Origin of the sequence: Sorangium sp. So ce124 (assembly GCF_051525235.1) — a bacterium.
GTDB lineage: Bacteria > Myxococcota_A > Polyangia > Polyangiales > Polyangiaceae > Sorangium > Sorangium atrum.
The window spans coordinates 5,208,382-5,266,052 of sequence record NZ_CP150312.1 but is presented as its reverse complement, the minus strand read 5'-3'; the positions used below and the strand labels follow the sequence as shown (position 1 = coordinate 5,266,052).

At 70.9% G+C, this 57,671-nt stretch carries 44 protein-coding genes (2 of these 44 only partly in view); 21 read left to right on the top strand and 23 right to left on the bottom strand.

What is annotated here, in order from left to right:
* The 8 genes from WMF19_RS19670 to WMF19_RS19635 all read right to left on the bottom strand — a co-directional run.
* Positions 1 to 143, bottom strand: partial view of a pectate lyase gene (locus tag WMF19_RS19670; RefSeq protein WP_437900503.1) — the 5' portion only. 1,522 nt of this gene lie to the left of the window's left edge; the window shows 143 of its 1,665 coding nt (coding positions 1–143); its start codon is at positions 141 to 143; its stop codon lies off the left edge, out of view.
* 99 nt (positions 144 to 242) lie between these two features.
* Complete coding sequence (locus tag WMF19_RS19665) at positions 243 to 602, bottom strand: cupin domain-containing protein (RefSeq protein WP_437900502.1); 360 nt, start codon at positions 600 to 602, stop codon at positions 243 to 245.
* Between the two features lie 30 nt (positions 603 to 632).
* Entirely contained in the window at positions 633 to 1,298 is a 666-nt protein-coding gene (locus WMF19_RS19660) for a bifunctional 4-hydroxy-2-oxoglutarate aldolase/2-dehydro-3-deoxy-phosphogluconate aldolase (RefSeq protein ID WP_437901650.1), read from the bottom strand.
* Between the two features lie 32 nt (positions 1,299 to 1,330).
* The gene (locus tag WMF19_RS19655) at positions 1,331 to 2,419 is read right to left on the bottom strand and encodes a PfkB family carbohydrate kinase (RefSeq protein ID WP_437900501.1); all 1,089 of its coding nucleotides are present in this window, start codon (positions 2,417 to 2,419) and stop codon (positions 1,331 to 1,333) included.
* 11 nt (positions 2,420 to 2,430) lie between these two features.
* Positions 2,431 to 3,192 carry a 2-dehydro-3-deoxy-D-gluconate 5-dehydrogenase KduD gene (gene kduD, locus WMF19_RS19650; protein ID WP_437900500.1) on the bottom strand — a complete coding sequence of 254 codons (762 nt, stop codon included), beginning with the start codon at positions 3,190 to 3,192 and terminating at the stop codon, positions 2,431 to 2,433.
* 4 nt (positions 3,193 to 3,196) lie between these two features.
* Positions 3,197 to 4,534, bottom strand: a complete 1,338-nt coding sequence (locus WMF19_RS19645) for an MFS transporter (RefSeq protein WP_437331138.1) — start codon at positions 4,532 to 4,534, stop codon at positions 3,197 to 3,199.
* Positions 4,535 to 4,593: 59 nt separating this feature from the next.
* Positions 4,594 to 5,412 carry a 5-deoxy-glucuronate isomerase gene (locus WMF19_RS19640; protein WP_437900499.1) on the bottom strand — a complete coding sequence of 273 codons (819 nt, stop codon included), beginning with the start codon at positions 5,410 to 5,412 and terminating at the stop codon, positions 4,594 to 4,596.
* 77 nt (positions 5,413 to 5,489) lie between these two features.
* Positions 5,490 to 6,875 carry a carbohydrate porin gene (locus tag WMF19_RS19635; RefSeq protein ID WP_437900498.1) on the bottom strand — a complete coding sequence of 462 codons (1,386 nt, stop codon included), beginning with the start codon at positions 6,873 to 6,875 and terminating at the stop codon, positions 5,490 to 5,492.
* Between the two features lie 982 nt (positions 6,876 to 7,857).
* Here WMF19_RS19635 and pheS point away from each other — a divergent pair.
* From pheS to WMF19_RS19620, 3 genes are all read left to right on the top strand, one after another.
* Positions 7,858 to 8,907 (top strand): phenylalanine--tRNA ligase subunit alpha, encoded by a 1,050-nt coding sequence (gene pheS, locus WMF19_RS19630; protein WP_012236022.1) that lies wholly within the window; start codon positions 7,858 to 7,860, stop codon positions 8,905 to 8,907.
* A 33-nt stretch (positions 8,908 to 8,940) separates the two neighbouring features.
* Positions 8,941 to 11,382 carry a phenylalanine--tRNA ligase subunit beta gene (pheT, locus tag WMF19_RS19625; RefSeq protein ID WP_437900497.1) on the top strand — a complete coding sequence of 814 codons (2,442 nt, stop codon included), beginning with the start codon at positions 8,941 to 8,943 and terminating at the stop codon, positions 11,380 to 11,382.
* Between the two features lie 310 nt (positions 11,383 to 11,692).
* On the top strand, positions 11,693 to 13,738 hold the full coding sequence (locus WMF19_RS19620) for a glucosyltransferase-I (RefSeq protein ID WP_437900496.1): 2,046 nt from the start codon (positions 11,693 to 11,695) through the stop codon (positions 13,736 to 13,738).
* A gap of 28 nt (positions 13,739 to 13,766) precedes the next feature.
* On the opposite strand, the gene WMF19_RS19615 is transcribed toward WMF19_RS19620, so the two are convergent.
* Complete coding sequence (locus tag WMF19_RS19615) at positions 13,767 to 16,712, bottom strand: nSTAND1 domain-containing NTPase (RefSeq protein WP_437900495.1); 2,946 nt, start codon at positions 16,710 to 16,712, stop codon at positions 13,767 to 13,769.
* Positions 16,713 to 17,006: 294 nt separating this feature from the next.
* On the opposite strand from WMF19_RS19615, the gene WMF19_RS19610 reads away from it, so the two are divergent.
* Positions 17,007 to 18,143 (top strand): hypothetical protein, encoded by a 1,137-nt coding sequence (locus tag WMF19_RS19610; protein ID WP_437900494.1) that lies wholly within the window; start codon positions 17,007 to 17,009, stop codon positions 18,141 to 18,143.
* Between the two features lie 174 nt (positions 18,144 to 18,317).
* A complete protein-coding gene (locus WMF19_RS19605; RefSeq protein ID WP_437900493.1) occupies positions 18,318 to 19,442 on the top strand; it encodes a WD40/YVTN/BNR-like repeat-containing protein in 1,125 nt (374 codons plus the stop codon).
* A 7-nt stretch (positions 19,443 to 19,449) separates the two neighbouring features.
* Here the strand turns inward: WMF19_RS19605 and WMF19_RS19600 are convergent, their stop codons facing one another.
* A complete protein-coding gene (locus tag WMF19_RS19600; protein WP_437901649.1) occupies positions 19,450 to 22,413 on the bottom strand; it encodes an nSTAND1 domain-containing NTPase in 2,964 nt (987 codons plus the stop codon).
* Positions 22,414 to 22,956: 543 nt separating this feature from the next.
* Here WMF19_RS19600 and WMF19_RS19595 point away from each other — a divergent pair.
* Positions 22,957 to 23,814: a hypothetical protein gene (locus WMF19_RS19595; RefSeq protein WP_437900492.1), complete on the top strand. Its 858-nt coding sequence runs from the start codon at positions 22,957 to 22,959 to the stop codon at positions 23,812 to 23,814.
* 33 nt (positions 23,815 to 23,847) lie between these two features.
* On the opposite strand, the gene WMF19_RS19590 is transcribed toward WMF19_RS19595, so the two are convergent.
* Both WMF19_RS19590 and WMF19_RS19585 read right to left on the bottom strand, forming a co-directional pair.
* Positions 23,848 to 24,432, bottom strand: coding sequence for a hypothetical protein (locus tag WMF19_RS19590; protein ID WP_437900491.1), 585 nt, complete (start codon positions 24,430 to 24,432; stop codon positions 23,848 to 23,850).
* A gap of 691 nt (positions 24,433 to 25,123) precedes the next feature.
* Positions 25,124 to 26,956: a sigma 54-interacting transcriptional regulator gene (locus WMF19_RS19585; protein WP_437900490.1), complete on the bottom strand. Its 1,833-nt coding sequence runs from the start codon at positions 26,954 to 26,956 to the stop codon at positions 25,124 to 25,126.
* A gap of 157 nt (positions 26,957 to 27,113) precedes the next feature.
* Between WMF19_RS19585 and WMF19_RS19580 the strand changes: the two genes are divergently transcribed.
* Positions 27,114 to 27,467 carry a hypothetical protein gene (locus WMF19_RS19580; RefSeq protein ID WP_437900489.1) on the top strand — a complete coding sequence of 118 codons (354 nt, stop codon included), beginning with the start codon at positions 27,114 to 27,116 and terminating at the stop codon, positions 27,465 to 27,467.
* Positions 27,468 to 27,552: 85 nt separating this feature from the next.
* On the opposite strand, the gene WMF19_RS19575 is transcribed toward WMF19_RS19580, so the two are convergent.
* Positions 27,553 to 28,776, bottom strand: a complete 1,224-nt coding sequence (locus WMF19_RS19575; protein ID WP_437900488.1) for an MFS transporter — start codon at positions 28,774 to 28,776, stop codon at positions 27,553 to 27,555.
* Between the two features lie 205 nt (positions 28,777 to 28,981).
* On the opposite strand from WMF19_RS19575, the gene WMF19_RS19570 reads away from it, so the two are divergent.
* The gene (locus WMF19_RS19570) at positions 28,982 to 30,112 is read left to right on the top strand and encodes a pirin family protein (protein ID WP_437900487.1); all 1,131 of its coding nucleotides are present in this window, start codon (positions 28,982 to 28,984) and stop codon (positions 30,110 to 30,112) included.
* Positions 30,113 to 30,146: 34 nt separating this feature from the next.
* On the opposite strand, the gene WMF19_RS19565 is transcribed toward WMF19_RS19570, so the two are convergent.
* A complete protein-coding gene (locus WMF19_RS19565; protein ID WP_437900486.1) occupies positions 30,147 to 31,136 on the bottom strand; it encodes a helix-turn-helix transcriptional regulator in 990 nt (329 codons plus the stop codon).
* Positions 31,137 to 31,251: 115 nt separating this feature from the next.
* Complete coding sequence (locus tag WMF19_RS19560) at positions 31,252 to 32,169, bottom strand: SMP-30/gluconolactonase/LRE family protein (protein ID WP_437900485.1); 918 nt, start codon at positions 32,167 to 32,169, stop codon at positions 31,252 to 31,254.
* A gap of 584 nt (positions 32,170 to 32,753) precedes the next feature.
* On the opposite strand from WMF19_RS19560, the gene WMF19_RS19555 reads away from it, so the two are divergent.
* From WMF19_RS19555 to WMF19_RS19530, 6 genes are all read left to right on the top strand, one after another.
* Positions 32,754 to 33,758 (top strand): PAS domain-containing protein, encoded by a 1,005-nt coding sequence (locus WMF19_RS19555; protein WP_437900484.1) that lies wholly within the window; start codon positions 32,754 to 32,756, stop codon positions 33,756 to 33,758.
* A gap of 289 nt (positions 33,759 to 34,047) precedes the next feature.
* The gene (locus tag WMF19_RS19550) at positions 34,048 to 34,650 is read left to right on the top strand and encodes a cysteine hydrolase family protein (RefSeq protein WP_437900483.1); all 603 of its coding nucleotides are present in this window, start codon (positions 34,048 to 34,050) and stop codon (positions 34,648 to 34,650) included.
* 3 nt (positions 34,651 to 34,653) lie between these two features.
* Positions 34,654 to 35,499, top strand: coding sequence for an ABC transporter permease (locus WMF19_RS19545; protein WP_437900482.1), 846 nt, complete (start codon positions 34,654 to 34,656; stop codon positions 35,497 to 35,499).
* A complete protein-coding gene (locus WMF19_RS19540; RefSeq protein ID WP_437900481.1) occupies positions 35,496 to 36,341 on the top strand; it encodes an ABC transporter ATP-binding protein in 846 nt (281 codons plus the stop codon). Before WMF19_RS19545 ends, WMF19_RS19540 begins: the two co-directional genes overlap by 4 nt.
* Positions 36,338 to 37,375: an aliphatic sulfonate ABC transporter substrate-binding protein gene (locus WMF19_RS19535; protein ID WP_437900480.1), complete on the top strand. Its 1,038-nt coding sequence runs from the start codon at positions 36,338 to 36,340 to the stop codon at positions 37,373 to 37,375. The genes WMF19_RS19540 and WMF19_RS19535 overlap by 4 nt, the downstream gene beginning before the upstream one ends.
* Entirely contained in the window at positions 37,372 to 37,827 is a 456-nt protein-coding gene (locus WMF19_RS19530) for a nucleoside deaminase (protein WP_437900479.1), read from the top strand. The genes WMF19_RS19535 and WMF19_RS19530 overlap by 4 nt, the downstream gene beginning before the upstream one ends.
* Here WMF19_RS19530 and WMF19_RS19525 read toward each other — a convergent pair.
* Entirely contained in the window at positions 37,814 to 38,170 is a 357-nt protein-coding gene (locus WMF19_RS19525; RefSeq protein ID WP_437900478.1) for a hypothetical protein, read from the bottom strand. The genes WMF19_RS19530 and WMF19_RS19525 overlap by 14 nt on opposite strands.
* Positions 38,171 to 38,221: 51 nt before the next feature.
* Between WMF19_RS19525 and WMF19_RS19520 the strand changes: the two genes are divergently transcribed.
* Positions 38,222 to 39,829 (top strand): amidohydrolase family protein, encoded by a 1,608-nt coding sequence (locus WMF19_RS19520; protein ID WP_437330098.1) that lies wholly within the window; start codon positions 38,222 to 38,224, stop codon positions 39,827 to 39,829.
* Here WMF19_RS19520 and WMF19_RS19515 read toward each other — a convergent pair.
* The 5 genes from WMF19_RS19515 to WMF19_RS19495 form a co-directional block, all read right to left on the bottom strand.
* A complete protein-coding gene (locus WMF19_RS19515; RefSeq protein WP_437900477.1) occupies positions 39,797 to 40,780 on the bottom strand; it encodes an asparaginase in 984 nt (327 codons plus the stop codon). The two genes, WMF19_RS19520 and WMF19_RS19515, sit on opposite strands and share 33 nt — an antisense overlap.
* A 24-nt stretch (positions 40,781 to 40,804) precedes the next feature.
* Positions 40,805 to 41,767 carry an SMP-30/gluconolactonase/LRE family protein gene (locus tag WMF19_RS19510; RefSeq protein WP_437900476.1) on the bottom strand — a complete coding sequence of 321 codons (963 nt, stop codon included), beginning with the start codon at positions 41,765 to 41,767 and terminating at the stop codon, positions 40,805 to 40,807.
* A gap of 130 nt (positions 41,768 to 41,897) precedes the next feature.
* On the bottom strand, positions 41,898 to 42,899 hold the full coding sequence (locus WMF19_RS19505) for a DUF1552 domain-containing protein (protein WP_437901648.1): 1,002 nt from the start codon (positions 42,897 to 42,899) through the stop codon (positions 41,898 to 41,900).
* A gap of 229 nt (positions 42,900 to 43,128) precedes the next feature.
* Positions 43,129 to 45,936: a hypothetical protein gene (locus WMF19_RS19500; protein WP_437900475.1), complete on the bottom strand. Its 2,808-nt coding sequence runs from the start codon at positions 45,934 to 45,936 to the stop codon at positions 43,129 to 43,131.
* 26 nt (positions 45,937 to 45,962) lie between these two features.
* Complete coding sequence (locus WMF19_RS19495) at positions 45,963 to 46,355, bottom strand: kelch repeat-containing protein (RefSeq protein ID WP_437900474.1); 393 nt, start codon at positions 46,353 to 46,355, stop codon at positions 45,963 to 45,965.
* Between the two features lie 548 nt (positions 46,356 to 46,903).
* Between WMF19_RS19495 and WMF19_RS19490 the strand changes: the two genes are divergently transcribed.
* Both WMF19_RS19490 and WMF19_RS19485 read left to right on the top strand, forming a co-directional pair.
* Positions 46,904 to 50,110 carry a DEAD/DEAH box helicase gene (locus WMF19_RS19490; RefSeq protein WP_437900473.1) on the top strand — a complete coding sequence of 1,069 codons (3,207 nt, stop codon included), beginning with the start codon at positions 46,904 to 46,906 and terminating at the stop codon, positions 50,108 to 50,110.
* The gene (locus WMF19_RS19485; RefSeq protein WP_437900472.1) at positions 50,107 to 51,030 is read left to right on the top strand and encodes an SWIM zinc finger family protein; all 924 of its coding nucleotides are present in this window, start codon (positions 50,107 to 50,109) and stop codon (positions 51,028 to 51,030) included. Before WMF19_RS19490 ends, WMF19_RS19485 begins: the two co-directional genes overlap by 4 nt.
* A gap of 8 nt (positions 51,031 to 51,038) precedes the next feature.
* Here the strand turns inward: WMF19_RS19485 and minE are convergent, their stop codons facing one another.
* Together minE and minD are read right to left on the bottom strand one after the other, a co-directional pair.
* Positions 51,039 to 51,353, bottom strand: a complete 315-nt coding sequence (minE, locus tag WMF19_RS19480; RefSeq protein ID WP_437330091.1) for a cell division topological specificity factor MinE — start codon at positions 51,351 to 51,353, stop codon at positions 51,039 to 51,041.
* A gap of 12 nt (positions 51,354 to 51,365) precedes the next feature.
* A complete protein-coding gene (gene minD, locus WMF19_RS19475) occupies positions 51,366 to 52,193 on the bottom strand; it encodes a septum site-determining protein MinD (protein ID WP_272098776.1) in 828 nt (275 codons plus the stop codon).
* 469 nt (positions 52,194 to 52,662) lie between these two features.
* On the opposite strand from minD, the gene WMF19_RS19470 reads away from it, so the two are divergent.
* The 4 genes from WMF19_RS19470 to WMF19_RS19455 all read left to right on the top strand — a co-directional run.
* The gene (locus WMF19_RS19470; RefSeq protein ID WP_437900471.1) at positions 52,663 to 54,300 is read left to right on the top strand and encodes a DUF1592 domain-containing protein; all 1,638 of its coding nucleotides are present in this window, start codon (positions 52,663 to 52,665) and stop codon (positions 54,298 to 54,300) included.
* Positions 54,300 to 55,742 (top strand): DUF1552 domain-containing protein, encoded by a 1,443-nt coding sequence (locus WMF19_RS19465; protein ID WP_437900470.1) that lies wholly within the window; start codon positions 54,300 to 54,302, stop codon positions 55,740 to 55,742. Before WMF19_RS19470 ends, WMF19_RS19465 begins: the two co-directional genes overlap by 1 nt.
* Before the next feature lie 371 nt (positions 55,743 to 56,113).
* Positions 56,114 to 57,277, top strand: a complete 1,164-nt coding sequence (locus WMF19_RS19460) for a sugar ABC transporter substrate-binding protein (RefSeq protein WP_437900469.1) — start codon at positions 56,114 to 56,116, stop codon at positions 57,275 to 57,277.
* Positions 57,278 to 57,353: 76 nt separating this feature from the next.
* Positions 57,354 to 57,671, top strand: the 5' portion of a protein-coding gene (locus WMF19_RS19455; RefSeq protein WP_437872756.1) for an NADAR family protein. 120 nt of this gene lie beyond the right edge of the window; only the first 318 of its 438 coding nucleotides appear in the window; the start codon lies at positions 57,354 to 57,356; its stop codon lies beyond the right edge, outside the window.

Here is a 57,671-nt window from a genome sequence, read left to right as displayed (position 1 = left end):
GCCGCGCGCTTCATCGCGTCGACGTACGGGACCATCTCGGGCGGCACTTCATGGCCGGGACCAGGCCCCGGCTCGCTGTCCCCCCCGCAGGCGGCGAGCGCGAAGGGCAAGAGGATCGACATCGCGAACGTTCTGCGTTTCATAGGCTCCTCAATCGCACAGGGCTGCTGCGTCGGTCGCAGGGCCCGTCGAAAAGACATGGTGATCTTGGTGAACTGGAGTGGCTGACCGGATTCCCGCGCTCAGGGCATGTACTCTTCGCGCGCGGGGGTAAACACGTCGAGCACGACGGACGGCTCGAACGCCCAGGCCTGGTGCTCGACGCCCCCGCGGACCACGAAGCTGTCCCCGGCCCGCGCCTCGAACTCCTCGTCTCCGCACGAGAACTTGAGGTGTCCGGAGATGACATAGACAAGCTGATCGTGGGGGTGGCTGTGGCGCGCTCCGGCCCAGCCGACCTCCATGTGGTGCTCGACGAGCATCATGTTGGGGTTGTGGGCCAGCACCCGGCGCTTCAGCCCCGGCTCGGGCGTGAAGAACTCCACCGCATCGCCCGACACGCGCGCCAGGCTCGGGACATCGCTCTTCTTCAGATGACTCATGCTTCCTCCAGCGCCTCGCGGCAGCCCCGCTCAGGCGCGCTCCTCGATCCCGGCCCGCGCGGACCGGACCACTGAAAGGAACTCCCGCGCGCGCTCCGTGAGGACCTCGTCGCAGCCGGCCTCGAGCGCGGCCGCGTCGACGAGCTCGCCGCCGACGCCGAGCGCCACGGCGCCGGCCTCGATGAACTCGCGCGCGGTCGCGAGGTTGACCCCGCCGGTCGGCAGCAGCTTCACGTGCGGGAGCGGTCCGCGCAGGGCGCGCAGGTACTTCGCGCCGCCCATCGCGGAGCACGGGAACACCTTCACCGCGTCGGCGCCGGCGCTCCACGCGGCGATCACCTCGGTCGGGGTGAGCGCCCCGGGGAAGACCGCCTTCCCGAGCTCGCGCGCCGCATGGATGACCTCGAGGTTGAGCCCCGGGCTCACGATGAACTGCGCGCCGGCCTCGATGCACCCGCGGGCTGCGTCCGCGGTGAGCACCGTGCCCGCGCCGACCAGGACGCGGCTCCCCATCCGCGAGGTGATCTCGTGCATGACGGCGAGGGCGTCCGGGACCGTCATCGTGATCTCGAGGACCTCGATCCCTCCTGCGCACAGCGCGCGACCGGCCCGCACGGCTAGCGCGCCGCTCGACGCGCGCACCACGGGGACGACGCCGATCTCCTCGATGCGGCGGACGACGTGCTCGCGGTCCATCGCGTGATTCATCGCGTGATTCATCGCGTGATTCATCGCTCGATCCTCGCGCTGGCCCCGCTCATCGCCCGCCGCACCTCGGCGAGCGACGCCATCGACGTATCGCCCGGCGTCGACATCGCGAGCGCCCCGTGCGCGACGCCGCACTGGAGCGCCCACTCCGGGCTCTGCTCCGAGAGGAGCCCGTAGATGATCCCCGAAGCGAACGAGTCGCCGCCTCCGACGCGGTCGAGGATCTCGATGTCTCGCTGGGCGACCTCGTAGAACTCGCCCTTGCAGTACAGGATGCCGCCCCAGCCGTTGACGCTCGCGCTCCTGGCCGTCCTGAGGCTCGTGGCCACGACCGAGATGTTGGGGTACGCCGCGACGACATCCGAGATCATCCGGCGGAACCCCGTCGTGTCGAGATCGCGATAGCCCTCATCGACGCCGGGCACCTCGAAGCCGAGCGCCGCGACGAAGTCCTCCTCGTTGCCGAACAGGCAGTCGACGTAGGGCATGAGGGCCCGATTGACCTCGCGCGCCCGCTTCTGACCGCCGAAGTTCTTCCAGAGCGAGGGCCGGTAGTTGAGATCGTAGGAGATCCGCACGTCGTGCTCGCGCGCGACCTCCATGGCCTCGCGCGCGACCCCGGCGGTGGTCTCCGAGAGCGCGCAGAAGATGCCGCCCGTGTGGAACCAGCGGGCGCCGCGCTCGCCGAAGATGGCCTTCCACGGGAGGTCGCCGGCCTTCAGCCTGGAGGCCGCGCTGTGGCCGCGATCCGAGCACCCCACGGCGGCGCGCGGTCCGAACCCGCGCTCGGTGAAGTTGAGGCCGTTGCGCGCCTCGCGGCCCACGCCGTCGTAATCGACCCAGCGCACGTTGAACGTGTCGACCCCGCCCTGCAGCATCAGATCCTCGATCAGCCGCCCGATCGGGTTGTCCGCGAGCGCCGTGACGATGGCTGTCCGCAGCCCGAAGCAGCGCCTCAGCCCCCGCGCCACGTTGTATTCTCCCCCGCCCTCGCCAAGTTCGAACGTCCGCGCGGTGTGGATCCGCCGCTCTCCCGGGTCGAGGCGCAGCATCACCTCCCCGAGGCTCACCTGGTCCCACGCACAGCTCTTCGCACTTCGGATCTTCATCTTCACGCTCCTCAACGGCTCATCCACCCGCCGTCCACGACCAGCACGTGGCCGTGGACGTACCTGCTCGCCTCCGAGCACAGGAACAGCGCCGCTCCCGCGATGTCGCTCGGCTCCCCCCAGCGCCCCGCCGGGATACGATCGAGGATCTGCCGGCTGCGCGCCTCGTCGGACCTGAGCGCGGCCGTGTTGTCCGTCGTGATGTAGCCCGGGGCGATCGCGTTCACGTTGACGCCCCTCCCGGCCCACTCGTTCGCGAGCGCCTTGGTCAGCTGCGCGATCCCGCCCTTGGACGCCGCGTAGGCCGGCACCAGGATCCCGCCCTGGAACGAGAGCAGCGACGCGATGTTGACGATCCTGCCCGACCCTTGCTCCAGCATCTGCTTCCCGGCGAGCTGCGAGAGGCGGAACGCGGACGTCAGGTTGACCTCGATCAGGAGGTCCCAGTCCTCCTCGGAGTACTCGACGGCCGGGGACCTCCGGATGAGACCCGCGTTGTTCACGAGGATGTCGAGGCGCCCGAGCTCGGCCTTCGTCCTCCGGACGAGCTCCGCGTGCGCGGCGCGATCCGCGAGATCCGCGGCCATGCCGGTGGCGCGCCGCCCGAGCTTTCGCACCGCCGCCACGGTGGCCTCGCCCGGCTCGTCCTTGCCGTGACAGGCGATGTCCGCGCCCGCCGCCGCGAGCGCCGTCGCGATCGCGGCGCCGATCCCCGTGGCCGAGCCCGTCACGAGCGCGACCTTGCCGTCCAAACGAAACGGATCGTTCGTCATTTTCTTATCCCTGCTTCAACCGCGCGGCCTCGAGCCGCGGCACGAGCGCGTGAATGATGGCGAGCGCGAGCACGTAGGCGGACGCCGCCATGATGAACAGCGTCGAGTAGCTCCCGGTGAGCTGGAGGACGCGGCCCGCGATCTGCGCGATGAGCATCCCGCCGATGGCCCCGGCCATGCCCCCGAACCCGACGGCCGACCCCACCGCTTGCGACGGGAACATGTCCGTTGTGAGCGTGAACAGGTTCGCCGAGAAGCCCTGGTGCGCGGCCGTGGCGAGGCCCAGGAGCAGCACGGCGACCCACAGCGAGTCGGTGCGCGTCGCGAGGAAGACGGGCGCCACGCCGAGCGCGCAGGCGAGCATCGCTGTCTTGCGCGCCGCGTTCGCCGTCCAGCCGCGGCGCATCAGCATCGAGGAGAACCAGCCGCCGGCGATGCTGCCCACGTCGGAGAGCAGGTAGATCGTGACGAGCGGCGGGCCGATCTGGAGGAGGTTCAATCCATGCTTGCGGTTCAGGAAGTCGGGGACCCAGAACAGGTAAAGCCACCAGAACGGATCGGTCATGAACTTGCCGATCGCGAACGCCCATGTCTGGCGGTGCGGGATCAGGCTGAGCCAGCCGACCTTGCCGGGCGCCGGCGACGGCTCGCTCGTGATGTAGGCGCGCTCCTCCGGCGTGACGCGCGGGTTCTCCGCGAGGGGGCGATACAGGATCATCCAGGCGACGATCCACAGCGCGCCGATCGCGCCGGTCAGCGCGAACGCCGCGCGCCACCCCCAGGCTACCGCGATCCACGGGACCGCGAGGGGGCACACGATCGCGCCGATGTTCGTGCCGGAGTTGAACAGGCCGGTCGCGAGCGCGCGCTCCTTCTTCGGGAACCACTCCGCGATCGTCTTGAGGGCGCCCGGGAACATGCCCGCCTCGCCGATGCCGAGGGCGAACCGCGCCGCGGAGAGCCCCCCGGCGCTGCCGACGAGCGCGTGCGCCGCCGCCGCGAGGCTCCAGAACCCGACGGCGAACGAGAACCCGCGCCGCGTCCCGATGCGATCCATGAGGCGGCCCATCGTCAGCATCCCGATGGCGTAAGCGGCCTGGAACGACGTGACGATGTTGCCGTAATCGATATCGTTGTAGCCGAGGTCCTTCTGCAGCGTCGTCTTGAGGACGCCGAGGACCTGTCGATCGACGTAGTTGATCGTCGCGGCCGTGAACAAGAGGGCGCAGATCACCCATCGATAGCGCCCGATGCCGGCCGAGCGCGGCGCGGCGCCGGCGCCCGCGTCGCGCGGCACCTCCGCGGGCGCGTCGGCGATGGCCGTCGTGGACTCCGTGTTCATCACCATGAAGCTATCCTCCTGAGTTCGAGCCGCCTGACGCTGGCCCGCTCCCCTGCTCGCTACTTGAGGCTCGCCTCGAGCCCGGAGCCGCGCTGGGCGAACTCCGGCTGGACGTTGACCACCCCGAACACCCGATCTTCGCGCTCGCGGTGCGCGGCCATGAGCCAGACGAAGTTGATGGAGTGCCCCGGCGCGGCGACGTTCGGGTGATACCCCGCCGGCATCAGCACGGCGTCGCCGTCCCGCACCACCGTGACGACCTCGGGCGCCTCGGGAGCCGTGTACACGAGCTGCACGCCGAACGCCGGCGGCGGCATATCGAAATAGACGTACATCTCCTCGAGCAGGTCCGTGTGCTCGTGCGGGGGCCAGCTGGTCCAGTGCCCCGGCGCGGAGCGCGTGAAGCCCGCGACGATGCGGCCGGCCTGCACGTTCTTGCCGAGCAGGATGCTGAGCTCGCGCGTCGTGGCGTCGCCGCCCGCCTTGAACTTGAGCGACGTATTCTGCTCGACGTCCTTGTAGGGGACGACCTGGAGGGGATAGTCACCCTCCACCTCGGCGCCGCACTCGACGAGATCGACCGCCGAGCTCGTGCGCACCTCGACGACCGAGCCGCGAGGCACGTAGAGGGCGTCGTACCGCCCGAGCGCGATCACCTCCCCGCCGTTCACCTTCACGGCGCACTCGCCGGCCATACAGAGGAGCCCTACCTCGCGTCCGGAGGTCTCGAACCGCGCCTCCGGCGTGGTCCCGTCGAGCAGGATCCGACCGTAATGGAGGCGCTTCATGGGGCTGTTTGCCGGGGTCACGGAGAGCTTTCGCCCCCTGTGCGACGCCGTCGCGCGGACCACGACCTGCCCAGCGTTCACTGGCTTCATGGACAAAACCCTTTCCTCGATTCGTTAACTGGATTTACGAATGGACGCGGTGAATCCCCCGGAGCCCCGCGGCTGCGTCAGAACGCCGGGCTGGCCTTGATGTTCCACTCGACGTTCAGGCCGATGAAATGCTCCCAGGTGCGCTGGCTGAAGACGTCGTCCTGCGGATAGAGCGCCTTCGCGCCGTCGTCGCGCCGGGTCACGAGCCAGATGAACCGGAATTGAGGGCGCTTGAAATCACCCTTGCCCGCCGCGTTCAGGAACGGCACGAGCCCGAGGCGCACGAGGCTCGCGCTGTGGTGGCTCGCCGCGGGGTGCGCGCCCGCCGCCGCGGGGTCGGCCGGCGGCGGGACCCTCCCCCGCCGCTGCGCCTGATACGAGGCCTCGACGGCGACGCCTCCCCAGTCGCGCAGGTAGAGGTGCGGCCGCACGAGCAAGATGCCCTCGTCGAGGTCGGCGAAGTCGAACGGCTCGCTGGCGTTGCGGAAGGAGCGCACGTATCCCGCGGCCATCAGACCGAGCGGCCCCGTCTCGTAGTTGCCGCTCAAGGTGAAGAGGAGCTCGTGCGCGCCGGTCGCGGTGCCGTCCGGCGCGGGCTGGGTGGGCGCGCCGAACTCGCCGTAGGCCGCGAGGTCGCCCGCGTAGCGGAGGAACAGGTGCAGGTGCCCGTTGTTCACGCCGGTGAACGGGCTGATCTGCGCGCCGACGACGTACCCGGAGTCGCGCGGCAGGCGCTCGACAACGCCGGCCTCCGCCGTCTCGCGCGTGCCCGACGGCAGCTGGTGCAGCTCGCCATACAGGACGCCCTTGACGCCGCCCTTCTCCCCGACCGGGACGGTGTGGCTCGCCTTGACGCTCGAGATGAGCCGCTGGCGATCGAGGAGGTTGACGTTCGCCGCGCCAGGCTGGTTGAGCGCCGGCGGGCGCTCCACCGTCTGGAGGTAATAGGGCGAGAGCGGCCGGTTGACGCCTGCGTGCGCCGCGAAGTACGTGCGCTTCGAGGGCAGGTCGTAGCGGACGCCTCCGCCCAGCGTGTTCAGCCAGTCGAGCGGCCAGAAATCGAGGAGCTCGGCGTTGTCACCGCGGTAGAGGCGCGAGCCGACCCACACGGACAGGCCCTTGACGCCGAGGTCTCGCTCCTCGACGAAGGCGTTGCGCACCGACATGTTGATGTTCCACGGCCGCGCGTTGTTGTAGTGGAGGACGGGGGCGTCCACGACCAGGCGGACGGCGACGCGCGTGGTGGCGCCTGTGGACTCCCAGTGATCCTGCCGCTCCAGGTCCATCTGGATGTACGTGGACTCGTCGAGGCGCGAGCCCCTCAAGACGATATCGGCGTCCCGCCCCGGCCCCATCTCGGCGTCCGTGGCCGCGACGACGCGGCCGACGCCGCCGAAGAAGAAGCCGCTCTCCGGCACCGGCGCAGGACTGGGAGTCGGAGGGGGCGGCGGCTGCCCGTTCACGGCTGCTGGAGGCACCTCGGGCGCCGGAGTCGGAGTCGTGGTCGGCTGCCCGCTCACGACCGCTGGAGACACCCAGAGCGCCGCGCCGAGAAGGGCGGAGACCGCGCCGCGCCGCGGAGCGCGGCGGGAATCGTGCTCAGGATCGCAAGAGAGATGGATGATGGGATTCAAGGTGCGCCGATCTCGTGGTGTGTTGGAGCGGCAGCAGCTCAAGCAGCGTGGCTGTCGTCAGGGGCGAAAAGGCCCCGACGAGCACGCCTGGCGTGGCTCGCTCATCGATTGGAATGCGCGCAGCGCTCGCGCTCAGGCGCGCTCGCCCGCGTCCGTCAACGTTCACAACGCTCGTCGACGCTCGTCGACGTTCGTCAACATTCGTCAACGTTCGTCAACGTTCAAAGCAAGCGATGGGCCAGAGACGACCGGCTCGGTCGCAGCGCGGCGATCCAGGCGTCGTTGCCGCGGCCAGAGTGCGAATCCCGATTCAGATGGGCAGCCGCGGTGGAGAGCCCGTAAACCTCGGGTTGACACGGTTGACGTGACCGACACCGGCGGTGGACGCGCAAATCCCGCGCGGCGCTCGCGCGAGCAGAGTGCCCCCCACCCTGCCGGAATGATGGAACCGCCAAGTCGCCCAAAGACGCCAAGATTTTGTGGTTTTCTTGGCGTCCTTGGCGCGCTTGGCGGTTCAAAAGCGCCCAGCTTCGGCCGGAGTGCCCCGCGCGGGCGTCGTCTCCGGGCGGACCGCGCCGTCGCGAGCGGAGGCTGTCAACCCGACGTTGACCGCGTGGACATCGGCTGTTGCGCGCACCGCGCGCAGGGCGGGGCCGCGCAGGGGGAGCGGCGAGGCGCGTCCGCCGCGGTCGTGGTCGTCGAGCCTCCGGATCACGCGTGCGGGCTGCGCGCTGGCTGGCGCGAGCAGCTGGGGGCGGCGCGGGAGGTCAACGTCTTGCGTTGCCATGGCCTTCGCGGTAAGGGGGCGGCAATGAGTGGTCCCGAACTCGGCCGCCTCATCGACGAGGTCGATCGCACGGTGGACGTCCAGTTCGCCGCAGCCGGCGATCTCGATGAGCTGAACCGCCTGTATGCCAGCCTGCTCGGGCGCCGCGGGTCGCTCAATGCGCTGATGAAGCAGCTGCCCGGCGCGGCGCCCGAGGAGCGCAAGGCGCTCGGCCAGCGCCTCAACGCCGTCAAGGGCCGCGTGGAGCGCGCCCGCGAGGAGGCGACGGCGAGGATCAAGCGCGCCGCGCGCGATCGCGAGCTCTCCGCGCCGCCCCTCGATATCACCCTGCCCGGCCGCTGGCGCGCGCCCGGGCGGCCGCACCCGATCATGCGGACCCTCGACGAGATCGTCGATATCTTCGTCGGGCTCGGGTTCGACGTGGCCGAAGGGCCGCAGATCGAGCTCGCGCGCTACAACTTCGATCTCCTCGGGTTCCCGGCGGATCACCCGGCCATGGACATGCACGACACGTTCTACATGGCCGGCGATCCTGGCCAGAACGTGCTCCTCCGGACGCACACGAGCCCGGTCCAGGTGCGCGAGATGCTCTCCCACCCTCCGCCGGTGATGATCGTCGCGCCCGGGGTCGTGTATCGCCGCGACGACGACGCGAGCCACAGCCCCATGTTCGTGCAGATCGAGGGGCTCGTGGTCGACCGCGACGTGTCCCTCGCCGATCTGAAGGGCCTGCTCGAGGTCTACAGCCGCCGGATGTTCGGCGAGGCCACGAGGACGCGCTTCCGGCCGAGCTACTTCCCCTTCACCGAGCCCAGCGCGGAGCTCGACGTGTCCTGTCTCGTCTGTTTCGGCGAGAACCGCGCCTGTCCGCAGTGCAAGGGGACCGGCTGGCTGGAGGTGCTCGGGTGCGGCATGGTCCACCCGACGGTGCTCCGGAACGTCGGGATCGACCCGGAGGAATACACGGGGCTGGCGTTCGGCATCGGCGTGGATCGCACGGCCAACATGAAGTTCGCCGTCGACGATATCCGCGCCTTCTACGAGAACGACGTCCGCTTCCTCGGAAGCCTCTAGGCCACTGCCCCTCGCCCGCAGCCCCGATTCCCCATGTTGATATCCTACAAGTGGCTTCAAGAGATCCTCGGCGCCGATCCCGGCGTCGACGCGGTGACCTCGGCGCTCGGCCGCGGCGGGCTCGAGGTCGACCGCGTGACGCACGTGGGCGCCGCGCTGCGCTCCGTGGTCCTCGCGAGCGTCGTCGCGACGCGGCCGCACCCGGCGGGCAAGAAGGGCCTCACGGTGGTCCGCGTGGACGCGGGCGGTGGCGGAGAAGGCGTGGAGGTCGCGTGCGGCGCGCCGGTCATCCCGCAGGCTCCGGCGCTCGTCTGTTATGCGCCCGTCGGGGCGCAGGTGCTCGACCGCAACGGCGCGCTCGTGACGTTGACCGAGAAGGCGGTCGCCGGCTTCTCCTCGCCCGGCATGCTCTGCGCCGAGGACGAGCTCGGGCTCGGGTCGAGCCACGAGGGGCTCCTGACCGTGGAGGGCGGGCGTCCGGGGCAATCGCTGCTCGACTGGGAGCCTCGCCTCGAGGACTGGATCATCGAGCTCAGCGTCACCCCGAACCGGCCCGACGCGCTCGGGCACCTGGGCGTGGCGCGCGACGTGGCCGCGGTGCTCGGCATACCGTTCCGGCCGCCGGCCGTCGCCGCGCCGCGGGCGAACGGCGCCGCGGCGAGCGCCGCCGTGGAGGTGCGCGACGGGGACCGCTGCCCCCGGTATGACGGGCAGGTGATCGAGGGCGTCGGCGTGGGCCCCTCGCCGCTCTGGGCGCGGGTGCGGCTTGGACGCCTCGGCGTGCGGCCGATCGCCAATGTCGTCGACGCGACCAACCTGGTGATGCTCGAGCGGGGGCAGCCGCTCCACGCGTTCGATCTGGACACGCTGCGGCTGCCGATCGAGATCCGGCGGGCTCAGCCGGGCGAGGCGTTCGTCGCGCTCGACGGGCAGAAGCTGTCCCTGGACGAGGACGACCTCGTCATCGCCGACGCGGACCGCGTGGTGGCCCTGGCGGGCGTCATCGGAGGCGCGGACAGCGGCGTCACCGCGACGACGCGGCGGGTGTTCCTGGAGTCGGCGTACTTCGAGCCGCGCGGGATCCGCAGGTCGGCGCGCCGGTACGGCTTCCACACGGAGGCGTCGCACCGCTTCGAGCGGGAGGTGGACCTCTCCGGGGTCCCCCTGTCGCGCGACCGCGGGAGCGCGCTCATCTGCGAGCTCGCGGGCGGCGAGGTGGCGGGCGAGCCGATCGACGTGTACGTGGCGCCGCGCGCGCCGCGCCGCCTGACGCTGCGGCTCCCGCGGTACCAGCGGATCATCGGGGCCGAGGCCCCGGCGCGGGCGCGCGAGATCCTGGAGACGCTGGGGCTCTCGGTGCTGGAGCAGAAGGCGGATCGGCTCCTCGTCGAGGTGCCGGAGCACCGGCCCGACATCGCGGAGGAGATCGACCTCATCGAGGAGGTCGCGCGCATCGCTGGTTACGACCAGATCCCGAGCCGGCTGCCGCGCGTGGGGGCCGCTCCCGCGGGCGCCCGCGGCGATTACCGGCTGCGGCGCAGGGTGCGGCAGATCTGCACGGGGATCGGGCTGCACGAGGCGGTGACGTACTCGTTCCTGTCGCCCCAGGAGCTGAAGGCGGCGCGCTACGACGACGGGTCGCTCCTGCGGCTGCTCAACCCGCTCTCCGAGGAGAAGTCGGTGATGCGGCCGTCGCTGGTCCCTGGGCTGCTCACGGTGGTGCAGCGCTCGCAGCGGTACAACGTGCCGCGGGTGCGGCTCTTCGAGGTGAGCCAGGTGTTCCTGCCGTGGCAGGGCGAGGCGGGCGGCGCGGGCCAGCTGGCGCGGGTCGAGCGGCCGCCGGTGAACGAGCCGACGCGGCTCACGATCTTCCTGGCGGGTCCGCGCGACAGCTACCTGACGCGGCCCGAGGACGTCGATTTCTACGACGGCAAGGGCGCGGTCGAGGCGGTTGTCGCGGAGCTCGCGGGCAGCGTGACGCCGACGTTCGACCTCTCGGGCGAGGCGCCGCCGTGGGCGCACCCGAAGAAGGGCGCGCGCGTCCTGCTCGAAGGCCGCGAGATCGGGTACGTGGCGGAGCTGCACCCGGACGTCCGCGAGGCGCTGGAGATCACGAGCGGGGCCGTCGTGGCGGAGCTGGATCTCGCGGCGGTGGTGGCCGCGTACCGCGCGCCGGTGGCCGCGAAGCCGAGCCGGTTCCCGGCGATGCGGCACGACGTGGCGCTGCTCTTGCCGCTCGACGTACCGGCGGGAGAGGTGCTCGAGGTGCTGCGGACGACCGCGGGGGAGCGCTGCGAGAAGGTCGAGATGTTCGATCGGTACCGCGGCGAAGAGCTGCCGGCGGGGACCCACTCGCTGGGGTTCGCGCTGTGGTTCCGGTCGGCCGAGCGGACGCTGACGGACGACGAGGTCGACAAGTGGACGAAGGCCGCGGTGGACGCGGCGAAGGCGCGCTTCGGGGCGCAGCAGCGCTAACCGAAGCTCGTTCGGTCACGCTCAAGGCACGAAGTCCGTCCCCCCACCCCACCATCGCTCACGAACGTAAACGTTTACGTTTACGTTTACGTTCACGTTTACGTGGTCGTGGTCGTGGTCGTGGTCGTGGTCGTTCACGACCTGCCGTTGACGACCACGACCACGACCACGACCACGACCACGATTACGTAAACGTTCTCAGGCCTTTCCTGGAGGAGGGGCGCCGCCGTACGCTCGAGCGACAGGCAAGCTGCGGGTCGGGCGAGGGCGAAGCGAGGGGACGATGCGCGCAGTGACGCGGAGATGGGGCGTGAAATCGACCAGGAGCGCCGCGGGCCGCCGGCGGGGCGGCGCGCTTCACACTGCGACGGCGATGGCCTTCGTGACGGCGCTGCTCGCCGTCGCCGGCGCATGCCTCGAAGGAGGACTCCGCTGCGGCAAGGGCTCGTGCCCGATCGGCCATACGTGCGCCGTGGACAGGGAAGGCAACCCGGCATGCATCGTCCCGACCGAGGTCAATGCGTGCGGCAACCGCGTCGTCGAGGACGGCGAGGCCTGCGACGACGGCAACGATGAGAGCGGCGACGGGTGCAGCTTCGACTGCAGCTCCGATGAGCGCTGCGGCAACGGCATCGTCGATACGATACGCGAGGAAGAGTGCGACTGCGGCGCTGGCGAGATCGGTCCCACGGACGCTCGATGTCGCGGTCGACAGAACGCGGACTCCGAGGGTTATTGCCGGAAGGACTGCAAGGCACATTGCGGCGACGGCGCGGTCGCAGAGCACGAGCAGTGCGACACCAGCGCGCCGGTCGCCGGCTCCTGCGTGAACCTGCGCTATGATTTCGGTCGCCCCGGGTGCACGAGCACCTGCGACGCCCTGTCCACGGAGCCGTGCGGCGACTGGAACTGGCGGTTCGAATCCATCGGTACGGTGTTGTCCTTCATGAGCGTGTGGGGGAGCGGGAAGGAGGATGTGTTCGCCGTCCTGGGAAACACGACCGCGCACTACGACGGCCAGAGCTGGCACAAGATCGATGCGGAGATCTCAGCAAACTGGCGTCGCGTGTGGGGAAGCGGACCGGATGACGTCTTTGCTGTCGGCCTGGCAGGCGCCATCATGCACTACGACGGCGAGAGCTGGCACGAGATGGATTCACCGACGACGACCAGCTTGCTCGGCGTGTGGGGAAGCGGACCGGACGACGTCTTTGCTGTCGGCCTGGCAGGCGTCATCCTGCATTACGACGGCGAGAGCTGGCACGAGATGGAACATCACCTGTCGGCCGAGCTCTCCTTGGCTGGCGTCTGGGGGAGCGGACCGGGCGATGTCTTCGCCGTCGGTGATGCCGGCACGATCCTTCACTACGATGGCCAGAGCTGGCACCAGCTCGATGCGCAAACGACGGCCGACTTCATCGGCGTGTGGGGCAGCGGTCCGGACGACGTCTTTGCCGTCGGTCAGCTCGGTACGATCGCGCGCCACGACGGCCAGAGCTGGCAGAAGATGGAATCACCGGTGCGGGACGAGCTGGAGCTGCACGCCGTGTGGGGAAGCGGCCCGGACGACGTCTTCGCCGTCGGCCAGGCCGTCGATCAGGGCGGCGCGCAGGACGGCGCGATCCTGCACCACGATGGCCAGAGCTGGCAGACGATGGATTCGCCGACGTCGGCTCTTCTCGGCGGCGTCTGGGCGAGCGGACCGGACGACGCCTTCGCCGTCGGTCAGGCCGGCACGATCCTGCGCTACGATGGCCAGAGCTGGCAGACGATGGATTCGGGCACCCTGGATTATCTCGATGGCGTGTGGGGGAGCGGGCCAGACGATGTCTTCGCCGTCGGTCAGGCCGGCACGATCGCGCACTACGATGGTGACAGCTGGCAGGTGACGCTCCTGGACTCAGGGGAATATCTCAATGCCGTGTGGGGAAGCGGGCCAAACGATGTCTTCGCCGTCGGTGACGAGGGCACGATCGCGCACTACGACGGCGAGAGCTGGCAGGTGACGCACTCGGACTCAGGGGAATATCTCCAGGCCGTCTGGGGGAGCGGGCCAACCGATGTCTTCGCTGTCGGGCTGGAGAGCGCGATCTTGCACTACGACGGCGAGAGCTGGCGCAGGATGGAAGCGCCGACGCTGGCATCGCTCTACGGCGTGTGGGGGAGCGGGCCAACCGATGTCTTCGCTGTCGGCACGGGCGGCGCGCTCTTGCGCTACGACGGCATCTCCTGGCTGACGCTCAACTCCACGACGAACTCCACGCTCGACGCCGTGTGGGGCCAGGGCCGGATCTCCTTCGTCGTCGGCCAGGACGCCGCGATCTACCGTCACATCGGTCCGCCGCCGGCGCGGTAGCGGCGCAGCCTCGCCCGCGGCGCGCCCGCTACTTCAGCGTCGGCTTGATCTTCCCCGCCGTGCGCTCGATCAGCTGCTCCTGCTCGCGCTTGCTCCGCAGCTCCGCCTCGGCCGCTTCCCTCGCCTTCCGCTCCTCCTCGGTGGCCTTGACCTGGGCATCGCGCACCTCGGCCTCGGACCGCTCCGCCGTGTCCCGCGCCGTCCTCGCCTCGCCCGCCGCCACGCGGGCCCGCCCGGCCTCGGCCTCCGCGCGCACGCGGGCCTCCTCCGCCTCGCGCTGCATCTGCTCGGCCCGCCTCCGCTGCGCCTCGCTCTCCCGCTGCGCCCGCTCGGCCGCGCTCCGCTGCGCCTCCTCGCTCGCCAGCGCCTTCTTGAGCGTGTCCTCCGTCCTCCGGATCTCCTCGAGCTGCTCCGTGATCACCGTGTTCTGGCGGGTCAGCTTCACGATCCCCGCCCCCGCCGCGACCACCAGCAGCGACAGCGCCGCGATGATCCCGGACACGAGGCGGCGCCTCCCGCGTTGCTGCTGGTCGGCGAAGCGGAGCACCTCCTCCAGATAGAGCCTCTCCCGCTCCGGCAGCTCCCCGCGGTAGCGCTCGCGAAAGCCGCGCGCCTCCTCGGCGACCTTGCCGCGCCAGAGCGTGTCCGCGGCGCGGCCGCTCGCGTCCCAGAGCCTCGCCGCCGCGCGCAGCCGGTCCAGGAACGCGGCGTCTTCCTGGTTCTCGTCGAGCCAGCGCCGGAGCGTCGGCCACCGCTCGATCAGCGACTCGTGCACGATCTCCACCGTGCTGCCCGCGCGGTCGCTCCCCGTCTCGATCGCCAAGAGCCGCGCGTCGGCCAGCAGCTCCACCACCCGCTCGATCTCGCCTCGATCCCCGGGCAGCTCGCAGAGCTCGCCCAGGCTGGCCACCGCCCGCGTTCGCTCCGGCGTCACCAGGCGCTCCAGGACCACCCGCGCGAGCTTCGCCCGGTGCCCGCTCATCCCGGCCAGCACCGTGTCGGCGTGGCTCGCCAGCGCGCCCGCCACGCCCCCGAGGGCCTCGTAGCTCGCCCGCGTGAGCAGCTTGCGCCCCCGATCGCGCATCTCCCACAGCCTGGCCGCGGTGAACTGCAAGAGCGGCAGCGCGCCGCGCGTCGTCTGCAGCGCGTCGAGGATGCCCTCGATCATCGCCGCATCCTCGATCTCGTGCCGCGCCGCCTCGACCGGGCTCATCAAGGCCTCGCGCAGGCCCTCGCGCCCCATCGGTCGGAGGAACACGAGGCCTCGCGTCATGATCGCCATGAAATGCTCGTGCTCGGCCATCCGCTCGAGGAAATCGGACCGCACGGACAGGACGACCCGGAGCGGCGAGGAGGCGTCGTCGGCGATCCCCGCCAGGCACGCGAGGAACGCCTCGCGCTCGACGGCCGGGGCGCCGAGCGTGAAGAGCTCCTCGAACTGATCGATGAACAGCACGAGGCGCTTCTGCGCGCGGCCCGCCCCCCCGCGCAGCGCGGCCCCGAGCAGGCCGGGCTCGGCGCGCAGCCGCTGGATCAGGGCCCCGCGCATCGCCGCGCCGCCCTGCGGGGAGAGCGCCCTCACGTCGGTGTTGAGGGTCACGCCGGGGTGGTCGAACAGGTCCGCCAGCACCGCCATCGGCTCGCGCCCGGGCCGCACGACGAGCGCCTCCCAGCCCTCGCCGGAGCGCTTGAGCGCCGGGATCACCCCCGCCCTCACGAGCGACGACTTCCCCACGCCAGACGCCCCCGCGATCGCGAGCAGCGGCTGGCTCCGGAGGCGCGCGACCACGCCCGCGAGATCCTGCGCGCGGCCGAAGAAGCGGTCGGCGTCGGCCTCCTGGAACGACGAGAGCCCCGCGAACGGGCTCTCGTCGGCGCCGAGGAGGATTTCACGGCGCCCGGGCAGCAGCGGCAGGAGCTCGACAAGGAGCTCCTGCGCAGAGGCGAACCGCTCGGACTTCCGCTTGCGCAGGCAGCGATCGATGATCGCGCCGAGCGCGCCGATCTCCGGACGGCGCGCGCCGACGGTGGGCATCGGCTCGTCGAGCGCCGGCACCGCGAGGAGGTCCATCCGGCCGCATGGGGCGAGCGGATGCGCGCCGAGCAGGAGCTCGTGGAGCATGATGCCCACGGCCCAGACATCGCTCCACGGGCCGATGTCGATCCCTCGCCACTGCTCGGGGGACATGTACGCCAGCGTCCCGATGATCGCGCCGTCGCGCGTGAGCCCAGTGTCCCCGGCGACGGTGCGATCGCCCGAGAGGATCACCTCTTCCTCGAGCAGCTTGGCGATGCCGAAATCGACCACCTTGATCGCGCCCGACGCGTCCAGCATGACGTTCTCCGGCTTGAGGTCGCGGTGGACGATGCCGGACGCGTGCGCGCTCGCGAGCGCGCGCACGATGGGGACCACCATGTCGACGGCCAGGCCGGCGGGCACCGGCGCCGTGGACACCGCCTCGCCCGCGTCCGCGGGCCTGCGCTGGTTCATCCAGGCGCGGAGGCTTTGCCCCTCGATGTACTCGAGCACCATGTACGGGGATCCGTCGTGCTCGTTCACCTCGTGGATCGTCACGATATGCTCGTGCTTGCAGCGCGCGGTGGCCTGCGCTTCGACCAGGAAGCGCTGGACCCCGGCGCTGCTCAGCATGGTGAGGAGCTTGATCGCGACGAGGCGAGCGAGGCGGGTGTCGCGCGCCAGGAAGACCACGCCCATGCCGCCCCGGCCGAGCTCGCGCAGGAGCTCGTAATGGCCGATGCGGGCGCCGGCCGAAGGCGCCGGCCTGGCCTGCGCCAGCAGCGAGGGCGGCGGTTCGGCCGTCGCGATCATCGTGTGGCCCTGCGGCTCGCGGGCGCCCGCGACCACGCCGTCGGCCCTGGCGGTCTCCATGCCGGACAGCGCGGCCGCGGGGGGCGCTGCGCCGGCGATCACCGTGATTGCGTAGCCCGCATCCTCTGGCGAACTGCCGCTCATCGCAGGAGTCTTCTCGTCATCGTGATCGTGGGGCACCGCACCGCCGTGAAAGCATAGCCGTGTCCGAGTTCACCAGCACAGCGTTTGCGCGCCGCGGCTCCGGCCCGCCCCCTGCACCGCGACCTCCTCGTGGCCGCCAGGGCCCCGGGTAGTTCCAACAGCACCCCTGGCCCCGGCCACTTCACAGGAGGACCAGCACGGGTGTAGCCTGAGCCACGACGTCTGCTCGTCGCGCCCAGGGCGGCCGGTGCGAGCGCGCGCTCGAGGTTCCGCTGCGCTCCGGAGGAGAGGCACTTGGCTGTCATCACGACGACCCGCAAGCGACCCGCTCAGGTCGGCCTCGCCTGTGTGAAGCGCCTCGTGCCCATCGCTCTCGTGGCCCTGTACGCCTCGCCGGCGGGAGCGCAGGCAGCGCCGCCAACGGCGGAGTCGTCAGCGCCGCCGCCGAGCGCTCCAGCGCCGCCAACGGCGGAGTTGCCCCCATCGCCGCCGGCGCCGGCGCCTTCGCCAGCGGCGGAGCCGTCATCGCCGCCGCCGCCATGGCACCGGGGAGTCTCCGAGGATCGGAAGCAGAAGGCCCAGGCGCTGTTCGAGGAGGCGCGGGAGCTGCATCGGCGCATGATGCTCGCCGAGGCGCGGGCGAAGTACGAACAGGCGCTGGCTTCCTGGGAGCACCCCGAGCTCCGTCTCTACCTGGGGCGGGCGCTCGCGAGCATCGGTCTGCCGCTGCTGGCCTACGAGAACCTGCGCATGTCGCTGCAATGGGGCCCGGGGGCGCTCGATCCCGAGGCGGAGCAGGAGGCGCGCGCGGCGATGCGCGCGCTCGTGGAGCACGAGCTCGCGGTCATCGAGGTTCGCTGCGACGAGCCGGGCGCCGCCCTGCTGGTCGACGGCAAGCCCTGGTTCGTCGGCCCCGGCACCCGGCGCAGGATCGTGACGCCAGGAGAGCACGTCGTCACGGCGAGAAAGACGGGTTACTTCACGGTCGTCAAGCCCGTCCACGTGCTCGCCGGCAAAGAGGCTTCGGGCCAGCTCGCGTTGAGCCCCGATACCGTCGTCACCAGCCAGAGGTGGCCCGCATGGATCCCCTGGGCCACGCTCGGGGCCGGCGCCGCCCTGGGCTCGGCCGGCGCCCTGCTGAAATGGCACGCTGGAGCAGCTCACGACGAGGCGGATAAGCGCTTCCAGACCAGCTGCACGCCGTCGTGCATGCCATCCGCCCGCGACGAGTACGAGGGCAGCGTCCTCGAGGACCGGCTCGCGATCGGCGCGCTCATCGCCGGCGGAGCGAGCGCAATCACAGGCACGGTCCTGCTCCTCATGAACAGGCCTCAATCGTACCGCACGGAGGACCGCGGCGGCGTGAAGCTCGAGATCCTCCCCGCCGCGTCGCTCGACGCTGCGATGCTGCGGGCCCGCTTCGTGCTCTGAGACGCGCCACCGGACGGTGCCCCGCCCCGGCCTTCCCTCCGGGAGCGGAGACCCGGCGCGGGGCCTTCCCAAGAGGAGGCGCCCCGCCGTACGCTCGCGCCGCGGGCGCCCGGCGCGCCGCGGCGACCTGGGCGAACGGTGGGTTGGTAGGACGAGCTGAGGGACGAGCAGAGGATGCGCGCATTCATCCGGAGATGGGGCGTCGAGCGGAACGGGGCCGCCGCGGGTCGCCGGCACGGCGGCAGAGCGCTTTGCTATGCGGCTGCGCTGGCGTCCGCGATCGCGCCGATGGCCACCCTCGGCGCGTGCTTCGACACCGGAGCCGCGTGCGGCGCGAGCTTCTGCCCGACCGGCTATGTATGCGACCCCGACCGCGAAGGCAACCCGACGTGCTTTGCGCGAGCCACGGGCAAGCGCTGCGACGTCCCGCTTACGCCGGACGGTAATTCCTGCTTACAGGAAGACCTGAAGAGCGTGTGGGGGAGCGGGTCGAACAACGTATTCGCCGTTGGCAAGGGGGGCACGATCCTCCACTACAACGGCAGCAACTGGAAATTCATGCCGCTCGGATCGATCCCACGGAATTCGCTGAACGCCGTGTGGGGGAGCGGGCCCAAAGACGTGTTCGTGGTGGGCGAAGAAGGCACCATCCTTCACTTCGACGGCGAACGCTGGGAAATCGTAAAACACGAGTCGATCCCACAAATAACATTGAAATCAGTGTGGGGAAACGGGTCGCGAGACGTGCTCGCCGTCGGCGACGAAGGCACCATCCTGCGCTTCAAAGACGGGCAATGGAAGGCCACGACACACGAATCGGCTCCGCGAGCATCATTGAACGCCGTGTGGGGAAGCGGGCCGCAAGACATATTCGCCGTCGGCGAAAACGGCACCATCCTGCACTTCGAGGGCGAGCGCTGGGAAGCCGTGAACCACGAGTCAATCCCGCCAAAATCATTGAATTCCGTATGGGGGAGCGGGCCGCAGGACGTATTTGTCGTCGGCGAGGGCGGCACCATCCTGCACTTCGACGGCACAGACTGGACGGCCATCACATCAGCGCCGACAACACAGAAAACGTTGAATTTCGTATGGGGAACCAGGTGGGACCTTAGCCAGTATGTCGTCTACGTCGTCGGAGATGACGGCATGCTCTTGCGTCACGACAGCCTCGGCTGGAGTCGCCGTCTCCCAGCGGACGCTTCGCTCAATGCCATATGGGGCGACGCCCTGAAATTCCATATCGTCGGCGACAACGGCGTAGCCATCTCCGAGAGCGTCTCCGTGTCACCGTGGTAGCAACAGGCTACTTCAACGTCGCGTCGATCTTCCCCACGGCGCGCTCGATGAGCAGCTCCAGCTCGCTCTTGCTCCGCAGCTCCGCCTCGACGGCCCTGGCCTTCTGCTCCTCCTCGGTGGCCTTGACCTCGGCCTTTCGCGCCTCGGCCTCGGCCTTCTGCGTCTCACCCCGCGCCATCCGCGCCTGGTTGGCCGCGACGCGGGCCCTCTCGGCCTCTGCCTCCGCCCGGTCCCGGGCCTCCTCGGCGTCGCGCTGCAGCCGCTCGGCCCGCCGCCGCTGCGCCTCGCTGTCCTGCCGCGCCGCCTCGCTCTCCTGTCGCGCCCTCTCCGCCGCGCTCCGGGCCGCCTCCTCGCGCGCGAGCGCCTCCTTCAACGTGAGCTCCGCGGTCCGGATCTCCTCGAACTGTTTCATGATCACCTGGTACTGGCGGGTCACCTTCACGTATCCGCCCCCCGCGGCGAAGGCCAGCAGCGACAGCGCCGCGATGATCCCGGACGCGATGCGGCGCCGCCCGCGTTGCTGCTGATCGGCGAAGCGGAGCACCTCCTCCAGATAGAGCCGCTCCCGCTCCGGCAGCTCCCCGCGGTAGCGCTCGCGAAAGCCGCGCGCCTCCTCGGCGACCTTGCCGCGCCAGAGCGTGTCCGCGGCGCGACCGCTCGCGTCCCAGAGCCTCGCCGCCGCGCGCAGCCGGTCAAGGAACGCGGCGTCTTCCTGGTTCTCGTCGAGCCAGCGCCGGAGCGTCGGCCACCGCTCGATCAGCGACTCGTGCACGATCTCCACCGTGCTGCCCGCGCGGTCGCTCCCCGTCTCGATCGCCAACAGCCGCGCGTCGGCCAGCAGCTCCACCACCCGCTCGATCTCGCCTCGATCCCCGGGCAGCTCGCAGAGCTCGCCCAGGCTGGCCACGGCCCGCGTCCGCTCCGGCGTCACCAGGCGCTCCAGCACCGCCCGCGCGAGCTTCGCCCGGCGCTCGCTCATCCCGGCCAGCACCGTGTCGGCGTGGCTCGCCAGCGCGCCCGCCACGCCCCCGAGGGCCTCGTAGCTCGCCCGCGTGAGCAGCTTGCGCCCCCGATCGCGCATCTCCCACAGCCTGGCTGCGGTGAACTGCAGCAGCGGCAGCGCGCCGCGCGTCGTCGCCAGCGCGTCGAGGATGCCCTCGATCATCGCGGGATCGTCGATCTCGTGCCGCGCCGCCTCGATCGGCCTCATCAAGGCCTCACGCAGCCCCTCGCGCCCCATCGGCCGGAGGAACACGAGGCCGCGGATCATCGCCGCCATGAAATGCTCGTGCTCGGCCATCCGCTCCAGGAAATCGGCCCGCACCGCCAGGACCACCCGGAGCCGTGAGGAGGCGTCGTCGGCGACCCCCGCCAGGCACGCGAGGAACGCCTCGCGCTCGCCGGCCGGGGCGCCGAGCGTGAAGAGCTCCTCGAACTGATCGATGAACAGCACGAGGCGCTTCTGCGCGCGGTCCGACCACGCGCGCAGCCACGCGCCCAGGAGGCCGGGCTCGGCGCGCAGCCACGGAGCCAAGGCCGATCCCGCCGCCGCCGCGCCCTCTGGAACGGGCGTCGGCGGAGCTGCGCCCAGTGTCGCGGCGGCATGGCTGGACAGATCCGCGAGCGCTGCCATCGGCTCACGCCCGGGCCGCACGACGAGCGCTTCCCAGCCCTCGCCGGAGCGCTTGAGCGCAGGGATCACCCCGGCCCTCACGAGCGATGACTTCCCCACGCCCGACGCCCCGGCGATCGCGAGCAGCGGCTGGCTCCGTAGCCGCGCCGCCACGCCCGCGAGGTCCTGCGCGCGGCCGAAGAAGCGGTCGGCGTCGGCCTCCTGAAACGAGGAGAGCCCCGCGAAAGGGCTCTCGTCGGCGCCGAGAAAGATCTCCCGGCGCCCAGGCAGGAGGGGCAAGAGCTCGGTCAAGAGCTCCTGCGCGGAGGCGAACCGCTCGGACTTCCGCTTGCACAGGCAGCGATCGATGATCGCGCCGAGCGCGCCGAGTTCCGGGTGGCGCGCGCTGACCTGGGGCATGGGCTCGTCGAGGAGCGTCACGCCCAAGAGCCTCCCCGGGTTGACGGGCGCGAGCGGGTGCGAGCCGATCACGAGCTCGTGGAGCATGATGCCGACCGCCCAGATATCGCTGGCTTGATCGATGTCCGTCCCCCTCCACTGCTCGGGGGACATATAAGGCATCGTTCCGATGACCGCTCCTTCGCCGGTGAGCCGTGTATTCTTGTGCTCGGCGGCCTCGCGCTCGACCGCGAGGCTCGCCTCGTCGTCGCGCAGCTCCGCGATGCCGAAATCGACCACCTTGATCGCCCCCGACGCCTCCAGCATGATGTTCTCGGGCTTGAGGTCACGGTGGATGATGCCGGACGCGTGCGCTCGCGAGAGCGCGCGCACGACGGGGACCATCATGTCGACCGCCAGGCCGGGCGGCACCGGCGCCGTCGACACCCCCTCGCCGGCGTCCGCGGGCCTGCGCTGCCTCATCCAGGCGCGGAGGCTCTGCCCCTCGATGTACTCGAGCACCATGTACGGGTATCCATCGTGCTCGTTCACCTCATGGATCGTCACGATGTGCTCGTGCTTGCAGCGCGCGGTGGCCTGCGCCTCGATCAGGAAGCGCTGCAGACCGCTCCTGCTGAGCCTCGTGAGGAGCTTGATCGCGACGAGGCGAGCGAGCCGGATGTCACGCGCGAGGAAGACGGTGCCCATGCCGCCCCGGCCGAGCTCGCGCAAGAGCTCGTAGTGGCCGATGCGGGTGCCGACCATGGGCGGATCGGCTCGCGGAATCGACGAGGACGGCGGAGCGCTCGCGTCGCTCACCGCGTCGCGCCTCGCCCCATGAACGCCGGCCTGCACGACACTGACCGTCGCCCCGGCGGCGGCGAGCGCGGCCCGCGGGAGCGCCCTGCCCACGAGCACCGCGCCGGAGTCGGCCACGTCCACGAGGCTCTCGGTGCTCATGCCAGAGCGCCCTTCACGCTCGAGCGGCGCCGCGCCGGAGGATCGACGGACCGACTCCAGGGTGCTCAGCTCGGTGGGCACCGCCACTCCTCCCTGTAAAAAGACATGTCCATCGAAATCGTCGCCCCCGCGACGGCTGGAGCGATGACGAGAGCATAGGCCCCCAGCGCAGCCGTGTACACACAGACCCGCCGCCAGAGCGCTTCACACAGGACATGCGCGGGCATATCCTGGCGCGCGGAGCTTGCTCATCGGCCCGGCGAGCCGGGCGAACGCACGATGTGGCATGACGGGCGAGCCGGAGGAGAGCGATTGGCTTTCATGACGACGACCCGTAGACGACCTGTCCACGTCTCCCTTCCGTCGGCGAAGCTCCTCCTGCCCATCACCCTCCTGGCCCTCTGCGCTACGCCTGCGCTCGCCCAGGCGCCGCCGCCGTCATCGTCCTCATCGCCGCATCCTCCGGCGACAGCGGAGTCGCCGTCGCCCCCGGCATCGTCGGTGCCCCCGTGGCATCAGGGCATCTCCGAGGATCGAAAGCAGATGGCCCGTGCGCTCTTCGAGGAGGCCCGGAATTTTCACCGGCGCATGATGTTCGCCGAGGCGCGGGCCAAGTACGAAGAGGCGCTGGCTTTGTGGGAGCACCCCGAGCTCCGGCTCTATCTCGGGCGGGTGTTGAGGAGCATCGGCCTGCCGGTGCTGGCCTATGATAACCTGCGCCTCTCCCTGCGATGGGGGCCTGGCTCGCTCGACGCCGAGAAGGAGCAGGAGGCGCGCACGACGCTGCGGGCGCTCCTGGAGGAGGAGCTCGCCGCCATCGAGATCCGCTGCGACGCGCCGGGGGCCACCGTGCTGATGGATGGCAAGCCCTGGTTCGTCGGACCCGGCACCCGGCGCCAGATGGTCACGCCCGGAGAGCATGTCCTCACAGCGAGAAAGGACGGCTACTTCACCGTCGCCAAGCCCATCTTCATGGTCGCCGGCAAAGAGGCCTCCGGCCAGCTCGTCCTGAGCGCCGATACCGTCGTCGCCAGGCAGCGCTGGCCCGCCTGGCTCCCCTGGGCCACGCTCGGGGCCGGGGCGGCCATCGCCGTCATGGGCGGCCGGTTGATGTGGCAGGCCGACGACCTTCATGGATACGCCCAGGAGCGGAGCGTGCGCGAGTGCGGTCGGTCGTGCGCTCCGTCCCCCGGCTTCCAGTACGACGCCAGCGTCAACGAGAGCTGGCTGGCTGCCGGCACCCTCCTCGCCGGGGGAGCAACGGTGATCACGGCGACGGCCATGCTCTTCATGAACAGGCCACAGATCTACCGCACCGAGGACCGAGGTGGCGTGAAGGTCGAGATCCGGCCCGCCGCGGCGCCCGACGCTGCGATGGTGTCGACCTGGCTCGCGTTCTGAGCCGTCCGACTCCGGCAGGATCGAGCGGCGCGTTCACTCGCAGATGTCGATTGCCGTCTTGCACTTGCCAAACTGGCAATAGCCGCGCCTCCCGAGCGCCGGGTCCGGACATTCGACATCTGGACAATCGGCGTTCGTCGTGCACGCCTGGCCAGTCGCGGGAGTCGTCGCCAACTCCATGGCCCTCTCATAGAAGAAGACGCACAGGGCCCCTGCGTCGGGCTCGTGACGCTGATCCTCCACCTCCTGCAAGGCCTTCTTGTAGCTCTCGTTCTCCTCGAAGCACGGGTGATCCTGCGGGAGATCGGCGGCCTCCATACCGACGTCGCCCTCGCAACCCTCCTGCTGCGCCACACAGGCCATGAGGCTCTGGATCTGCTTGAAGACCGGCGTGCAGACGTTCATCTCCTTTACTGCCTGGTCGTGGAGTAGACTCATCCTGGCCGCGCACTGCTCGGCCGCAACGCCCTCGCTCAGCTTCCCACACTCGGCCAGCTTGTCGCAGCGGATCTCCTCGGGATCTGGCGGCGCTCCGGGCTCGCTCGAACAACCCGGCAGGGCCACAGCGACGGCGCAGACGAAGGGACCGCAGAGGAGGATGTTCTGGATCGTTCTCATGATTTTTTACCTTTCGCTGTCATCTCCGGCGAGCCGGGTTGGCAGAGCGTCATCGCATCCGGCGTGCCGCCCCTGCGCGCGATGGGGATCCGCAGCAGATCGGCCGCGCGATCGAGGAAGATCGGCCGCCCAATCGAGCGGTCGGCCCGCGGCCGCTCTCGCGCCCCGGGCCGGCGCGCGGGTGGCAAACTTTGCCTTCGTGGCAAAGCTTGCCAGCCCTCGGAGGAAGAGGCGGCAAGGATTGCCATCGCGCGCCGCCCCCGCGCCCCGGACGCGCCGAGGCGACCACGACTTCCCTCCTCCCGGACCGACGCCCCTTCCTCGGGCCGGATCGCGACCGATCGGATCTCCGTGGTCTACTGTTTGCGTGCGCCGCTCGGGGTGCCCCCGGCGAGCTGAGGACGTCGTTCCAAGCGCGAACGGGGCAACCGATTCGTTGGATCTCGAGGTGTCCTCGATGGCATCGAACCAGCCCTCAGCCGAGGTGCACGGTCGCTGAGCGAGGGCGAAGGCGAGGGTAGAATGCGACTACGGGGCAAGGAGCCGAGCCCAGCGGTCTCGGGTCGTCGGCGAGGCGGAGACGCGCTCCGTCATGCAGCGACGTGGGCGTTCGTGATGTCGTTGATCTACACCCCGGGTGGCATGCCGACAGGGGGCGCACAGGGCTCGGCTCGTGTTCTGAGCCCGAGCCTCACGCGCTCCGCTTCCCCTCCCGCGCCGAGATACCGAATTGCTTGAGCTTGAAGGTGAAGGTGCGGACAGGCATCCCGAGGAGCGCCGCCGCCCGCTTCTGGACCCCGTCCGCGGCGTCGAGCGCCTGACGCATGCGCGTGCGCTCGATTTCCCGGAGCTCCTCGGCGATGGGCTTGAAGCGGGCGGGCGCCGCGGCGGGCGGGGCCGAGGTGTTGTCCACAGTGGTCCGCGGCGGGACATCGAGCCCGGCGATGCGCTCGGGCAGCCCCCAGGGCTCGAGCGCCGGGCCGTCCGCCGTGGCGGCCGCGTACTCCATCGCGTTCTTGAGCTCGCGCACGTTGCCAGGAAACGGGTGAGCGAAGAGCGCGGCGAGCGCGGCCTCCGAGAGCTCGAGCGCAGGCCGCCCGGTCCGAGCGCACGCCTCGGCGAGGAACAGACGGGCAAGGATCGGCAGCTCACGCCGCCTGTGCCGGAGCGGGGGCAGCTCGACGACGGCGGCGCTCAGGCGGAAGAGCAGGTCTTGACGGAAGCGGCCGGCGTGGACCTCGGCCTCGAGATCGCGGTTCGTGGCAGCGACGATGCGGATGTCCACCTCGCGATCGCGGACGTCGCCGAGGCGGGTGATCCGCTTCGCCTCGAGCGCGCGGAGCAGCTTGGCCTGCGCGCCGAGGGGCAGCTCGCCGATCTCGTCGAGGAAGACGGTGCCGCCGTGCGCTCGCTCCAGCAGGCCGGGCTTGGGCGCCCGCGCCTCCGAGAACGCGCCCTTCTCGTAGCCGAAGAGCTCGCTCTCCACCAGCGCCTCCGGGAGCGCGGCGCAGTTGAGCGTGATCAGCGTCTTCTGCGCCCGCGCAGACCAGTGGTGCACGGCCGCGGCGGCGTTCTCCTTGCCCGCCCCCGTCTCGCCGAGGACGAGGACCGGCAGATCGCTCGCCGCGAGGCGCCGGATCAGCTCGAACAGCCGGATCATGGCCGAGTCGGCCACCACGATGGTGCGATCGCCGATGACGTGCCGGACGGCGGTCTGCGAGGCGAAGGCGATCGCCCCCGGAGCCGCGATCGACGCGGCGGTCCGCGCGCCCGCGAGGAGCGTCTCGGTGTCGCCGCCGTCGAACGGGTAGGAGGCCAGTCCGCCGCGGGCCTCGGGGGCCAGCGGCGCGATCGCCTCGAGCACCTGGAGCACCGCGGCGCGCGCCGCCTCTCCGCCGAGCTCGGGAAACCCGATCGCCAGGTGAGAGGCGCCGTCCCAGGCGACGATGTCCACGAGCCGGAGCGCCGAGAGCGCCCGATGCGCGAGCATCGTGCGCATCTGCACGGACCCGAGGGACACCACCGCCAGGCCGAACGGCCGCGCCGAGTCGGCGGCGCGCTCGATCTCCTCCTCCACGCGCCGGCGCAGCCGGCCCATCTCGATGAGGGCGCTGCCCCGGGGCGGCGCCTCGCGCCGGAGGATCAGCGTTGTATCGCCCATGGTGATGACATCGCCGGAGCCGAGCGCGCACGAGCCCTCGATGCGCTCGCCGTTGACGAGCGTCCCATTGTGGCTGCCGAGATCGGTGATCCGGATCTCGCCTCTGGAGAAGACGAGCTCGGCGTGCCGCCGGGAGACCGCCGCGGTGTCGAGCCTCACGTCGGCCTCGTCGCTGCGCCCCACGACGAGCACGCCGTCGTCGGGCAGGGCGCGCCTGTACGATGAGGAAGCGCCGATGACGAGGAGGTAGGAGTAGATTCCCGGGCTGTCCGGGGACTGCCGCAGATCGAAGGTCTGCGTCGTCAACGGCGAGCTCTCGGGGCCGCTCATCAGGCCGAGGCTATAGTCGAAGCCCGCGCCCATGCAAGCTGCGAGCCTCTCGGGTCAGCGACGGACCACAGCGCTTTCCGCGGCTCAAGCGTGGATGGCGTGGCCGGGGCGCTTCAAAGGAACCCCTCTCCCGCCCCGGAACCTTCGCCGCCAGCGCCTGTCAAGAGCGCTATCGAAGGAGGCACTCGTCATGGCTGAAGCTTTCCACATGGGCGGCTGGGGCATGTTTCCGACACTCGTCTTCGGGCTGCTGCTCCTGGCCGCATCCGTCCGTTATGCCATCTCGCCCGAGCGGCGCTTCGTACCCCTCCAGGTGAGCCTCGGTATCCTGACGCTGGTGGCCGGCGGGCTCGGGTTCGTCAGCGGCACCATCAAATCGCTCACGTACATCGGCGCGGTGGACCCCGACGCGCGCTGGATCTGGCTCGTCGGCATCGGCGAGTCGCTCAACAACATCGGGCTCGCGCTCGCGCTCCTCGTCCTCTCGTCCATCGCCGCCACCGTGGGGGCTTACCGCGTCTCGCAGATGGAGCCTGCCCGCTGACGGGAGGCGTCCTGCTGCGGTCTCCGGCCCATCCCGCCGCCGACGCCGCGCCGAGGCCGCGCTCGTCCGCCGTCGGCCAGCAGCCTCAGGGGGCCGGGCGTCCGGCCGCCGCGAGCGCGACGCGCCGCTCGATCCCCAGGAACAGCAGCGGCAGCGCCACCGTGAACACGATCGACAGCCCCGCGACGACCGGCATGCCGTCGAGGCGGTGGTCCGGCAGCTCGTGGAGCAGCCTGGCCGACGAGAACGCGGCGAGCGCGGACGACATGTGCTGCACGGCCGACTGCATCGAGGTGAAGCGCGCTCGCTCGGCGGGGCGCGGCACCTTCGACGTCAGCGTGTTGTGCGAGACGTTGCGGAACGTCATGCCCAGCATGAAGACGATGAAGATGGCGAGCACCGGCAGCCCCGGCGTATACGAGACGAACCCCGCGTACAGGACGCTCACGAGCACCACCGCCCCCACCGAGCCCGTCTGGAACGCGCCGAAGCGGTCCACCAAGGGGCCCACGGCCCGCATCGCGAAGAAGCTCACAAGGCCCCCCACGAAGTAGAGCAGCCCGAGCCGCTCGCGCGGATACCCGAGGTTGTACTGCACGTACGCAGAGATGTTGGGGATCACCAGGAACGACGCCACCGTCAGGATCGCCGTCGTTGCGTACGAGAGCAGCACGATCGGCCGGCCGAGGAGCGCGCCGAGATCGCCGAGCGAGCTGCCGGACGGCCGCGCTTCGGTCAGGTGATCCCGCATCGACGGCAGGAGGAAGATCGCGAGCCCGGCGACGAGCAGCCCGAGCGCCGCGACCGCGAAGAACGGCAGCGGAAAGCCCCCGCGACGCGCGAGCTCCAGCCCGGCGGGGACGCCGAGCACCGAGGCGACCGAGAACGAGGCCATCACGACGCCCATCGCCTTGCCGCGCCGCTCGGGCGGGATGACGTCGGCGACGATCGAGAACGAGACGGATGTCGCGGGCCCGCCGAACGCCCCTGCGAGCACGCGCGCCGCCATGAGGCTCGGGAGCCCCGTCGCGAAGCCCCCGGCCGCCGTGCCGGCGACGAGGCCGAGCATCGCCACGGCGAGCGCGCTGCGGCGGTCGAAGCGGTCGAGGAAGAACGCGCCGGCGAGGCCCGAGATCGCGGCCGCCGCCGTGTAGCTGCCGCCGATGAAGCCGATGCTGGACATCGGGATGCCGAGGGCGACCGCGAAGTCGGGCCCGAGCGGCATCACCATCACGAAGTCGAGGATGTTGATGAACTGGACCGCTGCGACAAGGAAGATGATGCTCGATTCGGAGCGCTGTATGGACACGAGGGTTGACTCTAGTCGACTCCGAGCGCGCCCGCCCCGCCTCGACGCGAAAAAGCGCCGCGACACGCCGCCCATGCCCTCACGCGCACCCTCACCGCTCCCCTGCTCACCTCGGCTCGCGCGTCGCGCGGGTTGCTCCCGGCGCAACGCCACGTTGCGCGCTCGCACCGTTGTCCCTCCATGAGGTCCACCTTACGATGAGACGATGAGCCCCATGGATCGCCGCACCGCCCTCGGCGCCCTCGCCGCAACGCCCGTCGTCGCCGCGTGCGACCCCTCCCCGCCCTCGCCCGAGCGCACCGACGAAGCCGCGCTCGCCGCGGCGGACGTCGTCCGCGACGTGGCGCCGCTCGGGTTCCCCTGGGAGACGCTCGACCCCTTCCTGTTCTGCGTCCACCACGACGACGCGTATCCGGCCGGCAACGAGCGGATGGGGCCGGCCGCCTCGCTCGCGGGCCGCGCCATCGGGCGCGATTTCGCGGGCAAGGACGGCTGGCGCATGTACCACGGCGACGTGGTCCCCGGCTTCCCGCAGCACCCGCACCGCGGCTTCGAGACCGTGACGGTCGTGCGGCGCGGGCTCGTCGATCATGCGGACTCGCTCGGCGCGGCCGCGCGCTACGGCCGCGGCGACGTCCAGTGGCTCACGGCGGGGGGCGGCATCGTCCACGCGGAGATGTTCCCGCTCGTCGAGAAGGACGGGCCCAACCCGCTCGAGCTCTTCCAGATCTGGCTCAACCTGCCGCGCGCCGACAAGCTCGCCGAGCCGCACTTCGTGATGCTGTGGGGCGACACGATCCCCAGGCAGATCGCGCGCGACGCCGCGGGTAAGGCGACCGAGATCACGATCGTCGCCGGCCGCCTCGGCGAGCTCCGCCCGCCGGCTCCGCCGCCGAGGTCGTGGGCGGCGCGCGCGGCGTCCGACGTGGCGATCTGGACGCTCAAGATGGCCCCGGGCGCGCGGTTCACGCTGCCGGCCGCCTCCCCCGGCACGAGCCGCGCGCTCTACTTCTTCCGCGGCGCCGAGCTGCGCGTCGGCGCCCGCCGCGTCCCCGCGGCCCACAGGATCACGCTCCGCGACGGCGCCGCCGCGCTGCTCGAGAACGGCCCCGACGAGGCCGAGCTCCTGCTCCTCCAGGGCCAGCCCATCGGCGAGCCCGTCGCGCAACACGGCCCCTTCGTGATGACCTCGATGGCGGAGGTCCAACAGGCCTTCCTCGACTACCGGCGGACGGGCTTCGGCGGATGGCCGTGGCCGAGCGACGGCCCGGTCCACGGGCGCGCGGAAGGCCGCTTCGCGCGCTACCCCGACGGCCGCATCGACAAGGCGGGCTGAGCCCCTCGCCCCCGCGTGCCGGCGCGCCGATCCCTCACCTCGCGCCGAGCTCGGGCTCGTCGCTCCAGCAGTCGTTCGCGCTCGCCCGGTGTCGCGCGCGGTACTCCGAGGGGCTGACCCCCTCGGAGCGCCGGAACTGCTCGGCGAAGCGCGACGCCGAGTCGTAGCCGCAGGCCGTCGCGACCTCCAGCACGCCGTGGCGGCCCGAGCGCAGGAGCGCCTTGGCGAGTTCGAGGCGCTCCTTCCACAGGAGGGCCCTGAACGAGACCCCCTTCGCGCCGAGCCGGCGGCGCAGCGTCGCGTCGCTCACCCCGAGCGCGCGCGCGACCTCCGGCGCCGCCCACGGGCGCGCCGGATCGCGGCGCACCAGCGCCCGCACCGCGAGCGTCGGATCGAGCGCCAGCGTCGAGGAGGCGGCGCGCGCCTCGTCGAGCTGCTCCCGGTGCTGCAGGAGCAGGGTCAGGATGAGATCCTCCAGCCGGTGCTCGATGAGCAGCGCGTGCGCGCCGGGCAGGAGGAGCGTGTTCACGAGGTGGATCAGCGCCTGGATCGACGGCATCGCGGAGCGCAGCAGGTGCGGCCGATCCGCCTCGAAGCCGCCGAGCCCCCGCTGGACGCAGAGCGTGGGATAGCGGCGCTGGAGCCGCTCGTCGACCTCGCTCAAGAGCTCGATCGTGAACGAGCGGTACGCGCCGCGCTCCGGATCGGGCTCGTTCACCAGCTCGAGGGGGATGCCCTGCGGCACGAGCAGTATCTGCCCCTCCCGGGCGACAAGGCGCGTGTTGCCGTCCGGGCCGTCGAGGAAGATCCGCTTCGCGCCGTCGAGGATGAGCACGACGAGCGGCCGGGAGAGCCGCTGTATCGTTATCCGCTCGCGCGTGCGGGTGAAGACGCCGACCCATCGGGCCAGGCCGGCGCCGCTCGCCGAGGACGTGCGCTCCAGGCGGGAGATGGCCTCTCTGAGCGCGCCCCAGGCCTGGGCTTGATCGGTAGGCTCGAGCAGTCGGGTGAGCTGGGTCTTCATCGTCGCTCCTGATTGAAAAGGGCGCGTCTCTCGCCGCGGAGACACAGCGCGGGGCCGGCCGGGGCGGCGCAGCGTAACCGCGCCGCCCCTCGGCCCAAAGCGCTGTTCCGCCGGCTCACTTCACGTCGAGCAGGACGATCTCGCCGTCGTTGAAGAGCGGGACGAGCAGGCGATCTCTCGCGCGGTCCCAGCCGAGATCGGCGGGGCTCGGGAGATCCGCCGCGAGCGTGGAGACGCGCGGCGCCGCGTCCCCGGCGGGGTCGATCTCGAAGACGGCGCCCGCGTCCCAGCTCGACACGAGGAGCCGGCCGTCGTCGAGGCGCACGAGGCCGTCCAGCGTGCCGGCGGGCAGGGAGATCTCGCGCCGGAGCTTCCCCGAGGCGTCGAGCGCGTCGACCCGCGCTGCGCCGAGGTAGGCCACCCAGATCTCGCCTTCCGCGCACGCCACGCCGTTCGGGTGCGGCAGCGCGGGATCCGCGAACAACCGGGAGACCTCCCCGCCCGGATCGACCGAGACGAGCGCGTCGGTGCCGATCGAGGCGAACGCCCCGTCCTCGATGGCCACGCCGGAGTCCGAGACCACGATCGACCCGTCGGGCATGGCCGCGACGTCGTTGAGCAAGCCGGCGCCGGCCACCTCGATGTCCTCGATCGGCGCGCCGTCGCTCGCGTCGAAGACGCGGATCGCGTCGATATCGGCCACATAGAGCCTGCCGCCCGCGATGGCCATGCCCTTCGGGGCGTTCAGCGTCACGCCCTCCGACGCGCCGTCGATCCATGTCAAATCGAGGACCTCGCCGTCCGGCGAGACGCGCGAGATGAACGCGCGGTCGTCCTTCTCGACGGGTGAGCCGACGATGTTCGAGACCAGGTAAACGTCGCGCTCCTCGTCGTGGAGCACCGACTCGGGTGTGCTGAAGCCGCCGACGCGGCGGAGCTCCGGCGCGGCCGGGGCCTCGCTCTCGGCGCACGCCGGGAGGACGGCAGAGAGGCAGGCGAGGACCGCGGCGGCGCGTTTCGATTGCGTTTTCATTGTGTGATCTCTCGTGTGAACGGGCCGGCGACGCGCCGGCTGGTGCGCCTACCCTGCGCCGGGTCGCCGCGCGGCGCGCGCCCGCGGCGCTCATTGGTACGCCCGAAACGCTCACGCGCCGGACGGCGCCGCTGCCGGCGAAGGCACGGCGGCCCGCGCGAGCCGCGGAGCCACGCCCGGCCACGGCTCGTCTCGACAGGGGAGAGCCGATCGTTCAAGGCGTCTCCGTCGCGCCACCCGACCCGAAATCGAAACCTGCAAGACAACGAATTACACGTCCACGTCGCTTGCTCGACCCCGCGCGGCGCCGCCATGCATCGTCCGTGCTGAACGACGCGAACCCCCGCTCTCCGCAGGTGCGGTGCCGACGAATGAGCACGGGTCCAGCTCGAACGGCGCGTGACGCGGGCGCCGGCGCCCGCGCGGGGCGAGCGCGCGAAACGTCTTGGTCGACATGCCCCGCACCTCCCGGGCCGCACCGGCGACACGCCGTGAGTCGAGAGCGGATATCGAATACTTGACAAGTGTTGCGCCCCCGACAATCATGCGTTCACTGTGGTCCGGCCGAAACGTGGTCCCCTGTAATGCAGTGTCTTTCAGATCCAGATCCCCAGACGCTGCTCAACGAGCAGGTCGCGGCGCTTCGCAGGCGCGTCGCGGAGCTGGAGCAGGCGCTGGCCGAGGCGCAGCAGCCGGGCGCGGCGTCGCACGAGGCGCGGCCAGACGAGCGCGATCCTGGGCTCCTGACCAGCCTCTTCGCGGCGGAGGCCTCGGGGTACGCCGCGATGCTCGACGCGATCCCGGCGATGGTGTTCTTCAAGGATCGACACCACCGGTACCTCGCTGTCAACAAGGCCTACGCGGCGCACTATCACCTCTCGGCCGACAGGATCATCGGGAAGCGCGATGAGGACATTTTCGTCGAAGAGGTCGCGCGCAGCTACCGCGACAACGACGAGAACATCATGTCGGAGGGGATCCCGCGGCTCAACGTGGAGCTCCAGTGGAAGCTCGAGGACGGGAGCGACGGCTGGACGCTGGAGAACAACGTCCCGTTCCGCGACGCGAGCGGGCGCGTGATCGGGATGGTCGGGGTCGTGGTCGACATGACCGCACGAAAGAGGACGGAAGAGGCGCTGCGGAGCACCGAGGCCGATCTCCTCGCCATCCAATCGCGCCTGCTCGAGACGATAGCCGCGCTCTCGACTCCGGTCCTGCCCATCGAGCACGGCATCATCCTCGTGCCCCTCATCGGCCATCTCGACACGGCGCGGGGCAGCCAGCTCATGGAGGCCCTCCTGCAAGGCGTGGAGCGCCACGACGCCGAGCTCGTGATCGTCGATCTCACCGGCGTCCCGATGATCGACAGCGCCGTCGCGCACCACCTCCTGCGCACGGTGCACGCCGCGCGCCTGCTCGGCGCCGAGTGCGTCCTGGTGGGGATGTCCGCGGGCACCGCCGCAGCGCTCGCGAGCCTCGGCGAGACGCTGGAGGGGATCGTCCTCCTGAGAGATCTCCGGGCCGGTGTGCGTTACGCGATGGCGCGGCGGAAGGCCATGGCCCGCGTGCATCCGATGTCGCCACCGTAGATGACGAGAGACATCAAGAGACACCAGGAGATCTGTCCCACTCCCCCGCACATATTCTTCCACGCATCCTTCCCCGCGGCCTTCCATGTAACGGCCGGCCTCGCGCCCCCTCGAAATCCTCACGCGCCAGGTCTCGCTTGACCCTCCGGCGAGGCGCCGGTTACATTCCGTTCAGCCTTTCGACGCTTCATTCCCGGCTGGTGTAGAGCGGGCCGGTTCACCTCTTCACCACCCCTCAGCGAGCTCGCCGCGCCCGGTGTCCCCCGCGCGTCGAGCGGTCAGACCCGCGATGACGCCGCGTATCCGCCCGTTGCCCCTCGACAAGGTCCACCCTGCCAATACCGCCCTCCTCGTCATCGACATGCAGCGCGACTTCGTCGAGGAGGGCGCGCCCTGCGAGGCGCGCGGGGCGCTCGAGATCGTGCCGAGAATCAACGCGCTCGTCGCGTGGGCGAGAGGGCGTGAGCTGCCCGTCGTCTTCACGCAGGAGATGCACAGGGCCGATCGGTGCGACTTCGGCATCGAGCTGGAGTTCGAGCCGCTGCACTGCCTCGAGGGATCCCGCGGCGCCGAGATGGTCGATGGGCTGCGGATCGAGCCGCAGGATCATCGGATCTTCACCAAGCGGCGCTACGACTGTTTTCTGGGCACCGACCTCGACCTGCTGCTCCGGTGCAAGCGGGTGGAGAACCTCATCTGCTGCGGCGTGTGCACGAACATCTGCGTGCTCAGCACCGTGCTCACCGCGAGGAGCCTGGATTACCGCGTGCTGCTCCCGGTCGACGCCGTGGCCGGGACCTCACGGGAGCTCCACGACGCCGCGATCCTCTGCATGAGCAACGCGTTCGCCTACGTCACCGAGAGCGCCTCGGTGATGCAGCTCTTCGGCTGACGGATGCCCGGCGACCGAGCGCCGCAGGCCCCGTCGCGACAGTGCGAGCGACCACCGCCGCGCTGGCTCGCGCTCGGCCGCCCCGTTTCCGCCCGGGCCCGTCTCGCGCTCGGCGCGGCGAGCTTCCTCGCCACCCTCGCGGCGTACGCCTGGCTCACGGGCCGCGACGGGGTGAACACCGCCCTCGCTCCCACGCTCGCGAGCATCGGGCAGGCGACGGCCGACGCGCTCGGCTCGGCAGAGCTCTGGCTGGACGTCCGCTACAGCTTCCTGCGGGTCACGGCCGGGTTCGTGGCCGCCGCGCTCCTCGCGGTGCCGCTCGGCGTGCTCGCCGGCGCGTTCCGATCGATCGCCGCGCTGATCGAGCCGCCGACCGAGTTCCTCCGCTATGTCCCCGTGCCGGCGCTGATCCCGCTCGTCATGATCGCTGCGGGCATCGGCGAGGGCGCGAAGGTCCTCCTCGTCTTCCTGGGGACCTTCTTCCAGCTGCTGCTCATGACCGCGGACGAGGTGCGGCGGGTCCCGGCGCCGCTGCTCCAGGTCAGCCAGAGCCTCGGAGCCACCCGGCGGGAGATCGTGTGGCGCGTGCTGGCCCCGGCCGCCCTCCCCGGCATCTGGAGCGCGCTGCGCATGTGCAACGGGTGGGCGTGGAGCTACGTCGTCGTCGCGGAGCTCGTGGCCGCCACCGAGGGCCTCGGCTTCCGCGTCCTCAGGTTCTATCGCTTCATCCAGACGCCCAGCATCTACGCGTACCTGGCGGTGCTGGGCGCGATCGGCCTGGGGCTCGACTGGGCGTTCGGCGCGGCGCACCGCCGGCTCTTCCGCTGGGCCAGGGGGCGCGACGCGTGACGCTCTCCGTGCGCGGCGTCAGCAAGGCGTACGCCGGCCGCCGCGGCGAGACCGGCGCCCTCTGCCCGCTCGACCTCGATGTCGGCGAGGGCGAGTTCGTGAGCCTCGTGGGCCCCTCCGGGTGCGGGAAATCGACGCTGCTCCACATCGTCGCGGGGCTCGAGCCGGCGACCACCGGGACCGTCACGCTCGGCGGCGAGCGCGTCCTCGGCCCCGGCGCCGAGCTCGGCGTCGTGTTCCAGCAACAGACGCTCTTCCCGTGGCTCAGCGTGCGGGAGAACGTCCGCTTCCCGCTGACGCTGGCCCGCCACCGCGGCCGGGCGCGGCAGGCCGGCTCCGAGCGAGAGGCGGACCGCGTCGAGCGCCTGCTGCGCCTCGTCGATCTGTGGGAGTTCCGCGACAGCGCGCCCGCGGAGCTGAGCGGCGGCATGCAGCAGCGCGCCGCGCTGGCGCGGGCGCTCGCCGCGCAGCCGGAGGTGCTGCTGATGGATGAGCCGTTCGGCGCCCTCGACGCCCAGACACGTGAGGAGATGCAGGGGCTCCTGCTCCATGTGATCCAGCATCACCGGATCACGACGCTCTTCGTCACCCACGACGTGGATGAAGCCCTGATCCTGTCCGATCGCGTGGTGGTCTTCTCCGAGCGCCCCGGCCGCGTCGTGGCCACCTTCGACGTGCCGGTACCCCGGGCGGATCGCTCGCCCGACCTCAAGCTCGACGAGGCGTTGCTGCGCCTCAAACGGGATATCCTGTCGCTCCTGCGGGGGAGGGCCCGCCCCGAGGAGCAGCGCCGCAGCTTGCTTTTCGGGCTTACGCATACGCCGAGGGGAGAGGATCCATGAACCGAAGGACCGTCGTGCTAGAGCTCGGGGCAGCGCTCGCCTGCCTCGTCCTGTCGCCAGGCTGCTCGAAGAAGGACGAGCCAGCGCGCGAGGTGCCCGCCGCCGCGCCGGGCGAGAAGCCCGGGGCCGCGGCGAACGCGCCGGTGAAGCTGACCGTGGGACACGACATGTGGATCGGCTATGCGGGCGTGTTCATCGCGAACGAGCTCGGGCTGTTCAAGCAGGCTGGCCTCGACGTCGAGCTCAAGCCGTTCTCGAACCCCGGGGACACGCTGCCGGCGCTGGCCGCGGGGAAGCTCGATATCGGCCTGACGACCCTGCAGAACCTGGCCGTGCTGAGCGGCAACGGCGACACGGACGTCGTGGGCATCGCGCTCATCGACAGCTCGAACGGCGCGGACGCGGTGGTGGCGAAGGAGGGGGTCGCGTCCATGGCCGATCTCAAGGGCAAGACGGTCGCGCTCACCCTCGGCGAGGTCAATCACATGCTGTTCCTCGCCGGCCTGAAGAAGTCCGGGCTCTCCACGGACGACGTGAAGGTCACGAGCATGAGCGCAGACGATGCCGGGGCCGCGTTCGTGGCGGGGAAGGTCGACGCCGCGGTCACCTGGGAGCCGTGGATCACCAAGGCGACCAAGGGCGGCGGTCGCGTGATCTTCTCGAGCGCCAGCGTCCCCGACACCATCATGGACGCGGTGGCCGTGCGCCGATCGCGGCTCGCCGAGTCCGGTGACGCCTGCTCGCGGTTCATCGGCGCCATCGATCAGGGGGTGCGCGTCCTGCGCGGCGAGCCCGACAAGGCGATTCCCATCATCGGCAAGTACTTGAACGCTCCGCCCGAGGACGTGAAGGGCATGCTGGCCGGCGACAAGATCTACGACCTGGCCGACAACAAGCAGCTCTTCGGCACGGCGGAGAAGGCCGGCCCCGTGTACGCCTCGATGAAGGCGGTGGTCGACTTCGCGGTCGAGTCCAAGCTCGTCAAGAAGGCGCCGGCGCCGGAGTCGCTGCTCGACCCGAGGCTCGTCCGATGAGCCGCGACGAGGAGCTCATGGCGCGCGCGCTGGAGCTCGCGCGCGGCGCGCAGCGCGCGGGCGAGCCGCCGTTCGGCGCCCTGGTGGCCGCCCCCGACGGCACCGTCGTCGCCGAGGCGACCGACGAGGTGAACGCCCAGCGCGACTTCACGTGGCACGCCGAGGTCGGCGCCGTCCGCCGCGCCTGCGCGGCCGCCGGGCCGGACCTGACGGGCTACACGCTGTACACCACCGTGGAGCCCTGCCCGATGTGCTTCACCGCCGCCTGGCTCGCCCGGGTGAGCCGCGTCGTCTTCGGCTGCACGATTCAGGAGGTCACGGCCGCGACCGGCGGCGCGCAGCGCGAGCTGGCCGTCCCCGCGCGCTGGATGAACGAAAACTCCGGCGCTCCCGTCGATCTCGTCGGAGGCGTCCTCGCCGACCGGTGCCTCGCGCTCTTCAGCCCGTCGTGACGCGCTCGCCTGCGCCGACAGGACCGGCGATCCCGCGTTCAGGAAGCGCTTTCTGGAGAGCATCTCCGCCGACGCCCGCACGCTGACGCTCGCCCGCGTGCGGCTCAAGGAAGATGCCTCCTCGGCCCGGCACGTGCCCTCGTAGGGTTTCCGCGAGGGCGGACAGCATCGGTCCGGATTGAGTGTTGCTCAGGAAGCAGCCGCGCTGGATCGGTGCTCGATTCCGAGCAACGCGCGGGCAGAGCGCGCCGGAGAGACGCCGAGATCCGCGGTCGAGCAGCGACATGGAGGCAACGGCGTCGAGGCACGCAGGTTGCAGATTGCCGCGCGCCAGCACGGCCATCGATCTCACACCGGCGACATCGGCGCGCCCAACCCCTTTCCGGAGTCTTTCATGACTGACCGTATCGCTCGTCTCAAGGCCTCGCCCTCCGTGGCTGTCAAGGAGAAGCTCGATTACCCCGTCATCGACACGGACATCCACACCAACGATTACTCGCCGGCGCTGGAGGATTTCGTCGCCACCTACGGAGGCGCCAAGCTCGTCGACGACCTGCGCAAGGCGCTGAGCTCCCGCCGCCGCAACGCCGAGAACAGCAGCGGCAAGGACTGGTACAGCCAGACGCCCGAGGAGCGGCAGCACTACCGCACGGTCAGGTCGCCGTGGTGGGCGCGGGTGACGCGCAACACGCTGGACGTGGCCACGTACCACCTGCCGGAGCTGCTCGCCGAGCGCCTCGAGGAGCAAGGGTCCGATTACTCGGTCCTGTTCCCGAACAACACCCTCGCGCCGCTCGCCGTGAAGGACCCGGGCTCGCGGCAGGCGCTCCAGCGCGCGATCAACCATTACCACGCGGAGCTGTTTCGCAAGTACAGCGACCGCCTCACCCCGGTCGCCGGCATCCCGCTGAACACGCCCGAGGAGGGCATCGAAGAGCTGGAGTTCGCCGTCAAGAAGCTGGGGCTCAAGGCGATCAACATCGCCGGCGGCGTGCGCCGCCCCATCAAGGCGATCGCGGAGAAGTACCCGCCGGCGCACCACCCGGAGATCGCGAAGTACGCGACGTACATCGACTTCTACGGCATCGACAGCGAGTACAACTACGATCCTTTCTGGGCGAAGGTGGTCGAGCTCGGCGTGCCTGTCCTCACCCATTACGGGAGCCAGGGCTGGACGGGGCGCTCGTCGATCAGCAACTACATGAACAACCACGTCGGCCACTTCGCCGACGGCTCGGAGGCGTTCGCCAAGGCGCTCTTCTTCGGCGGCGTCACCCGCCGCTTCCCCGGGCTGCGCATCGGCATGCTCGAGGGCGGGGCGGACTGGGGCGCGCGGGTCTACATCCACCTGGTCGACCGCTTCCAGAAGCGCGGCCCGGAGGGCCTGAAGCACTACGACCCCGCGGCGACCGACCGCGCGCTCTTCACCGAGCTCTTCCGGCGCTACGGCGCGGATCTCGCAAAGCTCGCAAACGGGCGCTCCATCGAGGGCGAGCAGCTGATCGCCGACACGCTGGGGGCCGGGTACACGAGCGACGCCCGCCAGCCGGCGCCGGAGTACCGCAACGATTTCGAGGCCGCGGGCATCGAGAAGATCGAGGACATCCGCGACCGCTGGGTCAACAACTTCTTCTTCGGATCCGAGTCCGACGACCGCACCATCGCGTCCGCGTTCAACGCCAAGGCGAACCCGCTCGGCGTGAAGATCAACGCCATCTACTCCTCCGACGTCGGCCACTGGGACGTCCCCGACCTGACCGAGGCGCTCGCGGAGAGCTGGAAGCTCGTGGAGGAGGGCGTCCTCAGCGCCGAGGACTTCAAGGCGTATGTGTTCGAGAACCCGTACAAGCTCTATACGGAGGCCAACGCGAGCTTCTTCAAGGGCACGCGGGTCGAGGAGAAGCTGAAGCGCAAGGCGGGCGCCGGTGACGAGCGGCGCGGCCCGCAACCGGGCTCGAGGAGCGAGGGTCTACCCGGCAAGCCGGTCGAAATACGCGCGTAGCGCCGCAGCGTCGAGCCCTGCCCCGAGCGCGAACATCAGCGCGAGCCTCGCCTTGGGCCCCGAGAGCGCGCCCGCGGCGATCACCCCGAGGTCGCGGAGCCGCCGCCCGCCGCCGGGCGCGCCGTACGTCGGCGTGACCCGCCCGCCGGGGCAGCGCGAGCTCAGCACCACCGGCGTGCCGGCCTGCACGAGCGCGCCGATCGCCCCCTCCCAGCTCCCGCAGACGTTCCCCGCGCCCGAGCCCTCGATCACCACCCCGCGCGCCCCGGCCTCGAGGAGCGCGCGCAGGAGGAGATCGTCCATCCCGGACGCCATCTTCACGAGGTAGACCCGCGGCTCGGGCGGCGCGAGCGGCAGCGTCGGCGTCCTCGCGGGGCGCGCGTGGACGCGGACGCCCTCGCCGTCGACCCAGCCGAGCGGCCCCACGCCCGGCGAGGCGAACGTGCCGAGCGCGGTCGTATGGGTCTTCATCACGCACCGCGCGGCGTGGATCTCGTCGTTCAGCGCGACGAGCACGCCGAGCCCCCGCGCCGACGGCTCGACCGCGATCCGCGCGGCCGAGACGAGGTTGCGCGGGCCGTCGGTCCCCGCGGTGCTCGCGTCCCGCATCGCCCCTGTGAGCACCACCGGGGTGTCCCCGTCGAGCACCAGATCCAGCGCGAACGCCGTCTCTTCGAGCGTGTCCGTGCCGTGGGTGACGACGACGCCCGTCACCTCGGGATCACCCTGAAGATCGCGCACGGCGCGCGCGAGCGCCGCGATCCTGTCCGGGCCGAGGTTCCAGCTGCTCTCGAGGCAGAACTCGGTGACCGCGATCTCTGCGACGCGGCCGAGCGCGGGCACGTCGGCGACGAGCTCCTCCGCGCGGACGGCGGGCACGGCGGCGCCCGTCTTCGGGTCGACGCGGCTCGCGATGGTGCCGCCGGTGGTGACGAGGTGAACACGAGGCATGGATAGCTGTTTGCGTGAAGCCGATCAGCGCATGTGCGCGAGCGGGAGCCCCGCGACGGGCGCGCGGAACGTGAGGAGGTGGGGCATCGCCAGCGACCCCATGTAACACGTGCGCAGATCGGGGCCGCCGAACGCGATGCTCGTGGGCAGCTGCAGGGTGTTCCCCGCGCAGGCGCCGAGATCGGCCGGCTCGATGGTGCCGTTCCTCTGCTTCAGGGTCATCGCCTCGAGGACCGCAGGGCGCGGATCCTCGAAGACGGTCTGGTAGCTGCCGTCGGGGAAGATCACCGCGAGGCCGTTGCGACAGACGGCCGCCACCCAGATGTTGCCCTCGGCGTCGAAGGCGAAGCCATCCATGTACCCGCCGATGCCGAGGCTATCGGGCCCGAACTGCTCGGGATCGCCGAGGCTGCCGTCATCGCGCACCGGGAACCGGAGGAGGCGGCCGGGGACGGTCTCGACGGCGTACAGGAACCGCTCGGCGGCGTCGAGGCGCACCTCGTTCGTCAAGCTGAGGCCGTCGGCCACGATGCGAGCGCCCTTCTCGTCGACGAGCACGATGTACCCGTCGCGGATGCTGCCCACGACCGCGGTCCACCACGGGAGATGCCGTGTCGTGACGGAGATCCAGAGGCGATCCCGCGAGTCGATGAAGCAGAAGTTCACGGCGCCGAGGGGCTTGCCGTCGATGGAGTCGAGGAGGACCTCGGACCGGCCGTCGCGGTGGAGCTTGTGGATCTTGCCGCCGGACATGCTGGCGACGATGAGGTTGCCCTGCCGATCCATCGCCATGCCGTTCGGCTCGGGCACCTCGGGGCCGAGGGTCGCCTGCCTGCCATCCGGCTCGATGCGCGTCGCGATGCCGCGAGCATCCGAGGTCCAGAGCGTGCCGCCGGGCTCGACGATCACGCACTCCGGTCGGACAAGGCCTTGACCGACGTACTCGATCCGAGACAGCTCGAGGGTGAAACCCCTGACAGATGACATCCAATGACCTCCCGGCACGGCGCCGCGCCGCGCCCGCTCGACGCGGGCGAGCATAACACCCCCCTCGACGATGGGGACATCTCGATCAGGCGCACCGCCCCGAGGCCGACAGGCTCGGGAACGAGATCGCTCAGGAGTTCGCCTTGAGCGCGGTGAACTCGCCTGGGTCGTGGATGGCAGGGGGATTGGTCCCGCCGCCAATGAAGTCCTCCGTCCGGTCATACATGCCGAAGTGGGTCACCGGCCCCGAACCGCCCCGCGCCGGGAAGCCATCCGCGCCTGCCTTGACGCCGAGGGCGTTCATCAAGTTGCAGTAGTACTTGTTGATCGGCGCGCCGGCGAGCGACGGATCGGTCCCCGTTTCTTGGGAGATCGCGTCGACCTGGTCCGAAGTGCCTTCGGAGCACGTGATCTCGCTGTTGCCGGTCGTGAGATCGGGCGAGCCGTCATCCACGTTCACGGCCCAGCCGGTCTTGAAATAACCGCCGGCGCTGCCCGCCTGGATGATCGGCAGGTTGTTGAGGTTGCGGGCGCAGCCGTCCGACACGTCCTGGAACCACACGGCCGCGCAGTTGTCGAGGAGCGTCCCGTCGCCCTCCTCGATACGGTTCAGCTGCTCGACGAGGTGGGCGAACTTCCTCGCATAGTAGTCGTCGATCTTGAGGAGCATGTCGATCGCACCCGGGACGCAGGTGCCCGTCATGCCCGCATTGCTCAGGCGACGCGAGAGACTGGCGCTCTCGAGCGTCACGCCGAGCCCCTTGAAGACGTAGTTCCCGGGGTATTTCAGGAGGATGACGGGGTTCGCGTTGCACGCCGCCGCGAGCACGGCGAGGTTCGAGCAGAGGTCCGCTCCATCCATGCTGTCCGAGATTCGCCGCGTCAGCATGTCGTCGACGCTCGGGCGCGTGATCGCCAGGTCGACGTTCTCTTGCGTCGCACCGAGCGCCGTGGCGAGGGACGTGTTGCACTGCGCAGAAGCCATCACGTTTCCTGTCGAGCTGAGGAGCTCCTTCCAGGCTGCGAGCTTCTGCTTGTCGGCACGGCTCATGTCGAACCGCTCGAGCCTCTGCAGATCGTCCTTCACGATGTCGAGGACGCTCGGCCAGGCGCGTTCGTCGAGCGGAGCGATGCCCTGCCGATCACCGCTCGACGCGGCAGCTCGGCACGTCGCGGCAGTCCTCGAGAGCGATCTCGGAACTGGGCGTCGGGGGTGCTCTCGCAGTACTGGGCGGTCAAACGATTGCGCTTACCGCAGACGTCGGCATCGCGCCCTCGCCGCGATCTGTGCGGCGAGGGCGCGCCTCGCAGGATCCCTCACGAGGCGATCGACCGACGTCACGTCGAGCTGCGCGAGCGGCTCACGCAGCGCCGCGGATCCTCACGGCGCGCCGGCGCACGCGCAGGACAGCGAGCCCCCCGAGGAGGACGAGCCATGTGGGTGTCCCCTGGATTCCGGGCCCCATCTGGCAATGCCAACCACCGCTGTCGCCGCCTGGCGGGCCGCCACCGGCGCCGCTCTGTGCGCCGGCTCCACCGGCGCTACCCCCTTCGCCCGTCCCGCTGAAAGAGCCTGTGCTCGTGCTCGTGGTACCTTCGCTGCCGCCGGCACCGCCGGCACCGCCGGCATTGCCGCCGCTCCCGGCAGCGCCGCCGGTGCCGCTCACGCCACCGCCGCTGGCAGCATCACCGCCGCCGGTGCCGCTCGCGCCACCGGCGCTGACAGCATCGCCGCCGCCGGTGCCGCTCACGCCACCTTCGCCGCCACTCGCGCCACTTCCGCTGGCATCGCCCCCGCTGCCGCCAGCACCGCCGCTGCTGCCGCCGACGCCACTCACGCTACCTCCGCTGGCAGCATCGCCGCTGCCGCCAGCCCCGCTCGGCGCGCCACCACTACCGCCGGTGCCACTCGCGTCACCACCGCTGCCGCCGGCGCCGCCCTCTCCGCCACCGCTGCCGCTCGGCAAGCACACCCCAGCCTGGCACATCCCGCTGCTGGGGCGCTGCCCAGGAACATAGAGGTGAACGAGGGGGGACGGGTAGGAGATACTGCCGAGCTCGCCGCCCACCATCAGAACGCGTCCGTCATCCAGCCGCACGGGCACGTATTCCGTGATCGGGAGGTCCATCGCAGGCCCCAGCGACCAGATGTCCGTCGCCGGATCGTAAAGCTCGACAGTATAATCGAGCGAATACTGAACACCCAGGTTGCCCGCCAGGAGCACCCTCCCGTCGGCAAGGAGCACGGTCTTGGTTGCATACCGCCGGGCGACCATCTCCGCCGCTGGCGTCCAGATGTCGCTCGCCGGATCGTAGAGCTCGGCCGTCGCGAGGGCGATGCCCTCGGAGTTGCCCCCCACCACGAGCACCCTGCCGTCGGGGAGCAGCGTGGCCTTATGACTCCCGCGTGCCTGGCTCATCGAAGCCACAGGCGTCCAGACGCCGGCCGACGGGTCATACACCTCCGCGCTCGCCACTCCGTCGCCGCCCGCCACGAGCACTCTGCCGTCCTGGAGCAGCGTCGCTGAGTGAAAGTATCGCTGCGCATTCGGGGGAGCGACCCAGGTCCAGGCGTCCGCGGCGGGGTCATACACCTCCGCGGACGCGTCGCTGCCGCCCGTGACGAGCACCCTCCCGTCCTGGAGCAGCGTCGCGGTGCCGAGCCCGTGAGTCCGGAGCATGGGCGCGGCGCCCTCCCATTCGCCTGTGGCCGGGTTGAACCGGTCCACGCGATCGTGGCTGGTCACGAGGACCGTGCCGTCGTGCAGCCGTGTGACGTGGAGGGTAACGCTCGACCGCACCTGTGGAATCCCCCCGACGAGCTGCCATCGGTCCATGCTCGGGTCGTAGCGCATCGCCCTCAAGGGCGCGGCGGAGCTGTTCTCCACCCCGAGGACCAGCACCGTGCCGTCCTCCAGCAACGTGGCCCTGAGCGCCCGCTTCATCTCGCTCGGCATCCGCGCCGCGGCCTGCCAGGCATCCGGCGTCCCGGCGACATCGCAGAGCGCGCCGTCCGGCTTCTCCGGCGCGGGCCCCGAGCACCCGAGCGCAGGATCGCAGGCGGGAGCCTCGTGACAGCCGTCCGGCGCCTGGCAGCTCGCCGGGCTCGCTCCGACGCAAGCGCCCCCCTCGCACGTGCTCGTCGCGGAGCACATCTCGGCGTCGTCGCACGGGGTTCCGTCGGGCGCAGGGGTGCCACCGGCGCAGGTCCCCGCCTCGCAGACGCCCCCCTTGAGGCACGCGCCCGTGTCGTCGCAGGGCGTGCCCGAGATCGGCGTGCAGGCGCCGTCCTTCGTGGCCCCCGCCGAGGCCGCGCACGCGTCGCACGGACCGGCACAGGCCGCATCGCAGCAGACCGAATCCGCGCAGAAGCCGCTCGCGCAGTCGCCGCCGGCCTCGCAGGCCGCGCCGAGCGGGGCGCGCTCGTGGAAGAGCAAGACAGAGGCCGTCGGCGCCGGCGCACCGCGGGGCGAGCCGGACGCGACGAGCCCGCCGGCGATCAGCACGCTGCCGTCGTCGAGGCGCGTCGATGTGTGGTACGCGCGCGCCATCGTCTCCGGCGGCTCGACGTCGAGGGGCCGCCAGACAGCCCAGGCCGGATCATACAGCTCCAGCGCGCCGCCGAACTCGCTGTAGCGCCACTCGTTCAAGATCTGGCCATTATCGTCGAGGTACCCGCAGATGTACGTCACCATGCCTCCTGTCAGGAGGACCCTTCCGCTGAGGAGCCGCGAGACGCCCAGGCCCATGTCGTAGTCCCACTCCGGGAAGCAGTCGGGATACGGGTCGTAGAAGGGGTCATGCCCCGGGATCGCCACCCAGAGGTTCTCCTCGGGGAGGTAAAGCTGCGAGGGGTGCGTGTTCATGAACGGATATCCGCCCACGAAGAGGACGTCGCCGCTGGCGAGCCGCGTCGTGGCGTACGAAGTGGACCCAAGGACGACCCTGGCGGTCGGTGTCCAGGAATCGGTCTCCGGATCGTAGATGTTGGCGCGGCCGTTGCCCGTCACGAGCACGCGGCTGTCGCGGAGCACCGTCGCGCTCATGGCGATCGCGCCGCTCAGCGATCGGATGGGCGTCCATGCGCCCGCGGCGTCATCATAGATGCTGCCCGCGAGGGAGCCCGACGCCTGGCCGAGCATCATCAGCTTGCCGCTCGGGAGGGCCACGGCGCGGGGAGCCGTGAGGGCCGGCGTCAGGGGCGCCGCCGCTTGCCACTGCACTGATCGAGATCCGGCGAATAGACCTCGACATGCTCGCCGTCCGTCGAGAGGGCCAGCCCGCTCGGCAGGATGGCCGTCGCGGCGACCTCGCGGAGCGGGCTGCGGAGCGGCGCTGCGGGCGCCCACGTCTTGCTCGCCGGGCCGTAGATCTCGACCTCTTGAAGCGGCGTCGTCCCGTCGCTGCCGCGGCCCCCCGCCACGAGCACCCGGCCATCCTGGAGCAACGTGGCCGTATGCCCGCTGCGCGGGGTGATCATCGGGGGCAAGCGCTCCCAGGACGGCGTTCCATCGGCCCAGACCTGCCCCGAAGGCAACACCACCGCCGCGCAGGCCAGGGCAACGCCCAGGTACCAGCTCGTTTGCATTCAGTTTCTCCTTCGCCGCCGTCCGATGCCCCCGGTCACTCGACGTTCAGCTCCTGGAACAACGTCGGGGCCAACGGTCGCAAGGACCCTTCACCTTCGTGAACTATGTTGACGAAGCATTCCGCGCGACCCGGCGGTGTGCCTTCCAGCGCGTCCATGACCACGAGACGGATGCCGCGGGCCTCACGGGCACGGCGAGCGGGCCGCCGAAGCGGACCACGTGGCGGCCTGCCTCTCGCGCGGCGCCCCGGCGGCCCAGGCGCCCCTGCGCGCGCTCGGCGTCAACCGACCGCTCGAGCTCGCCATCCTCCCAGCGCAGCATGCTGCGACGTCCATTCCCTCGAGCCACGATCTTTTTCCATGAGATGTTCTCCAACCCTCCCGATCAGAGGTTTCAAACAAATTCTGGCAATTCTCAGCGATGACAGGCAATGGGTCACACCCGTGATTCAGCCGGAGTGCTCCCGTCCGGCCCATCGCTTTTTTGGCTCACGACGCGTGAAGCCCCCTTTTCGCCGCCGCCGGCTGTGCAATGGATCTGCGCGTCGATGCCGCTCGTCTTTCTGCCCGACGATCTCCGCTTCTTCCTCTGGGACGACACGGCCGTGGATCGGCTCGCGGCCCGGTCGCTCGGCGCGACGACCCCGGCGGAGGCGGTCGTGGTCTCCGAGGCGGGCCGGGCCGTGACGAAGACCGGAGAGGCCGCGGCGCTCCTGGACGGCCTGTCCGCGCTCGCCAGCATGGCCCAGGTCGACCTCGGGCGAGCTCCGCCGTCCGTCGCCGCCTGGAGCCTGGCGAGCAAGCTCGCGCTCGATCTCGTGGTGCGGGAGCGGGTCGTGCCCCGCGTGGTGCCGGCCGGCGCCGCAGGGGGGCGCACGGAGGCCCGCTGGGCGGTGTCGCTCGCCGCCCCGGAGGACGCCGCGCGCGTCGCGGCGCTCGCCCGCGCCATGCCGCCGGCCGCGCACGCGGTGCCGGCGGGCGCGCAGCAAGCCAGAGGCGACGGCGGGCGATCCCGGGCGCCCGCCGCCGCGGAGGTCTGGTCCGCCGAGGCCCTGCTGCGCGCCTTCCTCGACGCCGCGGCCGACGCGCTCGCGCGCGGCGGCGCCACCGATCGCCCGGCGCGCGCGCCGCGCCCCGCGCACGCCCCGTGGGAGCGCCGGCTGGTGCTCGCCCTGACGGGCCCGCGGCGCGCCTTCGCAGCGGAAGGCCTCGCCGAGCGCGCGCTCGTGGCCGATCTCGACGCATGGATCCGGCCCGCGCTCGGCGCCTGCGACGCGCTGCGCGCCTGCTTCCGGCTGGAGCTGCCCCAGGGCGACCGCGGCTTCGTGCTCCGCTTCCTGCTGCAGGCGACCGACGATCCCAGCCTGCTCGTGCCCGCCGCCGACGTGTGGAAGACCCAGGGGCGCACGCTGAAGGCGCTCGGGCGCGCGTTCTCCGACGCCGAGGAGGTGCTCCTCGGCGCGCTCGGCGCCGCGGCGCGGCTCTTCGCGCCGATCGCCCGGGCCCTCGGCGAGGCGCGGCCGGAGCGCGTGGACCTCGACCCCGCGGAGGCGTGGGCCTTCCTCGCGCAGGCCGCGCCGGCGCTGGGCGAGGCCGGGTTCGGCGTGGTCGTGCCGGGCGAGCTCCTGGCCTCGGGGCAGCGCCGCCTGCGCCTTCGCATGCGCGTCGGCGCGGCGCGCCGCACCGCCGGCGTCGTCGCGGGCAGCGCCGGGCTCGGCCTCGACGAGGCGCTCGATTTCGTGTGGGAGGCGGCGCTCGGCGACGAGGCGCTCTCCGCGCGCGAGCTCGCCGCCCTCGCGCGGCAGAAATCGCCGCTCGTCCGGCACCGCGGGGCCTGGGTGGTCGTGGTCCCCGACGAGCTCGCCGAGATAGCGCGGCGCCTCGAGGCCGGCGGCGGTCGCATCTCGGCGCGCGAGGCGCTGGAGGGCGCGCTCGCCGGCGAGACCCACGTCGACGGCCTGGCCGTGCCTGTGGTCGCCGAGGGCGCGCTCGCGCGCGCGATGGAGCGGCTCCGCTCGGGCGCCCAGCGCGCCGCCGCGCCGCCCGCAGGGTTCGTGGGGACGCTGCGCCCGTACCAGGCGCGCGGCGTCGCCTGGCTGCAGACGATGGCGAGCCTCGGCCTGGGCGCCTGCCTCGCCGACGACATGGGCCTGGGCAAGACCGTCCAGCTGCTCGCGTTCCTTGTCGGCCGGCGGGCGGCGGCGCCCGAGGACACGCGGCCCACGCTGCTCGTCGCCCCGACGTCGGTCGTCGGCAACTGGGAGCGGGAGGCGGCGCGGTTCGCCCCTGCCCTGCCCCTCGTGCGGCACTACGGCGAGGGGCGCGCCCGCTCGGCCGAGGAGCTCGCGACGCGGGCCTCCGGCGCGAGCGAGCGGCCCGCCCAGGGAAGCGACGGCGGCGCGCGCCGCGCGGGCGGCGGGCTCGTCCTGACCACGTACGGCCTGCTCCGCCGCGACGCCGCGGCGCTCGCCGGCGTCGACTGGGCGGCGGTCGTGCTGGACGAGGCGCAGAACATCAAGAACGCCTCGTCGCGCACCGCCCGCGCCGCGCGCGCGCTCCGCGCCCCGCATCGCGTCGCAATGACCGGAACGCCCGTCGAGAACCGCCTCGCCGAGCTCTGGTCGATCCTCGAGTTCGCGAACCCCGGACTGCTCGGCCCGCTCGAGGCGTTCCGGCGCGCCTACGCGGTGCCCATCGAGCGCTACGGCGACCGGAAGGCCGCAGAGCGGCTCCGGCGCGTCGCCGGACCGTTCTTGTTGCGACGCATCAAGAACGACCCCGCCGTGCTTCAGGACCTTCCGCCCAAGGACGAGGCCAGGGTCTTCTGCACGCTCACGCGCGAGCAGGTGACGCTCTACCAGGCGGCGCTCGACGAGGCGATGCGCCGCATCGAGGAGGCCGAGGGCATCGAGCGGCGCGGGCTCGTGCTCTCGCTGCTGACGGTGCTCAAGCAGATCTGCAACCACCCGGCGCAGTGCCTCGGGGAGGCGGGGCCGCTCGCGGGCCGGTCGGGCAAGCTCGCGCGGCTCACCGAGATGCTCGAGGAGGCGCTCGCGGCGGGCGATCGCGCGCTCGTGTTCACGCAGTTCCGCGAGATGGGCGACCGGCTGGTCCGGCACCTCGCGCCCTCGCTCGACGCGGAGGTCCTCTTCCTGCACGGCGGCACGCCGAGGCTCGCGCGCGACGAGATGGTGCGGCGGTTCCAGGACGATCCGCGGGGGCCGCGCGTGTTCGTGCTCTCGCTCAAGGCCGGCGGCGCGGGCCTCAACCTGACGGCGGCGAGCCACGTGTTCCACTTCGATCGCTGGTGGAACCCCGCGGTCGAGGACCAGGCGACGGACCGCGCGCACCGGATCGGGCAGCGGCGCGCGGTGCAGGTCCACAAGCTCGTCTGCGCGGGCACCGTGGAGGAGAAGGTCGACCGGATGCTGGAGCAGAAGCGCGATCTGGCGGCGCAGGTGGTCGGCCAGGGCGAGGCGTGGATCACCGAGCTCGACGACGCGGCGCTGCGCGAGCTGTTCGCGCTGTCGAGGGACGCCGTGACCGGCGCGGGCGAGCTGGACGATCGCGAGGAGCCGGCGCCAGAACCTGAGGAGGAGCGCGGCGACGCGCTGGACGGGCGCGGCGTGCCGGAAGGCGAGCGCGGCGCGCACGAAGGCGGCCGCCCGCGCGCGCGGCAGGTGCGCCGGGCGGAGAGCGGGCGCACGGGCGCGAGGCGCCAGGTGGACCGACCGCGGGGAGGAGCGCCAACATGAGCCCGCCGGCGCGATGGGCGCCGTTCCACCGGGAGGCCGGGCCGAAGCCGCCGCCGCCGGCGCGAGGCATCCGGATGAAGCGGGCCGGCACGACCTGGTGGGGCAAGCGCTGGGTGGAGGCGCTGGAGCGGATGGCGCCCGACGACGCGGGCCGACTCGCGCGCGGGCGCACGTACGCGCGCGCGGGCAGGACACACGATCTCACGGTGAAGCCCGGCCTCGTGACCGCGCGCGTGACCGGCTCGCAGCCGAGGCCGTACAAGGTGATCCTCACGATCGCGCGGCTCGACGACGCCACCTGGGCGAAGGCGATCGCCGCTATGGCGAAGCAGGCGAGCTTCGCGGCGGCGCTCCTCGCGGGCCAGATGCCGGAGGAGATCGACAGCGCGTTCCACAGCGCCGGGACGAGCTTGTTCCCGGAGCGGCCGGAGGACCTCACCACGGCGTGCTCGTGCCCCGACGCCGCGAACCCCTGCAAGCACGTCGCGGCAACGCACTACGTGCTCGGGGAGGCGTTCGACAAGGACCCCTTCCTGCTGTTCGAGCTGCGCGGGCGCACGCGCGAGCAGGTGATCGAGGCGATCCGCGCCGCGCGGGGCGCCCCCACGCGCGCCAGGCGGGCGGGCGCCGGCAAAGGCTCCCCCTGCGCCGGTGAGGCACCGGCGATCGCGACCGTGACGCCCGGCAAGATGGCGGCGAAGGACTACGACGCCTGGCGCGAGGCGCCGCCGGCGCTCGACGTGGCGCTGGAGCCGCCCGCGGCCCACGCGGCGCTCCTGTCGCAGCTCGGCGCGCCGCCGGGCTGGAGCGAGGAGCGCTCGCCGGCGGATCTCTTCGGACCGCTCCTCCGGGCGGCGTCGGAGCGGGCGCGGGAGATCGCGATGGCGGAGGGCGCGCCACGGGCGCGAGGGCGCGGCTGAGGCGCGCGTCAGCAGTTCCGCGCGGCCGGGGCGCTCGCCCGGGTCGCCGCGGCGCGCACCGCCGCCTTCTCCGACTCGGAGAGCACGACGTTCAGCTCGAGCACGTCGCAATCGCCGCTCCGCTCGACGTTCACGCTCACCTGGTCCAGGTCGATCCGCTCGTACTTCGAGATCACCTGGAGCAGCTCCTGCTTGAGCCGCGGCAGGTAGTCCGGCTCGCCCGTCGGGCGCACGCGCTCGCGCGCCACGATGATCTGCAGACGCTCCTTCGCCACGCTGGCCGACTTCGGCTGCGACTTACGGAAATAGTCCATGATCGACATGGCAGAACTCCCTCAGACGGTCGCCGCCTGGCCGCCAAAAATCCGGCTGAAGAACCCCTTCTTGGCCGGCTCCAGGAAGCGGTGGGGGCGGTCCGCGCCAAGGAAGCGCTGGACCACGTCGAGGTAGGCCTGCGCCGCGTCGCTCGTCGGATCGAGGACCACGGGCGTCCCGGCGTTCGACGCCTGGAGCACCGCCGGCGACTCCGGGATCACGCCGAGCAGCGGGATGCCGAGGAGCTCCAGCACGTCCTGGTGCGCCAGCATCTCGCCCTTGGCGACGCGCGCCGGCGCGTACCGCGTGAGCAGGAGGTGCGTCTTCACCGGCGGCTCGCCGAGCTCCGCCCTGCGGGTCTTCGCGTCCAGGAGGCCGAGCACGCGGTCCGAGTCCCGCACCGAGGAGACCTCGGGGTTCGTCACCACGATCGCCTCGTCGGCGAAATACATCGCCATCTGCGCGCCCCACTCGATGCCCGCCGGCGAGTCGCAGAAGATGTACTCGAAGCCCGCGCCCCGCAGCTCGTCGAGGATGCGCCCGACGCCGTCGAGCGTGAGGGCGTCCTTGTCCCGCGTCTGCGACGCGGGGAGCACGTAGAGCGAATCGAGCCTCTTGTCGCGGATCACCGCCTGACGGAGCGTCGCCTCTCCGCGGATCACGTTGACGAGATCGTAGACCACGCGCCGCTCGCACCCCATCACGAGATCGAGGTTGCGGAGCCCCACATCGAAGTCGATGGCGATCGTCTTGCAACCGACGGCCGCGATGCCGGACGCGAGGTTTGCGGTCGTGGTGGTCTTGCCGACTCCGCCTTTGCCCGAGGTGACGACGACTACCTTTGACACCAGAAACCTCCTTGAGATGGTTCGAGAGACGTGGTCTGTCCTACGGCCGAGCCCGCGCGGATGCCCGCCTCCCGGCGTTGAGGGGGCGGCGTCGACGTGATGGGAGCTCGGCGCCCGCCCGATTCCATCGAGGCCGGGGACGCGCTCGACTGGGTACGTCATCACGAACCGAACGAACAACTTTTTCGCGACGAAACTTGCAGCGTACCCCGGCCGGCGATCTGGATCCAAGTTACCTACATGTAGGTACACTGGCGGCGGCGAGTGCGCGCCGGGCGGGCGGCGATTCGACGAGCTGGACCACGTGGCGGCTCACTTCCTTGTTCATCACCTCAAGCACGATATCGTCGCAGATGAGCAGATCGACGATCGCGAGAGCGATTATCCGGCGTCGCGTGGGCTGGTTCGCAGGCGCGCCGAGAGAGCACGCGCGGTTGCAGCCGGGAGCGCTTGCGCGCATAAATGAACCATGGGTCGATCACTTGGTTATCATTCTTACGGGACCATGCTGGCGATGGCGCTGGCAGCGGTCGCCGGCTGCACGGGAGACGTAGGAGATCCCGACGCTGCCGGGACGGGCGGAGGCGGCGTCACGCTGCCCGATGGGACGGAGAGCGCGAGCCTCCTCCCAGCGCGCATCCGCCGGCTCACCAACGCCGAGTACGCCGCCTCGGCGCGCGCGCTGACAGGGACCACCACCAACCCGAGCGAGGGATTCGCGCCGGATTCGCGGCAAGACGGCTTCACGGTCAACGACGCGCAGCGCGTCGATCCGGTGCTGGCGAAGCAGCTCGCCGCCGCGGCGGAGGCGCTCGCGGCCGAGGTGAAGGGCAAGGTGGCGGAGCTCGCCCCCTGCGCCGATCCGGGGACGCAGGCGGAGAGCTGCGCCAGGGCGTTCATCACGTCGTTCGGCGGGCGCGCCTACCGCCGCCCGCTCGACGCGGCGGAGGCCGACGCGCTGCTCGCTGTCTATCAGGTCGGCGCGAAGGGCGCGTCCTACGCGGACGGCATCGAGCTCGTCGCGCGCGCGGTCCTGCAGTCGCCAGGCTTTCTCTACCTGACCGAGATCGGCGATGGATCCGGCGGAGATGCGCTGGCGCTGACTCCCCATGAGCTGGCGAGCTCCCTCTCCTACCTCATCACCGCTGGCCCGCCCGATGATGCGCTGATGGAGGCCGCGGTCGCGGGCGCGCTGTCGACCCCCGAGGGCCGGGAGGCCGAGGTGCGCCGGCTGCTCCAGACGTCGGCGGCGCGCGAGCGCATCGTGCGGGTCGTCCGCGAGTGGCTCGGCGTCGACCGGATCGCGATGACGGCGAAGGACTCGAACGTCTACGGCGACTTCGCCGGCGCCAGGGCCTCGATGGAGCGCGAGACGGAGGACTTCGTGACAGAGGTCCTGATGAACTCCACCGGGACGGTCGGCGAGCTCCTGGGCGCCGACTGGAGCGTCATCGATCAGCCGCTCATGAGCGTGTACGGCGCCGCCAGCACGGGGCGCGTGTCGTTCTCCGATCGCCGGGGGATCCTCAACCAGGGCGCGTTCCTCTCCGTGTATGCGCACGCCACGGAGACCGCGCCCGTGCTGCGCGGGGTGACCGTCCTGCGCCGCGTCGCCTGCATCGACATCCCGTCGCCGACCGAGCTGAACATCAACGTCGTCCCGCCGGTGCCGGATCCGAGCAAGACGACGCGGCAGCGCTTCGAGATCCACTCCACCGACGCGGAGTGCAAGGGGTGCCACAACAGCATCGATCCGATCGGGTTCTCGTTCGAGCGGTTCGACGGCATGGGCAAGGTCCGCGAGAAGGACAACGGGACCGACGTCGATAGCGCCGTCAGCGTCGCGATCGGCGTCGATTTCGACGGTGCGTACGCCGACAGCAACGCCCTCGCGCAGGCCCTGTCCACGAGCCCGACGGTGCGCTCGTGCTTCGCCCGCAACGTGTTCCGCGCCTCGGTGGGCCGCAGCGGCAAGGCCGCCGCGGAGAGCGAGGAGTCGTTCTTGAAGGCATGGCAGGCCGTCCCTGAGGCAGAGCAGGGCAAGCTCGTCGAAACGCTGATCACCTACGTCAAGAGCAGTCTCTTCAGCCATCGGAGGCCCCAGTGATGCGCCGGTCGACCCGCCGTACGTTCCTTCGCGCCGTGGGGGCGAGCCTCGCGACGCTTCCCTTCGTCAACATGCTGGCGGACTCCGTCGCCCAGGCGGGCGGCGAGGAGCTGCCGCTCAAGTTCGTCGCCGTCTATCACCCCCACGGCATCGCCGCCGAGTACTGGGCCATGCGCGCGGGGGACACGGAGACGAGCTTCGACATCGCGTACGAGAACTGCTCTCTCCAGCCGTTCGATGACCCGGCGACCTACGGCCGGAGCTTCAAGGACAAGATCCTCGTCGTCGAGGGCATCGACCACCTGTCGAACGCCAACGGGCACGACTCGGCCGGCACGATGCTGACCGGCAGCCGCATCGACGGGAAGAAGCCGCTCAACCTCTCGCTCGACCAGTACCTCGCCGTGGAGAGGGGCCTCGGCGCGGACACGCGCATCACGAGCGTCGCGCTCGGGGTGGGCATGGACGGGACCGAGTCCGGGCAGACGCTGTCCTTCGGCGCGGGCGGCGCGCCGCTGCCGAAGATCATCCACCCGGTGGAGGCGTTCAACCTGCTGTTCGCGGGCCTCGTCGTGGGCGACGACCCCGAGGCCCAGGCCCGCGCGGCCCGGCAGCGCGAGCTCGGCCAGAGCGTCATCGACTTCGTGAAGGGCGACATCAACCGCCTGCGCACGCGCCTCGCGCCCGCCGAGCAGCAGAAGCTCGACCAGCACCTGACGTCGCTCCGCGAGCTGGAGAAGCAGTACGCCGCGCCCTCGGCCGGCGGGCCGGCGTGCGTCGTGCCGCCCCAGCCCGACGCGTCGAAGTTCCCGTCGGTGAAGCAGTACAACGGCGGCGAGCCCTACTTCGACGCCATCACCGACGCGCACGTCGACCTCCTGGCGCAGGCGCTCGCCTGCGGCGTCACGCGCTTCGCCACGCTGTTCATGAACGACCTGTCCTACGCGAACAACCCGCTCGGGCTGCCGACGGACAACCACGGATCGGTCGCGCACACGTACGACGCCTCGCCGGTCGGCAACAACGGTCGCCCCGGCGCTGGCAACCCTGAAACATGGGCGCCGCTCGCGAAGTTCAACCGGTACAGCTACTCGAAGATCGCGCGCCTCATGCAGCGGCTCGACGAGCTCGGCGCCCTCGACAGCACGCTGATCTACGCGTCGAGCGACATGGGGAACCCCGCCCTGCACAGCACGCGCAACGTGCCGACGCTGCTGGCGGGCGGGGCGAACGCGAAGTTCAAGATGGGCCGGCGCATCAAGCTCAAGGCGGACTGCCCTGCCGACGCGCCGTGGTGCGGCGAGAGCGACGCCACGTTCACGCCCGTCACGAACAGCCGGATCCTCGTGTCGATCGCCCAGGCGTTCGGCGTCGAGATCGAGTCGTTCGGCTCCCAGCCCGACCCGGCGCTCACCACGGGCGCGCTCAGCGAGCTCACGTAAGCATTCTCCACCTCCTTCCTCGACGGGCGGCGCGCTGGCCGAGGCGCGCCGTCGGCGCGAGGCGAGGTGTGTAATCGCGCTTTCATGGCGCCCCTGCGCGCGGCGCCTTCAGCCGAGAGCTCCCACCTCGCCCTCACGCCACTCCTCATCGGCGATTTTCCGTGCCTATTGACAGTCACTTCGTCGACGTCGTATCTCAAAATTGCAAACATGGGTTTCAGGACGCCCACGACGTTGCAATGCGCCCGTCGAACCGACATGGTGCTCGTTTATCGCAGATGTCCGCTCCGCTGTACGGAGACCAGGACGCTTGTGGGACTCGCGTCCCAGATCTCGGCATCGTGCTCGCCGGCCGCCGAGGAGGGAATGTCATGAAGATGACGGGACGATGCTGGATGACGGCCCTCGGGCTCATGCTGATGACGGCGGCGTGCGCGGCAGAGGACGCCGCCCAGTCGGACAAGCCGACCGAGGAGATCGCGCTGATCAAGCGAGAGCGGAGCCCGATCACCGAGTTCACGCCAAGGCAGCTCGAGGAGACCGTCGACAACCTCATCGGCGCGATCAACCAGAGCGGGCTCAAGCCGATCCAGATGGTGGTCCTGCTGAAGCACCTCTCCACCTTCTTCGAGCCGATCGCCACCGGCGCCAACCGAGCCATGGGCGAGCTCGAGGCCGTGGGGAACGTGCTCGGCCCCAGCACGCAGATGAACACGGACGACGGCGCGGCGTCGCAGAACCTCCAGAATCAACAGATCGCGAACGCGATAGAGGATGGCGCCCAGGGCATCGGCGTATCGCCCTACGATTTCCTCAACGAGGCCTCCATCAATGAGGCCGCGGCGCAGGGGCTCCACGTGGTGACGTTCGACACCGACCTGAAGGACTCGGGGCGCACGCTCTACGTCGGCGCCATACAGAAGTCCGCCGGCAAGTTGGCGGCGGAGACCCTGATAAGCCGTATACCGAAAGGGCCAGGCACGGTCGTGGTCCACGGCGACACGTCAACGCAGTGGTACGACGGGTCCCAGCGAACGTTCGGTGTCCTGGAGGCGCTCGGGGCGGCCGGCTACACGGCCCAGGTGGTCCAGGCCGTCTTCATCAACGGCCAGGAAGGCTTTGACGTCGATCAGATGAAGACCCAGATCCTGAACGCGGACCCGCCCGTCGTGGGCATGCTCGGCGTGTTCAACATCTCGTATCGCTGCGTGATGGCCGCAGACGCCGCCAACAGGCCGGACATCCCCATCGTCGCGTTCGACTTCGATTCGAAGACCGTTGAATACATGCAGAAGAAGCGCATCAAGGCCACGGTCGTCCAGCGTCAGTACTATGAGGGGTACCTCGTGCCCTACATTCTCTATGGCATCCAGCACATCGGCCTCGATGCGACGAAGGCGATCCTGAGCCCGCTGATGACAGACGAGAACCAGATGCCCGACGAGCACCGGGTCAACCTCGGCGTCGATGTGGTCCCCGCGGAGAAGGTCCAGGCCTACAACGACTTCCTCGACCAGATCGGCTCGATCCAGTAGCGGCGCCGTGGACGGCGGCGGGCTCGCGGCGAGGTTCCACCCCGGTGCCGCGGGGGCCGTGGGGTAGACTGGGCTCATGACCGTCATCCGCTTCTATCGCTCCGGCGACGCGCACGGGTTCTTCTCCAACTTCTCGCGCCACCCGGTCACGCTCAAAGGCAAGGTGTGGCCGACGAGCGAGCACTACTTCCAGGCCCAGAAGTTCCCCGGCACCGAGCACGAGGAGGCGATCCGCAACGCCTCCGGCCCCGGCGAGGCGGCCCGCATGGGCCGGCAGCGAAGCCGCCCGCTGCGCCCCGACTGGGAGCAGGTCAAAGACGATGTCATGCGCGAGGTGGTGCTGGCGAAGTTCACCCAGCACGAGGATCTCCGGCGCGCCCTGCTCGACACCGGG

Bases quoted from the DNA above. Each gene is read 5' to 3' on its own strand.
- WMF19_RS19665 (WP_437900502.1), bottom strand. From the start codon at position 602: ATGAGTCATCTGAAGAAGAGCGATGTCCCGAGCCTGGCGCGCGTGTCG.
- WMF19_RS19660 (WP_437901650.1), bottom strand. From the start codon at position 1,298: ATGGACCGCGAGCACGTCGTCCGCCGCATCGAGGAGATCGGCGTCGTC.
- WMF19_RS19655 (WP_437900501.1), bottom strand. From the start codon at position 2,419: ATGAAGATCCGAAGTGCGAAGAGCTGTGCGTGGGACCAGGTGAGCCTC.
- kduD (WP_437900500.1), bottom strand. From the start codon at position 3,192: ATGACGAACGATCCGTTTCGTTTGGACGGCAAGGTCGCGCTCGTGACG.
- WMF19_RS19645 (WP_437331138.1), bottom strand. From the start codon at position 4,534: ATGAACACGGAGTCCACGACGGCCATCGCCGACGCGCCCGCGGAGGTG.
- WMF19_RS19640 (WP_437900499.1), bottom strand. From the start codon at position 5,412: ATGAAGCCAGTGAACGCTGGGCAGGTCGTGGTCCGCGCGACGGCGTCG.
- pheS (WP_012236022.1), top strand. From the start codon at position 7,858: ATGAGTGGTCCCGAACTCGGCCGCCTCATCGACGAGGTCGATCGCACG.
- pheT (WP_437900497.1), top strand. From the start codon at position 8,941: ATGTTGATATCCTACAAGTGGCTTCAAGAGATCCTCGGCGCCGATCCC.
- WMF19_RS19615 (WP_437900495.1), bottom strand. From the start codon at position 16,712: ATGAGCGGCAGTTCGCCAGAGGATGCGGGCTACGCAATCACGGTGATC.
- WMF19_RS19605 (WP_437900493.1), top strand. From the start codon at position 18,318: ATGCGCGCATTCATCCGGAGATGGGGCGTCGAGCGGAACGGGGCCGCC.
- WMF19_RS19600 (WP_437901649.1), bottom strand. From the start codon at position 22,413: ATGAGCACCGAGAGCCTCGTGGACGTGGCCGACTCCGGCGCGGTGCTC.
- WMF19_RS19595 (WP_437900492.1), top strand. From the start codon at position 22,957: ATGGCCCGTGCGCTCTTCGAGGAGGCCCGGAATTTTCACCGGCGCATG.
- WMF19_RS19590 (WP_437900491.1), bottom strand. From the start codon at position 24,432: ATGAGAACGATCCAGAACATCCTCCTCTGCGGTCCCTTCGTCTGCGCC.
- WMF19_RS19585 (WP_437900490.1), bottom strand. From the start codon at position 26,956: ATGGGCGCGGGCTTCGACTATAGCCTCGGCCTGATGAGCGGCCCCGAG.
- WMF19_RS19580 (WP_437900489.1), top strand. From the start codon at position 27,114: ATGGCTGAAGCTTTCCACATGGGCGGCTGGGGCATGTTTCCGACACTC.
- WMF19_RS19570 (WP_437900487.1), top strand. From the start codon at position 28,982: ATGAGCCCCATGGATCGCCGCACCGCCCTCGGCGCCCTCGCCGCAACG.
- WMF19_RS19565 (WP_437900486.1), bottom strand. From the start codon at position 31,136: ATGAAGACCCAGCTCACCCGACTGCTCGAGCCTACCGATCAAGCCCAG.
- WMF19_RS19560 (WP_437900485.1), bottom strand. From the start codon at position 32,169: ATGAAAACGCAATCGAAACGCGCCGCCGCGGTCCTCGCCTGCCTCTCT.
- WMF19_RS19555 (WP_437900484.1), top strand. From the start codon at position 32,754: ATGCAGTGTCTTTCAGATCCAGATCCCCAGACGCTGCTCAACGAGCAG.
- WMF19_RS19550 (WP_437900483.1), top strand. From the start codon at position 34,048: ATGACGCCGCGTATCCGCCCGTTGCCCCTCGACAAGGTCCACCCTGCC.
- WMF19_RS19545 (WP_437900482.1), top strand. From the start codon at position 34,654: ATGCCCGGCGACCGAGCGCCGCAGGCCCCGTCGCGACAGTGCGAGCGA.
- WMF19_RS19535 (WP_437900480.1), top strand. From the start codon at position 36,338: ATGAACCGAAGGACCGTCGTGCTAGAGCTCGGGGCAGCGCTCGCCTGC.
- WMF19_RS19530 (WP_437900479.1), top strand. From the start codon at position 37,372: ATGAGCCGCGACGAGGAGCTCATGGCGCGCGCGCTGGAGCTCGCGCGC.
- WMF19_RS19525 (WP_437900478.1), bottom strand. From the start codon at position 38,170: ATGGCCGTGCTGGCGCGCGGCAATCTGCAACCTGCGTGCCTCGACGCC.
- WMF19_RS19520 (WP_437330098.1), top strand. From the start codon at position 38,222: ATGACTGACCGTATCGCTCGTCTCAAGGCCTCGCCCTCCGTGGCTGTC.
- WMF19_RS19515 (WP_437900477.1), bottom strand. From the start codon at position 40,780: ATGCCTCGTGTTCACCTCGTCACCACCGGCGGCACCATCGCGAGCCGC.
- WMF19_RS19510 (WP_437900476.1), bottom strand. From the start codon at position 41,767: ATGTCATCTGTCAGGGGTTTCACCCTCGAGCTGTCTCGGATCGAGTAC.
- WMF19_RS19495 (WP_437900474.1), bottom strand. From the start codon at position 46,355: ATGCAAACGAGCTGGTACCTGGGCGTTGCCCTGGCCTGCGCGGCGGTG.
- WMF19_RS19490 (WP_437900473.1), top strand. From the start codon at position 46,904: ATGCCGCTCGTCTTTCTGCCCGACGATCTCCGCTTCTTCCTCTGGGAC.
- WMF19_RS19485 (WP_437900472.1), top strand. From the start codon at position 50,107: ATGAGCCCGCCGGCGCGATGGGCGCCGTTCCACCGGGAGGCCGGGCCG.
- minE (WP_437330091.1), bottom strand. From the start codon at position 51,353: ATGTCGATCATGGACTATTTCCGTAAGTCGCAGCCGAAGTCGGCCAGC.
- WMF19_RS19470 (WP_437900471.1), top strand. From the start codon at position 52,663: ATGGGTCGATCACTTGGTTATCATTCTTACGGGACCATGCTGGCGATG.
- WMF19_RS19465 (WP_437900470.1), top strand. From the start codon at position 54,300: ATGCGCCGGTCGACCCGCCGTACGTTCCTTCGCGCCGTGGGGGCGAGC.
- WMF19_RS19460 (WP_437900469.1), top strand. From the start codon at position 56,114: ATGAAGATGACGGGACGATGCTGGATGACGGCCCTCGGGCTCATGCTG.